We start from the raw sequence: 57671 nt of genomic DNA, 5'->3' as shown, positions 1-57671 counted from the left end.
TATCGACAATTTGCTGAGCAACTTCTTTGCTGTAGACATCCCAAGGCGTCAAACCCACCAGCTGGCTCTCTTTTTTACCCGTGAGCTCTTCCATTGCACGGTTACAGCCAGAGAAAACACCCTCTGCATTTCGATAGTAGATAAGGTCAGGGGAGGCATCAATAAACGAGCGAAGTAAAGCGGTACGTTCAGCTAGTTCTACCTGTGTCTTTTCACGTTGATAGACCTCGTTTTCAAGATCACGCATCGCCTCTTCGCGTGCTTCTTCAGCCTTGATTCTCTCTTCGATCTCTTGATTTAGCTTCGCGATATTCTGTTGGAGTTTGTTGTTTAGCTCTTGGTCTCGTGAACGCATATCTTTGAGCTTAGAGACCAGTTTCGACAGACGTTGGCGTGACTCTTCAAGTTGATCGACGACGACGGATAAAAAGTACACCGCCCACGGCGTAATGAGAAGACCAAAAAAGACGGAGCGAACAATATCGATGTCATCGACGTGACCACTGAGAACCAAGGTGATGCCAACTTGCACAACAACGGCAAGGGCGACTAAGGCCAGTGCCAAAAGAATGGAAAAACGTAGGATGCCCAGCTTAACAAGCAAATCAACATAGTACTGAGCGAGATTTTTTATCGGCTTCATCGAGAGCTCCGAAAGGTAACAAGAGGCAAAACCAATCTAAACAATAGCTTGAATAGATCAGTTGTCATATTACCTGTTTTCACCTGTCACAGCGAAAAGAATCCCATATGGGAGGGCGCTAATTATCTGATGTGTGATGCACACAGGTTTGGTTGCGACCATTTGCTTTCGCTTGGTATAGCGCGCTATCAGCAAGAGCAACGATGGATTCACTATTATCCAAAGGTTGTGGTGTGAGAGCAACCAGACCAATACTGGCTGTCAAACGTTCAGAAATCTCAGAAACGTGATGCTCTAAGCCAAGTTCAGCGATCCCTTGATGAATACGCTCAGCAACTTTTTTTGCACCTTCAGCCGTCGTATTTGGCAAAATAAAAGCAAACTCTTCACCACCGTATCGGGCAACACAGTCACTTGAGCGAGGCAGCACTTTCTTAAATACCTGAGCCACTTTGATCAATGCTTCATCGCCCCTCTGGTGACCATAGAAATCGTTGTAACCTTTAAAGTAATCGATATCACATAACATGACGGTGAGAGGCTGCTTTTCTCGAGTATGCACATGCCACAATGTATCTAACTGCTCGTCAAAACGGCGACGGTTAGATATTTGAGTCAGGCTATCAATAAAGCTCAAGCGCTCAAGCTCCTGATTGGCCTCTTCAAGCTTTTGTTCAGCAAGATAACGTTCAGAGACATCACGTGCCATGATCAAGACACCATTGGTCCCAGAGGCAGGATCCCTAAATGGTGATTTAACGACATCATACCAAATGAATTGGCCATTGCTGCTCACAACACGGTCGATATAACGTAGGGACTTTCCTTCATGTAGCACTTTATTATCAGTTTCAGATAAGCGGCTATAGGTCTCATTAGGCAACAGATCTTGTAGGCGCTTCCCTATCAACTCATCAACAGAAGAGATACCTAGTGCAGCAACAAAAGGTAGGTTACACGCTTGATACACCATGTTTTCATTGAAGATACCGATAGAATCAGGGCTCGATTCAAGGATGTTTTGTAAGATGGTATCACGCTGAGCAAGTGCCACTTCGGTATCTTTACGCTTGTCCATTTCGTCACGCAGGCTCTTCTGCATGTCATGCCAATCGGTCACGTCATGACTAATACCGAGCGTACCAATTCGCTCTCCTTCAGAAGAGATCAGTACACTTTGGTGACTTTCAAGTAAGCAACTTCGACCATCAGGCGTCACGGTCCAACGTCGGGTACTGGTTCGTCCCTTCACCACGCCTTGAATATCAGCCGATCCCTCAGATTCTCTGTTGTGCCAAAAGCGTTGGAATGCTCGGTTACTGGAGACGATCTGACCTTGTTTGTCTTTGATGAAAATTAGCTCAGAAAGGTTGTCGAACGCACTCTTGATCATAGAAAGAGAGTGCACCTCTTGTCTTAACTCTTCTTCAAGCTTTTGGTGAGGCGAAAAATAGAGCAACCATACTTTTCGGCGACGAAATAAGGTCTTTCGTCCAGTGACATCGAGCTTGATCGAGCGACTCTCTGTAACAGGCCAGTCGATAACATGAGATGAAAAGCTGTTTCCAGAAAATGGAGACACTAAGGATAGAATAAATTGCGGTGTCACCAAGTCAGGCAACATATAGCTTTTACCAACCCTGCGAGCGCCTAATATTTGGTTCGCAATGGGGTTGGCTTTGAATAACTTGCCGGTCTCCCCATCCACGATCAGTAAAGCATTCGGTGAGCTTAAGACCAATTCAGTTAGGTGTGCTTGGTTACGTGCATAGCAATAGACAACCGCCATGATCGCAAGAATAATGATAACAAGATCAAAACCATGCCCATGAGAAGTATCCCACAACCAAACTAATACTTGCTCCATTGCCGTACTGAACCTTTATTCTGCGCCAAAATAACACTATAAAAGATACCAGTTTATTGACTACTATTCAGCCTTTAATATTGGTTTAGTATATATAAACGGTTGATCTATTGACGTTCCTTGAGCACCATCTCTGTTTAATGTTCGCCCAATTTCCGTCATCGCCAACCAACGGTTCTCACACCACAATGGCGCGAGCAGCGTTGGTCGACGTGCAGCCGATGAAACGCGGTGATAAACCACTTCTGGTGGCGTCATACGAATCAACTCACTGGCCGTCGACACGTACTCGTCCAACTCTGGCGCCTCAAGTTTTCCTGCTCTCCACGCTTTTGCCATGGTACTGCCTTCGACAATATGCAGTCCGTGAAGCTTGATGCCATCAGTCCCCACCGCTATCACTTTTTCCATGGTGTTCACGTTATCCTCATGAGTCTCTTTAGGCAATCCGACAATAAGGTGAGTACACACTTTGATTCCAAGCGCGCGTGCACGCTGAGTAATTTCAGCGTAGCATTCAAAATCATGACCACGATTGATGCGTTTCAAAGTCGAATTATTAGCCGTTTGAAGCCCTAGTTCTAGCCAGATTTCATAACCTTGTTCTACGTAACCAGAAAGCAGTTCTAGCACGGCATCAGGCACACAATCAGGTCGAGTACCAACACATAAGCCGACAATATCTGCCGCTTTTAGTGCTTGTTCATACATATTTTTCAGCACTTGGACTTCTGCATAAGTACTGGTGTAAGCCTGAAAATAAGCGAGATACTTTTTAGCACGATCGATTTCCCCCGCCCTATCAACTAACTGTTCATGAATACTCTTAACTTGAGCCTCTTCGTCAGCAAATGACGCCACATTACAAAAAGTGCATCCACCTCGGCCGATAGTGCCATCTCGATTCGGGCAACTAAAACCACCATGCAACGTAAGCTTATGTACTTTTTCGCCATAACGACGCTGTAAGTCTTGTCCGATGGTGTTTACGAGTTCATGAAGTTGCATTTTACCTTCCGCCAAATATCGAAATAATTCTCATTAAGATCTTTGTAATTTAATTACAGTTTTGAAAAATTAAGAGGATGAAATGTAATGATTTCAAACAGGTGATAAGTTAACCAAAGTCAATAAACATGCAGAAATAACGTGCCTCAAGCCAAATGTTACGCAAAAGTTAAACAAACTATTCATTTAAACAACGAAAAAAGTGGGCAACAAGATCGAGTTTTGATTGCATTTCCGCCTAACTAAATTGTAGGATACTTACAGATTTTGCTGTTTTTTGTGTAATTAATTACATAGAAGCTCGGCAAACTATCGGTGTTTTCCCACTCCCACCTATATAAATCACTAGATTGTGATAAATAAAAACGGGATTACACCAAGGATTGTTTTTCTCGCAATATTTTTCTGCGAGATACGGAATGGAATCAAAGTCGCCACCCTAGGCAGACTTCGAATCATAAAAATAAAGGACAGGACGTAGAACTAGTTTCGACTAGCCTCATTGCGCCTATTTGAACTGGAAGGATGTATCCATGGTAGATAGAGAGCAAAGTTCACAAGGTCTATATACTCCAGAACTGGAGCATGACGCTTGTGGTATCGGTTTTGTTGCTCACCTAAAAAACCGCAAATCGCACGAAGTAATTACGCAAGCACTTGATATGCTTGCTCGTATGGAACACCGTGGCGGTCAAGGGTGTGACCCTTGCTCGGGTGACGGTGCCGGTATCTTGCTACAAAAACCCCACGAGTTTCTTTTAGAAGAAGCGGTTCAGCTTGGTATCAAGCTACCTTCTTTTGAAAAGTACGGTGTTGGTGTTGTACTTTTCCCTAAAGACGAACACAAACGCGCACAATGTCGCGACATTCTTGAGCGCAACGCTAAGCGCCTTGAACTAGACGTGATTGGTTATCGCGTTCTTCCAACCGACAACTCGATGATTGGTGCTGATCCTCTAAGCACAGAACCTCAATTTGAGCATGTGTTCATTTCTGGTGGCCCAGGCATTACCCCTGAAGAGCTAGAGCGTAAACTTTACGTCTTACGTAACTACACAGTTCGCGTATGTCTTGAAAGCGTGTCGAATATCGGTGATGACTTCTACATCAACTCTATGTCTTACAAGACGGTTGTTTACAAAGGTCAGCTGACAACAGAGCAAGTACCGCAATACTTCCTAGATCTACAGAATCCAACGATGGTGAGTGCCCTTGCGCTTGTTCACTCTCGTTTCTCTACCAATACATTCCCGCGTTGGCGTCTAGCTCAGCCTTTCCGTTACATCGCTCACAACGGTGAAATCAACACAGTTCGCGGTAACCTGAACTGGATGAAAGCCCGTGAAGCGATCATCGAATCAGACCTGTTCACTCAGGCTGAGATCGACATGCTACTTCCTATCTGTCAGGAAGGCAGCTCAGATTCATCTAACTTCGATATGGCACTTGAGCTCCTAGTTCTATCTGGTCGCAGCCTGCCACATGCGTTGATGATGATGATCCCTGAAGCATGGCAAGAAAACAAAAACATGGATCCAACTCGTCGTGCGTTCTACCAATACCACGCGAACGTAATGGAACCATGGGATGGCCCAGCATCAGTATGTTTCACAGACGGTGTTCAAGTAGGTGCAACGCTTGACCGTAACGGTCTACGTCCTTCTCGCTACACAGTGACCAAAGATGACTTCCTAGTCATGGCTTCAGAGTCTGGTGTTGTTGAAATCGAACCAGAGAACGTTGAGTTCCGCGGTCGCCTACAACCAGGCCGTATCTTCGTCGCTGACCTAGAGCAAGGTCGCATCATTTCTGATGAAGAAGTGAAAGATGGCATTGCATCAGCGCAGCCTTACGAGAAGTGGGTTGAAGAGAACCTACTGAGCCTGAAAAAGCTGCCAGATGCGAGCAACGAATTCAGCCAGCCTTCACCAGAGAAGCTACTGCACAAGCAGCAAGCGTTTGGTGTCAGCTCAGAAGAAGTTAACGAGATCATCGTACCTATGGCGAAAGACGGCAAAGAGCCACTTTCTGCAATGGGTGCCGACTGGCCACTAGCGATTCTTTCGCACCAGTCACAACATCTATCAAACTACTTTAAACAGCTGTTTGCTCAGGTAACTAACCCGCCTATCGACCCGATTCGTGAACGTATGGTTATGTCTCTGAACACTTACCTAGGTAAAGATCAGAACCTTCTTGCTGAGTCTCCAGAACACTGTCAAAAAGTAGAGCTTGAGTCGCCAGTTCTTTCTAACTCTGAGCTAGAAAAACTACGTGCTATCGATAACGAGCACCTTCAAGCGAAGACGCTAGACATCGTATTCCAAGCAAATGAAGACGAAGGCAAGCTAGAGCGTGCACTTAAGCGTATCTGTCAGTATGCAGAAGATGCGGTAATCGACGGTTACTCAATCATCCTTCTAACTGACCGCGCTGTGAACTCTAACCACGCAGCTATCCCAGCAATGCTGGCGGTTGGCGCAGTTCACCACCACCTAATCCGTAAGGGTCTACGTGCGAAGTGTGACATTGTGGTTGAGACAGGTGATGCACGTGAAACACACCACTTTGCAACACTAGTCGGTTACGGTGCAAACGCAGTTAACCCATACCTAGTTATCGAAACTATGGTTGAGCTACAGCGTACTAAGAAGCTGGATCCAAACACAGATATTCGTGAGCTATTCGAGAACTACCGTAAGTCTATCAACGGTGGTCTATTAAAAATCTTCTCGAAGATGGGTATCTCAACACTGCAGTCTTACCACGGTGCACAGATCTTTGAAGCACTGGGTATCAGCAAATCAGTAGTTGATAAATACTTCACTGGTACAGTTTCACGTATCCAAGGTCTAACGATCGACGATATCGCGAAAGAAGTGCTTGTACGTCACCGCATTGGTTACCCAACTCGTGAAATCCCAGTACAAGTTCTAGATGTGGGTGGTGTTTACCAGTGGAAACAGCGTGGTGAGAAACACCTGTTTAACCCTGAGACTATTTCACTACTACAAGAGTCTACACGTAACAAAGACTACGCTCAGTTCAAGAAATACGCGAAAGCGGTTGACGACCAAGGCGATAACGCAGCAACACTGCGTAGCCAGCTAGATTTTGTTAAGAACCCAGCAGGTTCAATCCCGCTAGAAGAAGTAGAGCCAATCGAGAACATCCTGAAGCGTTTCGCAACAGGTGCAATGTCATTCGGTTCGATCTCTTACGAAGCACACTCAACACTAGCAGTAGCGATGAACCGCATTGGCGCGAAGTCTAACTCTGGTGAAGGTGGTGAAGACCCAACTCGTTTCGAGCGTAAAGAGAACGGCGATTGGGAGCGCTCTGCAATCAAACAGGTTGCTTCAGGCCGCTTTGGTGTGACGTCTTACTACCTAACTAACGCAGATGAGCTACAAATCAAGATGGCTCAAGGCGCGAAACCAGGTGAAGGTGGTCAGCTACCAGGTGATAAGGTTGATGACTGGATCGGTGCAACTCGTCACTCGACTCCGGGCGTAGGTCTAATCTCGCCACCACCACACCACGATATCTACTCAATTGAAGATTTGGCTCAGCTAATCTACGACTTGAAGAACGCAAACCGTGCTGGTCGCGTCAACGTGAAACTAGTATCGGAAGCTGGTGTAGGTACCATCGCATCAGGTGTTGCTAAGGCGAAAGCTGACGTAGTTCTTATCGCAGGTTTTGATGGCGGTACAGGTGCATCACCAATGTCGTCTATCCGTCACACTGGTCTACCTTGGGAACTGGGTCTAGCAGAAACGCACCAGACACTGATCAAGAACGGCCTACGTAACCGTATCGTGGTTCAATCTGATGGTCAGATGAAGACACCTCGTGACCTTGCAGTAGCAACACTGCTAGGTGCAGAAGAGTGGGGCGTAGCAACAGCAGCACTGGTTGTTGAAGGCTGTATCATGATGCGTAAGTGTCACAAGAACACCTGTCCTGTTGGTATCGCAACACAGAACAAGACACTACGTGAGCGCTTCGATGGCCGGGTAGAAGACGTAGTGACATTCTTCCAATACATGGCTGAAGGCCTACGTGAAGTGATGGCTGAACTTGGTTACCGCACTATCGATGAGATGGTAGGTCAATCACACAAACTGAAAGTTCGTGATGACATCGGCCACTGGAAGTACAAGAACCTAGATCTTTCTCCAGTGCTTCATATCGAGCAAGCTCGTGAAGAAGATGGCGTGTACAACCAAACACAACAAAACCACAACCTAGAAGAAGTTCTAGACCGTAAGTTGATTCAAGCGGCTATCCCAGCACTTGAAAAAGGTGAAGCAGTGAATGCTGAATTCCCTATCATCAACACGGACCGCTCTGCAGGTACCATGCTGTCGAACGAAATCTCCAAGGTTTACAAAGACGCTGGTCTACCACAGCCAATGAATGTGAAGTTCAACGGTTCTGCTGGTCAATCATTCGGTGCATTCCTAGCTAAGGGCGTGAAGTTCGAAGTAGAAGGCGACGCGAACGATTACTGGGGTAAGGGCCTATCTGGCGGTACGTTAGTACTTTACCCAGACGCGAAATCTGACATCGTCGCTGAAGACAACATCGTTGTTGGTAACGTATGTTTCTACGGTGCTACATCGGGTGAGTCTTACATTCGTGGTATGGCGGGTGAGCGTTTCTGTGTACGTAACTCAGGCGCGAAAGTGGTTGTTGAGGGTGTGGGTGACCACGGTTGTGAATACATGACAGGTGGTGTTGCAGTAATCCTTGGCTCGACAGGTCGCAACTTTGCAGCTGGTATGAGTGGCGGTGTGGCTTACGTTTGGGATAAGTCAGGCGACTTCGAAACCAAGCTAAACCCTGAATTGGTAGACCTAGATCCAATCGAAGCGGAAGATCGCGAACTACTGAAAGAGATGCTAACTAAGCAAGTTCAATTCACAGGAAGTGAAGTTGCTCAGTCTTTCCTAGACAACTTTGAAGCAAGCCTAGAAACCATGGTTAAGGTAATGCCACGTGATTACAAGGCGGTACTTCAAAAGCGTAAGGCTGAAGCAGAGCAAGCACAAACGGAACAAGTGGAGGCAGTATAATGGGTAAGCCTACTGGATTTTTAGAACATGGTCGCGAGCTTCCAAAGAAGCTCGACCCTTCGGTTCGTATTGAAGACAACAAAGAATTCGTTCTGAACGAAGAGTTTGGTGACAAGATCAATACTCAGGCTTCTCGTTGTATGGACTGTGGTGTTCCTTTCTGTCACAGCGGTTGTCCGATTGGTAACATCATCCCAGAATTTAACGACGCGGTTTACCGTGACAGTTGGGAAGAAGCTTGGAACATTCTAAGCTCAACCAACAACTTTCCTGAATTCACTGGTCGAGTGTGCCCTTCTCCTTGTGAGAGCGCATGTGTACTGGGTATCAACCAAGACCCAATCACTATCTGTAACATCGAGAAAACAATTGTAGAAACTGCGTACCGTGAAGGGTACGCAAAGCCTAAAACACCTCGTTCTCGTACAGGTAAAACTATTGCGATCATCGGTTCTGGCCCTGCAGGTCTTGCCGCGGCAGAGCAGCTAAACAGTGCTGGTCACTCAGTGACGGTATTTGAGCGTGATGAGAAAGTTGGCGGTCTACTGCGCTTCGGCATTCCAGACTTCAAACTGGGTATGGACGTGATTGATCGTAAGATCAACCTAATGGCTGATGCGGGCGTTGAGTTCAAAGTAAATCAACACATCGGCGTAGACGTGAATGCACAGCAGCTTCGTCAAGAGTTCGATGTTGTACTGCTAACAGGTGGTTCAACGGTTCCACGCGACCTTCCTGTTCCAGGTCGTGAACTGAAAGGCGTTCACTTCGCAATGGAATTCCTAGGTCAAAACAACCGCCGCGCAAACGACTTGGATCTTAAAGCTGAAGAAATTCACGCGAAAGACAAACATGTTGTGGTGATCGGTGGTGGTGATACTGGCTCTGACTGTGTTGGTACATCTAACCGTCATAAAGCAGCAAGTGTTACTCAGGTTGAGATCATGCCGATCCCACCAGAGAAACGCCCAGCAAACATGCCTTGGCCTCAATACCCAATGATCATGAAGACAACCACTTCTCACGAAGAAGGTTGTGATCGTCATTGGAACATCCTGACTAAAGAGTTCATTGGTAACGATGAAGGTCAAGTAACAGGTCTACGCATTGCTGATATCGTATGGAAAGATGCAGCACCAGGTGAGCGCCCTACTTTTGAAGAGGTTGCGAATTCTGAGCGTGTTATCCCATGTGATATGGCATTCCTAGCGATGGGCTTCTTACACCCAGAACCAACAGGTGTACTTGCTCAACTGGATATCAAACTGGATGATCGTGGAAACGTTGCGACTGACGGCTTTGCAACGAACCAAAAAGGTGTGTTTGCAGCAGGTGATATGCGTACTGGCCAATCTTTGGTTGTACGTTGTATCAACGAAGGTCGTGAGTGTGCGATTGCTATCGACGATTACCTAATGGGTAATTCAAACCTAGAAGCGAAAGCAGATTCACTAATGCTTTCAGCATAACGCCTAGCCACTGAGTTAATTTCATCAGTTGATTCTAGGTGGCTAAGCAAAAATAATCATTCCTTCCAAACTTTCCAACTTGACCAGCACATTGTGCTGGTCTTTTTTATTTCCTCAAAACACCACTTGTTGCAAAAATGTAACAATAACAATCTTAACCTTCTGAATTATATAAATAATTACAGCTTATTACGTGGTAAATCGCACATTGACATGATTTTCCACCAAGAACTTGACCTTTTTCACAACAACCTATACGTTGTGAAGTCGATGAAAATGATTTTCTCGAGTTTTGTTAAATATCTTAAAGATATTTAATGCATATATATTCTATATATAACAATTAGAACGCATAGTTAGTCATATATACCAACCCTTTTAATGTTGGTAGTTCTGTCGGGAAGGCAGGTGAAGCAAAGGGAGAATTGCAATGGCTCTATATGATCCAAATCTTGAAAAAGATAACTGTGGATTTGGCTTGATTGCACACATGGAAGGCGAACCAAGCCACAAATTAGTACGTACCGCTATTTCGGCACTCGACCGAATGACCCACCGCGGCGGTATCGCTGCAGACGGTAAAACAGGTGATGGTTGTGGCTTGTTGCTACAAAAACCAGACTCTTATCTGCGGCTAATCGCAGAAGAAAATGGCTTTAACCTTGGCAAACAGTACGCCATCGGAATGGTCTTTTTCAACCAAGATCCAATCAAAGCTCAAGCCGCGAAAGATATTATAAACCAAGAACTTGCTAAAGAGACTCTCACTGTTTCTGGCTGGCGTGAAGTGCCAACCAACTCCGCGGTTCTTGGCCCCATTGCCGCTGACTCACTACCTAATATTCAACAAGTGTTTATCTCTGCGCCTGCCGGTTGGCGTGAGCGCGATATCGAGCGTAGGCTTTATATTGCCCGTCGCCGTATCGAGAAACAGATTGTTGATGATAGCGAATTCTATATCTGTAGCTTGTCGACCCAAGTAATGGTTTATAAGGGCTTATGTATGCCCGCCGATCTACCAAGATTTTACTTAGATCTTGCCGATCTTCGCATGGAGTCATCGATCTGCCTGTTCCACCAGCGTTTCTCAACCAACACTCAACCACGCTGGCCACTTGCTCAGCCTTTCCGTTACTTAGCACACAATGGTGAGATCAATACGATCGAAGGTAACCGTCAATGGGCTCGCGCCCGCGCTTACAAGTTTTCTTCGCCTTTACTGCCGGATCTTCATACCGCAGCACCGTTTGTTAATGAAACAGGATCAGACTCATCAAGCCTAGATAATATGCTTGATCTATTCTTAGCTGGCGGTATGGATGTATTCCGAGCGATGCGAATGCTTGTGCCACCAGCATGGCAAAATCACCCAGATATGGATCCAGATCTTCGTGCTTTCTATGACTTTAACTCTAAGCACATGGAGCCATGGGATGGCCCGGCAGGCATCGTTTTATCCGATGGACGCTACGCTGCCTGTAACCTAGACCGAAATGGTCTGCGCCCTGCTCGCTATGTCATTACCAAAGATAAACTGATTACCCTAGCTTCCGAAGTCGGCATCTGGGATTACGCTCCTGACGAAGTTGCTGAGAAAGGTCGTGTTGGTCCTGGTGAGTTACTTGTTGTTGATACCCGCAGAGGCAAGCTGTGGCAATCAAGTGAAATTGATAATGACCTAAAAGGTCGCCACCCCTATCGTGAATGGATGGAAAACAACGTCCATAAGCTCACACCATTTTCAGAACTGCCTGACGATCAAGTTGGTCAGCGAAGCTTTGATAACGACCAGCTCAAAACGTATCAAAAGCAGTTTGCAATGAGCAACGAAGAGGTCGATCAAGTTCTACGTGTGCTTGGCGATATGGGCCAAGAAGCTGTCGGCTCAATGGGTGATGACACGCCAATGGCTGTTCTGTCCTCAAAAGAACGTTTAGTCACTGATTACTTCCGTCAGAAGTTTGCACAGGTAACCAACCCGCCAATTGATCCACTTCGTGAGAAGCATGTCATGTCTTTGGCGACCAGCATTGGTCAAGAGATGAATGTTTTCTGCGAAACAGATGGTCACGCTCACCGAGTTACATTTGGTTCTCCTGTATTGCTTTATTCTGATATGCAGCAACTACTCGGTCTCAATGATGAACATTACCGCAGCACAATCATCGATATTAACTATGATCCAGACGAAAAAGATCTAGAAAAAGCCATTCAAGATCTCTGCGAGCAAGCAGTAGCGGCCGTTCAAGATGGTACCGTCCTTGTTGTTCTGTCAGACAAGAGTTTAACTAAAGGGCTGTTACCGATTCCTGCAGCAATGGCTGTTGGTGCGGTTCAACGTCGCTTAATTGAGGCAAACCTTCGCTGTGATGCCAACATTATCGCTGAAACTGGTAGTGTTCGTGACCCTCATCAGTTTGCTGTACTACTTGGATTTGGTGCAACGGCGGTGTATCCGTACCTTGCCTATGAGGCTCTAGGTAAAGTCATTGACGATGGTGCGATTGAAAAGAGCTACCGTGAAGTGATGCAAAACTATCAATACGGCATCAATAAAGGCCTCTACAAGATCATGTCTAAAATGGGCATATCGACGATTGCTTCTTACCGTTGTTCTCAGCTGTTTGAGGCTGTCGGTCTGAGCCAAGATGTGGTTGACCTGTGTTTTAGCGGTGTCACAACTCGTATTCAAGGCGCCAACTTTGAAGACTTTGAACAGGACATCTATAACCTTTCCCGTAAAGCTTGGGCAAAACGCAAGCCAATCGAACACGGTGGTTTGCTTAAATATGTTCACGGTGGCGAATACCATGCCTATAACCCTGACGTGGTCGGCACACTGCAACAAGCAGTGAAATCAGGGGAATCTTCAGATTATAAGAGCTTTGCCAAACAGGTGAACGAACGCCCCGCAGCTATGCTACGCGACCTGATGAAGTTGAAAAAGTCAGACAACCCACTGCCGCTTGAAAAGATTGAGCCAAGCACTGAGCTATTCAAACGTTTTGACTCGGCAGCCATGTCTATCGGTGCCCTGAGTCCAGAAGCTCACGAAGCACTTGCGACTGCGATGAATCGTCTTGGGGGATACTCGAACTCAGGTGAAGGTGGTGAAGATCCTCGCCGCTTCGGTACTGAACGTAACTCTCGTATCAAACAGATCGCGTCTGGCCGCTTTGGTGTCACGCCACACTATCTAACCAATGCTGATGTATTGCAGATTAAAGTCGCCCAAGGTGCGAAACCTGGCGAAGGTGGTCAATTACCTGGACATAAGGTGACAGCAGAAATCGCAAAGCTGCGATATTCGGTGCAAGGGGTGACACTCATTTCACCACCGCCACACCATGATATCTATTCGATTGAAGATTTAGCTCAGCTTATTTTCGATCTAAAGCAGGTTAATCCAAAAGCACTTGTCTCCGTTAAGTTGGTTTCTGAACCTGGTGTAGGAACCATCGCGACTGGCGTTGCTAAGGCGTATGCCGATTTAATCACTATCTCTGGCTATGATGGCGGTACTGCAGCTAGCCCTCTCACATCCGTGAAATACGCAGGAAGCCCATGGGAACTAGGGTTAGCCGAAACTCAGCAAGCACTCGTCGCGAATGGACTTCGTCATAAAATTCGTCTGCAAGTCGATGGCGGCTTAAAAACAGGCCTAGATGTCGTGAAGGCGGCTATTTTGGGTGCTGAGAGCTTTGGCTTTGGTACGGCCCCTATGGTGGCTATGGGATGTAAATTCCTACGTATCTGTCACTTGAACAACTGTGCGACTGGTGTTGCGACCCAAGACGAAACACTGCGTAAAGAGTACTTCAAAGGCTTACCTGAAATGGTCATAAACTACTTCGTCGGTCTCGCTGATGAAGTGCGTGAGTTGCTGGCTCAGCTTGGTGTAGAAAAGCTCACAGACCTAATTGGCCGCACCGACCTACTTGAAGCAGTTGAAGGCCTGACAGCGAAACAGAGCAAACTCGATTTATCGGGCATTCTGGAAGCTCCTGTATCACCGCAAAATCATCCTTTGTATTGGACGGAGCCAAACGCACCGTTTGATAAGGCCGAACTAAACCAAAAGATTATCGAAGATGCATTGAGCGCCGTAGAAGCAAAACAGTCAGCAGACTTCTTCTACAACGTGATCAACACCGATAGATCGATTGGTGCTCGCTTGTCTGGTGAAATTGCAAAGCGTTATGGCAATCAAGGCATGGCAGCTCACCCTATCAAACTTCATCTTGATGGTACGGCCGGTCAATCCTTCGGAGTATGGAATGCCGGTGGTGTCGAGCTCTACCTAACAGGCGACGCCAACGACTATGTTGGTAAAGGCATGGCAGGCGGAAAGCTGGTCATCAAACCTCACCAAGGCACGGCGTTTAAGTGTAACGAAGCAACCATCATAGGTAATACCTGCCTATATGGCGCGACTGGAGGCAAATTATTTGCAGCGGGTACAGCTGGTGAGCGTTTTGGCGTTCGTAATTCGGGGACTATCGCAGTCATTGAAGGCGCTGGTGATAATGCCTGTGAATACATGACGGGTGGTATTGTCGCTATTCTTGGTGCAACTGGCGTAAACTTCGGTGCCGGTATGACTGGTGGTTTTGCCTACGTTCTGGACAAGAATGATGACTTCCAAGGCCGTGTCAATGAAGAGTCAGTCGAAGCCGTTTCACTGTCAGATCTCTACATCCATCAAGAACACCTGCGCGGATTAATCGCAGAGCATCTCGAGGAGACAGGCTCAGTACATGCTGAAGATATTTTGGCGAACTTTGATGAATGGATTCCAAAGTTCTACTTGGTGAAACCAAAAGCTGCAGATCTGAATACTCTGCTTGGTCACCAAAGTCGCAGCGCCGCAGAACTGCGCGTTCAAGCCCAATAAATCATGGAGGATGTAAGATCATGAGCCAGAACGTATACCAATTTATTGATGTTCAACGCGTCGACCCTGCAAAGAAACCGATCAAGATTCGTAAGATTGAATTTGTTGAGATCTACGAGCCCTTTACTAAGCAACAGGCAACCGCTCAGGCTGACCGTTGCCTAGATTGTGGTAACCCGTACTGTGAATGGAAATGCCCAGTACACAATTATATCCCTCAATGGTTAAAACTGGCCAACGAAGGACGAATTATTGAAGCGGTTGAACTCTCACACCAAACCAACAGTTTGCCTGAAGTGTGTGGGCGCGTTTGTCCCCAAGACCGACTTTGTGAAGGTTCGTGCACGCTCAATGACGACTTCGGTGCAGTGACCATTGGTAATATCGAAAAATACATTACCGACAAAGCATTCGAGATGGGCTGGAAGCCAGACATGTCGAAAGTCGAATGGACGGATAAGAAGGTCGCGATCATTGGAGCTGGCCCCGCCGGTTTAGCAGCAGCTGACATTCTAGTGCGCAACGGGGTTAAACCTGTGGTGTTTGACCGTTACCCAGAAATTGGTGGCCTCCTCACTTTTGGTATTCCGTCATTCAAACTGGAAAAAGGCGTCATGGAAAATCGCCGAAGAGTCTTCACAGAGATGGGGGTTGAATTCCAACTCAATATTGAAGTGGGTAAGGACATTCCAATGCAACAGCTTGTTGATGACTATGACGCTGTCTTCCTTGGTGTTGGTACTTACAAAAATATGCGTGCAGGTCTAGAAAATGAAGATGCGCCGGGCGTTTATGATGCACTACCATTTTTGATTTCCAATACATACAAGGTAATGGATCTTGAAGATGATAAACCGTTCATCGATATGAAAGGCAAAAAGGTTGTCGTTCTTGGTGGTGGCGATACCGCAATGGACTGTGTTCGTACTTCTATTCGCCAAAACGCCGACCATGTTATTTGTGCCTATCGCCGTGATGAAGCGAATATGCCGGGCTCACGCCGCGAAGTAAAAAATGCCAAGGAGGAAGGGGTTAACTTTATGTTCAACCTACAGCCTCTTGGTCTTGAGTTAGACAGCTCAGGTAAAGTATCGGGGGTTAAAGTGGTTAAGACTGCCCTTGGAGAACCTGACGAAGCAGGACGCCGTCGCCCAGAACCCGTTGAAGGTAGTGAGCATGTCCTCGAGGCCGATGCCGTCATCATGGCATTTGGCTTCCAACCGCATCAAATGAGCTGGCTTGAGCCTTATGGAGTTGAGTTCGACCAATGGGGTCGCATTACCGCTCCATCCGATCAAGAGTTTATGTTCCAAACAACCAATGAGAAGATTTTCGCTGGCGGCGACGCAGTAAGAGGATCAGATCTTGTGGTGACCGCCATCGATGAAGGGCGTAAAGCTGCCGAAGGGATTCTTGATTACCTAGAGGTTTAATTCAGTCTGAATGCTCAATCAATGTCACAAAAGGGTCCTATTTATGGATCCTTTTTTCTTTCTCTACATATAATTAGCTCAAAATAAAAAATAGGAATTCAGCATGAAGAAAGTCGCTCTCCTCTCGCTCACCGTGTTGGGTTTAACCGCTTGTAGCCAAGGAGTCCAAACAATGACGGATCGTACTGCATCACCATGTGGTGATAAGCCCAACTGTGTATCCACTCAAGACAGTCGTGAACAGTACCAATTGGCTCCTTTCACCATTACAACGGATGCCAATATTGACGCGATTGAACAATCAGCATTGAAGTTATCAGGTGCAAAAACGGCCGTTAAAGAAGAAGGATATCTGCGCATTGAATGCACCTCAAAGATTATGCGTTTCGTGGATGACTTAGAGTTAAAAATCGAAGGGGATCAATTGCTCGTTCGTTCTGAGTCTCGTGTCGGGTACTCGGATTTTGGCGTGAACCGCAAACGAGCCGACGAGTTAAGAGCACTACTCAAAGCGGATAATCTAATTAAATAACCGTTTACTGGATACAAAAAAACCGAAGCACATGCTTCGGTTTTTATCATTGCTGAGTGAAATTACTCTGCTTCCACTTCTTCGCGGAAAACAACAAGACGCTTAGGCGCAACCTTGCCATCGGCATTAACTTCAGCAACACCGATAAAGAGCTTCTCTTCACCTGAGGTCATACGAAGCGGTGTCCCTTCTGGTGCACCCAATATTTGAACTGGCATACCGTGCTGAACCAAATTAGTCAGCTCAGCATTCAGATTTACTTCAGGTAAATCCTCTACTGCCGTGTCCATAGGTAGCAACAATGGGTCAAGCAGCTCTTTTGGTGCCACTTCATCACGATGCGCCTGCTCTAATAGTTCGTTGAGCTGCTCAAGCGTCACCATCTTCTCGTATGGGTATTTCGCTACACCAGTACGACGAAGCATCGTCACGTGTGCGCCACAACCTAGCATTTCGCCAAGATCATCAACAATAGTACGGATGTAAGTCCCTTTTGAACAATGTACTTCCATCTCAACTTCATCACCTTCAAAACGGTGAAGAACGATTTCGTACACGGTAATTTTGCGTGACTCACGAGGTACTTCAATACCTTTACGTGCATATTCGTAAAGCGGCTTGCCTTGATATTTCAATGCAGAGAACATTGAAGGAACTTGGTCAGATTCACCACGGAACTTATCAATGCATGCTTCGAGCTTCTCTAAAGAAACATCAACTGGACGAGTTTCTACTACTTCACCATCAGAGTCTGACGTATCAGTACGCTCACCTAGCTTAGCAATCACTCGGTAACGCTTGTCTGAATCCAACAAGAATTGAGAAAACTTAGTAGCTTCACCAAGGCAGATTGGCAGCATACCTGTCGCTAGGGGATCCAGAGCACCGGTATGACCTGCTTTTTCTGCAAAGTAAATTCGCTTCACTTTTTGCAGTGCATCATTGGATGAAATGCCTGTTGGTTTATCCAGAAGGACAACACCATTAATTGGACGACCTTTACGACGACGAGCCATTACTCTTCACCTGCCTGTTCGTCTTCACGACCTGAATCGTGTTGCTTGCGCTTGTCTTCGCTAACGACTTCAGACACTAGGTTTGACATGCGCATACCTTCTACAAGTGTGTTGTCGTAGTGGAAACGAACTTCTGGAGTTAGGCGCAGACGGATACGCTTGCCTAGCATCATACGAATGTGAACTTCGTGCTCACGTAATGCTTCAAGGCAAGACTCTGGCGTTTGCTCACCAACACACAGGAAAGTAACAAATACTTTTGCGTATGCTAGGTCACGAGACACTTCTACATCAGAAATGGTCACCATGCCTAGACGAGAATCACGAACTTCGCGCTGAAGGATCATCGCAAGTTCTTTTTGCAGCTGCTGTGCAACACGCTGCGTGCGGCTAAATTCTTTTGACATATCTTTTCTCTTATTAGAAAGAATGGGGGGATGGTCGTAACCAGCCCCCCATGGCGTATTCAACAACCAATTACTGCTTATTCATCAAGGACTAAGCAGTAATTATAGTCAATTAGTCAAGAGTACGTTTAACTTCAACGATTTCGAATACTTCGATTTGGTCACCAACGCGAACATCATTGTAGTTCTTAACGCCGATACCACATTCGTAGCCGTTCTTAACTTCTTGAACATCATCTTTAAAGCGACGAAGTGACTCTAGTTCACCTTCGTAGATAACAACGTTATCACGTAGAACACGGATTGGGTTGTTACGCTTAATTAGACCTTCAGTAACCATACAACCAGCGATTGCGCCCAGTTTAGGTGACTTAAATACGTCACGTACTTCAGCAAGACCAATGATCTCTTGCTTGAATTCTGGAGCAAGCATACCGCCCATTGCTTGTTTCACTTCGTCAATCAATTGGTAAATGATTGAGTAGTAACGTAGGTCTAGGTTCTCGTTCTCAACAGTACGACGAGCAGTTGCATCAGCACGTACGTTGAAGCCTAGAATGATAGCGTTAGAAGCTGCTGCTAGTACTGCATCAGTTTCCGTAATACCACCAACACCAGAACCTACAATGTTCACTTTAACTTCGTCAGTAGACAGTTTCAGTAGAGAGTCAGCGATTGCTTCTACAGAACCCTGAACGTCTGCTTTAAGTACAACATTAAGCTCAGCAACTTCACCAGCAGCCATGTTAGAGAACATGTTCTCAAGTTTCGCTTTCTGTTGACGTGCTAGTTTAACATCGCGGAATTTACCTTGACGGTAGTTCGCTACTTCACGTGCTTTACGCTCATCACGTACTACAGTTGCTTCATCACCAGAAGCTGGTACGCCTGAAAGACCTAGGATCTCTACTGGAATAGATGGGCCTGCAGAAGTAACTTCTTGGCCGTTCTCGTCGCGCATTGCACGAACACGGCCGTACTCTTGACCACAAAGAACGATATCGCCCTTGTTAAGAGTACCAGACTGAACTAGTACCGTTGCAACTGGACCACGACCTTTATCTAGGCGAGATTCAACAACAACACCAGACGCCATGCCTTCTTCTACCGCTGTAAGCTCAAGAACTTCAGATTGTAGAAGGATAGTTTCTAGTAGGCCTTCGATGTTCGTACCCTGTTTCGCAGAGATGTGAACAAACATGTTCTCACCGCCCCACTCCTCAGGAATAACGTCGTACTGAGCAAGCTCATTCTTAACGTTATCTGGGTTCGCATCTTCTTTATCGATCTTGTTTACTGCAACAATCAGAGGAACACCTGCCGCTTTCGCGTGCTGGATCGCTTCGATTGTTTGTGGCATTACGCCATCGTCTGCAGCTACAACAAGAACAACGATATCTGTCGCTTGAGCACCACGAGCACGCATAGCTGTAAACGCCGCGTGTCCAGGAGTATCAAGGAACGTGATCATGCCGTTTTCAGTTTCAACGTGGTATGCACCGATGTGCTGTGTAATACCGCCCGCTTCACCTGAAGCAACGTGTGCTTTACGGATGTAGTCAAGTGTAGAAGTTTTACCGTGGTCAACGTGACCCATGATAGTAACAACTGGAGCGCGAGGAACAGACTCAGCGTTGTTGTCACGATCGCTTAGTACCGCTTCTTCTAGTTCGTTTTCTTTACGCAGGATAACTTTGTGACCCATTTCTTCAGCAACTAGCTGTGCTGTTTCTTGGTCAATTACCTGGTTGATAGTCGCCATTGCGCCCATCTTCATCATTACTTTGATGACTTCTGTGCCTTTAACAGACATCTTGCTAGCAAGTTCAGAAACAACGATTGTCTCGCCGATTACAACGTCAGCTTTAGCAACGGTTGCTGTCTTATCAAAACCTTGCTGCATTGATGCAGGCTTAGCCAGTTTACCTTTGTTGCGGCCTTTGCCACCACGTTGGTTACGGCCACCACGGTTCTGGTCATCATTGTTAGAAGCTTTTTTCTTCTTCTTACGACGGCCGCCTTCTTCTTTACGGTCAGCTGCATCTTCAGCTTCACGAGCGTAAGTAGACGTCGTTACGTGGTAGTCAGAGTTTTCTAGCTCTTTCTTCTTCTGCTCAGCTTCAGTCCAGCGAACTTCGTTTTCTTCCGCTAGCTTACGTGCTTCTTCAACAAGCTTTTCAGCTTCTTGTTCAGCTTTACGCTGTGCTTCTTCTTCCTGACGACGTTTTAGTTCGTCAGCTTCTTTCTTCGCTTGAGTATTCACTTCTGCATTTTTTGCATTCATGTCTTTCTTAGCCTTATCAGCTTGTGCGCGTTTTGCCTTATCTTCAGCTTCGCGTTTTGCATCCGCTTCTCGCTTCGCTTTCTCATCGGCTTCGCGTTGTGCTTTCTCTGCAGCTTCACGTTTCGCTGCTTCCTCAGCTTCACGTTTCGCAAGCTCTTCCGCTTCACGTTTCGCTGCTTCATCAGCTTCGCGTTTTGCTTCGTCTTCGATAGTGCTGCGCTTCACGTAAGTTCGCTTCTTACGTACTTCTACTTGAACATCCTTACTCTTGCCGCCACCTGCATTCACGCTTAGTGTACTGCGAGTTTTACGCTGTAGAGTTAAGCGAGTTGGCTCAGCTTCACCTGAAGTGTCGCCGTGCTCTTTTTTAAGGTGAGTCAAAAGCGTCTGCTTTTCTTCATCAGATACTTGATCACTACTCGCTTTTTTCATACCAGCATCAGCAAGTTGTTCGATCAAGCGGTCCACTGGAGTTCCAATTTCTTCACTCAGTGCTTTAACAGTAATTTGTGTCATGCCGCTTCCTCCTTGCTGAAAATTATGCGTCTTCGCCGAACCAACAGATATTACGAGCTGCCATGATTAGCTCACCCGCACGTTCTTCGGTTAGACCTTCAATACCTTCGATATCATCAATACCCTGATCAGCTAGGTCTTCTAGTGTTGCTACACCTTTAGCTGCCAGTTTGAATGCCATCTCACGCTCTAGACCTTCAAGAGCAAGTAGGTCTTCTGCTGGCTCAACGCCATCGAAAGACTCTTCTTGTGCAAGAGCAAGAGTGGTTAGTGCATTCTTAGCACGACTACGTAGTTCTTCTACTAGGTCTTCATCTAGACCATCAACTTCAAGAAGCTCGTTTACTGGCACGTAAGCCACTTCTTCTAGAGTAGAGAAGCCTTCTTCAACAAGCAGTTGAGCAAAGTCTTCTTCGATGTCTAGGTGCTTCATGAAGCCTTCAATTGCAGCTTGAGACTCTTCAGCGTGTTTCTTGTGAAGGTCTTCAACTGTCATTACGTTTAGTTCCCAACCAGTTAGTTGAGATGCAAGACGTACGTTTTGACCGTTACGGCCGATAGCTTGTGCTAGGTTATCTGCTTCAACGGCAATATCCATTGAGTTCGCATCTTCATCAACGATGATTGATGCAACATCAGCTGGAGCCATTGCATTGATAACAAATTGAGCTGGGTTATCATCCCAAAGAACGATATCGATACGCTCACCACCAAGCTCACCAGATACCGCTTGTACGCGTGCACCACGCATACCAACACACGCACCAACAGGGTCAATACGCTTGTCATTTGTTTTCACTGCGATCTTAGCGCGAGAACCTGGATCGCGAGCTGCGCCTTTAAGCTCAATGATCTCTTCAGCGATTTCAGGAACTTCTACACGGAATAGTTCTGCTAGCATCTCTGGCTTAGAGCGAGTGATGAACAGCTGGAAGCCACGTGCTTCAGGAGCAACTTTGTACAGAAGACCACGAACACGGTCACCTGGACGGAAGTTTTCACGAGGAAGCTGGTCATCACGTAGGATAACAGCTTCAGCGTTGTTGCCTAAATCTAGAACAACAGTTTCACGGTTAACTTTCTTAACCACACCTGTTACCAGCTCACCTTCGTTATCGATGAACTGTTCTACGATTTGTGCACGCTCAGCTTCACGTACTTTTTGTACGATAACTTGCTTAGCAGTTTGAGTCGTAATACGGTCAAACGTTACTGACTCGATGTCATCTTCAACGAAGTCACCAAGTTCTAGTTCTTCATTCTCGAACTTAGCCGCGTCAAGAGAGATCTCTTTTGTTGGGTTCTCAACGTCTTCAACGATCAACCAACGGCGGAAAGTTTCAAACTCACCCGTTTTACGGTCGATTTCAACGCGAACGTCGATTTCCATTTCATGCTTCTTCTTAGTCGAAGTCGCTAGAGCAATTTCAAGGGCTTCAAAGATACGTTCACGAGGTACCGCTTTCTCGTTCGATACCGCTTCTACTACCGCTAAAATTTCTTTACTCATTTTAAATAGCCTCTGAGACTTTAATTAAAATTTAGGGATCAGGTTAGCTTTTGAGATGTTGCTAAGTGCAAATTCTTCTTCATTACCTTCAACGGTAACCAGAATAGTTTCACCATCAACAGAGTGGATAACACCTTTCCACTTGCGACGGTTGCCCACAGCCATCTTCAATACGATGCTTACCTCGTGACCTACAAATTGTTCATAGTGTGCAGCTTTGAAAAGTGGTCTTTCTAAACCTGGTGAAGACACTTCAAGGTTGTATGCCACAGTAATTGGATCTTCAACGTCCATTACCGCGCTAACCTGACGGCTAACTTCTGCACAATCTTCGACATTGATGCCGTTCTCGTGGTCGATAAAAATACGTAACGTTGAATGCTCGCCTGCGCGAATAAATTCTAATCCAACTAACTCATAACCTGATGCTGCTACAGGAGCTTCAAGCATTTCAGTAAGTTGTCTTTCTAAACCAGTCATTTAACCACTCCAGAAACAAAAAAAGGGCCTAAAGCCCAATTTAAATTCCAAGCAAAGATCTGAATAATTCAATTTAGAATATTCAGATAACAAAAAACCCCGAATAAGTCGGGGTTTTTGTTGCTGGACCCTGATAGTTAAGTGAAATCTTTGCCACTTAACTCGCAGTATTACTACTGCGCAAACTTGCGCTAATCCAGTAAGGATTTGGTTGCGGGGGCCGGATTTGAACCGACGACCTTCGGGTTATGAGCCCGACGAGCTACCAAGCTGCTCCACCCCGCGTCCGACTTGTCGAGCATTATACGCTCTCCAAGATGTATTACAAGTTTGTAAATCAATGGTGCCGAGAGAGGGACTCGAACCCTCACACCTAAGGCACCAGCACCTCATGCTGGCGTGTCTACCAATTTCACCATCTCGGCAGCTAATTCTATTTTTTCAGCTAGAAAATAGCTTATTGAGGAATTTCGTCGCCTTGTGGGGCTGGAATTTCACTCGCATCTTCAGCTTGAATAACCTGACCTTGAGTAGGATCAACCCACTGAGATTCAGTTTTGTGTGTAGACATGTTGCCTAACACCAAGCTAAGGATGAAAAATACTGTTGCAAAAATTGCAGTCATTCGGGTTAGGAAGTTACCTGAGCCGCTTGCGCCAAACACTGTGTTTGATGCGCCTGCACCGAATGAGGCTCCCATATCTGCGCCTTTACCTTGTTGAATCAACACTAGGCCGATTACACCAACCGCTGCCAACAGGTAAATCACAAGTAGAACTGTAAACATTATTTCCACCTATGTTCCAAATTGTTGAGCCAGCGCCGCTCGAAAACATCGATTTGCATTTCGTTTTTGAACAAGGCTAGCGACCTCCTTATCGAAGGCCGAGCAATACTAGCGAAACGCGCATACGCTGACAAGTAGATTTTTTCAAAAAAGTACGTACTTAGAATCAAGCGGTCAAAAAAAGGACAAAACAGTAACTTTTCTATTCGCTATTACTTGTAAGTGGCTAGATTTCTAAGAATTCAGGGCTGTATTCGATCAAACCAGAGCGATTATCCAGCTCTCCATCGGCCAATGCGACGACTTGAAATGCGCCTTCAGGGACTTCCCATTGACAACGCATATTGCGCTTTTCGCTCGCTTCAAAACCAAATCGTTGATAATACGCAGGATCGCCAAGCACCACACATGCGGGATAGCCAAATTCAAGCAAAGACGCAAAGCCCTCTTTTATCAGATCGGCTGCAATGCCTTTATTTCGGTGATCTTGATGAACGGCTAACGGAGCGAGCCCTTGCCAATTAAGGTCCTCGCCTTCAAGGGTAACTGGGCTAAATAAAACATAGCCAATCACTTCGCCCTCATCGTTACACGCAACGAGAGACAACGTTCTGCGACCATTTTCTCTTAGTTTCATCACTAAATTCGCTTCAGCTTCTGTATCAAAAGCTGATTTCAGTAATCGATCAATAGCAAGTATGTCTGCCGGTGCTTCAGTTCGAATAAGCATTTACAACCTCTTTTTGTGTAGCTGGGGATTGTAAGCCCTTTTGCACAAAATCGGCTAGTTGATTTAATAGAGTTTGTAGAGCTTTTGGCAAAGATTCGAGATCAACACTGTCCATCAGGTTTTTCACTTCCAATCCAAGCTCCGTGTCACCCTCAATAGATAAGCGGCGTTGGAAGAAAAGTGTATCGGGATCTTCTTTACGGCCAGCAATCAATACAAGGTCATTTAAGTTACCACTAAAAAGGACATCTTCTTTAACTACACGATCAGCCACCACAATTTGTTCGTTTTCGTAACTAATCAACCAGCTAAGCTGCATGTCTTTTACTTCAACTTTTAACCACTTACCTTCAAGAAACTCAAAATCTCCATCTTCTAACGCCTCTTTAAATACCGTTTTAAGGCCTTCTAGCAAGGCTTTTTTTTGTACAGATTGCGGAAATAAGTGGACTGGAGATCGCAAAATTGAAGCGGCATTTTGAACTAGTTGGGTGCGAATCTTGTTAATCACGCGAGTTATCCGTTACTTTGTTAACTAAATTGCCCTCATCATAGAGTATGTTTTATTAATGATTCCTGTCATTTATCAAAGAATCATCGCTCTACGTCTAACTCTTTAAACTCTGAGTTAGGACAGTTATAGTTATTACATTACTCTATTCACCACTTATACTTGTGAATATATAGTTCGTTCGGAGAGTCGGAACACCCTTGATGCTATCGCAACAATTACAGCACTGGTTTTCAAAAATTACGGCCAATAGTCCGTTTTTTTTCGCCATCTTAGATAGCCAGCATAACTATGCTATGGTGAATGGACGCTATTGTGATATCGCAGGGTTAACGTCAACCGAACTCATTGGCATGAGTGACAAGCAGATCATGGGGCAACAATTCTATGATCATCTCAAGCCATACTATGAACGAGCATTCAAAGGCGAATCGATCGAAGCTGAGATGACCATGGGTGATCTCAACTTAGAAACCAGCCTACATTTCAACATTTCGCCTGTCGACACTGACGGTAAAGTTGAACATATCATCTTCCATGCGCTTGATACCTCTGAAAAACAGATATTAATCCGTTCGTTAGAAGAATCTGAGGGCAAGTTTTCGACTTTAACGTCTTTGCTCCCTGAAGGCATTTTCTTAGTTGAAGATGATTGTATTATCTCGGCTAACCCAGCAGCGCTAAGATTACTTGGTTTTGAGTCAATTCAAGATATCCTTGGTGAAAATCTGTCACGACTATTTGTTGATGAGAAAACCAAAACGGTATTCTCAGACTCTCTTACCGACAGATTGACCAGTACACCCCTCACCTGCTTAACTGGGCCTCGTTGTGGGTTTGAGCGAAAAGTTCACCTTGTTGCCGATGCAACTATGGTACTTGGCAGCAACTCTCAGTTGGTTTTGATTCAAGATGCAGACACTTCGCCGAAAACGCTGACCGCAAACCAACAAGAAGATGCTCATCTAGATTCCTTGACGGGTCTGTATAACCGCTTTGGGTTTACCAAGCGCCTAGAGCAACTGATTCACAACGAAACGCCGCTTATCATGCTCTATCTAGACATTGATAACTTCAAGAACATCAATGACTCACTTGGCCATCACATCGGTGACAAAGTCATTAAAGAAGTCTCTTCTCGTCTTAAACGTCTTCTTCCGCAACAAGCGGTATTAGGGCATTTAGGAGGCGATGAGTTCGGCCTTATTTTACCTGAACCCGATAATAACCGTATGGCTGAGATGCTTTCCGAGCGTATCATCTCACTCATTAATCAACCATTTGACCTTCACCATTTCAGTAAGCGTCTGGCCTGTTCAATCGGCAGCGTCGCCTACCCAGGTGACGGAAATGATGCACGTATTCTTCTGCAAAACGCAGACACTGCAATGTATGAAGCGAAAGATCGCGGCCGTAACCGTCTGATTAAGTTTAACGATCAGATGAATAAAGAAGCTCGTATGCGCTTATGGCTTGAGATTGAACTGCAAAAAGCACTTCAGCAAAACGGTTTAGAGGTTTGGTATCAGCCTAAAGTCAACGCGCGTGATTTCAGCATCAATGGCGCTGAAGCCTTGATCCGCTGGAAACATCCTGTCGAAGGCTACATCAGCCCTGCAGCATTTATCCCTGTCGCAGAACGAGCTGGCCTGATTGAACATCTAGGTCGAGTTGTGATGCGTGATGTGTTTACCACGGTAAAACGTTGGAAAATGCAGGGTATCCTACCGGGTCGTGTAGCTATCAACCTATCGCCTGAACAGTTTGGTAACCCTAAGCTTATCGACTACATGGAGAAGCTGCTGCGTACCACTGAGCTCGACCCTAGTTGTATCACTTTTGAACTAACAGAAAGTGCGGTCATGAGTGACAGTGAACACACACTGCAAATGCTTAACGCGATCAAAAAGCTTGGTTTTGCACTATCGATTGACGATTTTGGCACTGGCTACTCGTCGCTCTCATACCTTGCGCGATTCCCAATCGATGAACTCAAAATAGACCGTGCGTTTATTTCTGATATGGATACCTTACCAAAACAGATCACGGTTATTGAGAACATCATCAATCTTGGAAAATCTCTCAACCTCACAGTGGTTGCTGAGGGTGTCGAGACACAACAGCAAGCAACCTTACTATCGAACTTGAATTGTAATTCCATTCAAGGTTTCCATTTCTACCGCCCACAACCTAAGCAAGAAGTGGAAGAGCTGTTCGCGCAAAATCGACGCCACAAAAACTAACCCTATTTGAGTAATTGGGTTAGAAACTCACTTAAACCTGCCTTACATCAAATTTGCCATTCATAATTCTTCATAAAATGCTCTCCAATTTTGAATAGACAGTTTTGGGAAGAGCAATGGAACTCCTATGCCCAGCAGGTAACTTGCCTGCCTTAAAAACAGCGATTGATTGTGGTGCAGATGCCGTCTATATCGGCTTCAAAGATGATACCAATGCACGCCACTTTGCTGGTTTGAACTTTACTGGCAAAAAGTTAGAAAAAGCCGTTCAGTATGTTCACGATAACCAGAAAAAAATTCACGTTGCCCTGAATACATTTGCTCATCCTAACGGCTTTGAACGCTGGACTGATGCCGTAGACCGCGCCGCGCAAAATGGCGTTGACGCCCTCATTGTGGCCGATATTGCGGTACTTGAATACGCCGCACGTAAATATCCTGAGTTAGAGCTTCATCTTTCAGTTCAAGCGTCAGCGACCAACGTCGCTGCCATTGATTTCTACAAAAACAACTTCAATGTTAAACGGGTTGTACTGCCACGTGTGCTGTCTATTCATCAGGTTAAGCAGCTTTCACGCAATATCACCAGTGATGTCGAACTTGAAGTATTCGCTTTTGGTAGCCTATGTATTATGTCTGAAGGACGCTGTTACCTTTCGTCTTACATGACGGGAGAGTCGCCAAACACCGTTGGTGCTTGCTCTCCGGCTAAGTACGTTCGCTGGCAAGAGACTGACAAAGGTTTGGAGTCACGCTTGAATGATATTTTGATTGATCGCTACAGCGAAGGCGAAAATGCAGGATACCCAACCTTATGTAAGGGTCGCTTCACGGCAGACTTACAAGAACAAACTAAGGCATATCATGCACTCGAAGAACCAACCAGCTTGAACACACTTTCAATGCTACCGGATCTCTTTGCAGCCAATGTCGCCTCAGTAAAAATTGAAGGCCGTCAGCGCAGCCCTGCGTATGTAGAGCAAGTCACTCGAACTTGGCGTGCCGCCATTGATCGCTACTTAGCAAATCCCGAAGGCTACCAAGTTGAGCCAAGTTGGAATGCCGCACTCGCGAATGTTTCTGAAGGCACTCAGACCACGTTAGGTGCTTACCACCGTAAATGGCAATAGAGCTTCAACTGTGGAGAATAGAATGGAAAACACAATGAAATACGCCCTTGGCCCATTGCTTTATTTCTGGCCTAAGCAAGACGTTGAAGACTTTTACAATCAAGCCAAAAATAGCTCAGCTGACATCATCTACCTTGGTGAAAGCGTCTGCTCCAAGCGTCGAGAAATGAAGCCTGCTCACTGGTTTGATATTGCAAAAGAGCTAAGTACTACGGGTAAACAAGTCGTCCTGTCGACCATGGCACTGCTTGAAGCACCGAGTGAAGTCAATATCATGAAGAAGTACATCGATAATGGTGACTTCGCCATAGAAGCTAACGATGTATCCGCTATCCAACTTGCTCATGAAAACAAAGTTCCCTTTGTCGTGGGTCCTGCAGTCAATACCTACAATGCCCACACGCTTAATTTGTTCCTCAAGCAAGGGATGATGCGCTGGTGTATGCCTGTAGAGCTGTCACGTGAATGGCTATCTAACGTAATGACACAGTGTGAAGAGCTCAATATCCGCAATCAGTTTGAGGTAGAAGTGTTCAGCCATGGTTACTTGCCTCTCGCCTACTCTGCACGCTGCTTTACTGCCCGCGCTGAGAACAAGGCAAAGGATGATTGTGAGACTTGCTGCATCAAATACCCAACGGGGATACAAGTGAGTAGCCAAGAGGGACAAGAAGTTTTCAACCTCAACGGCATCCAGACTCAATCAGGTTATTGCTACAATTTAATCAACGACTTACCAAGCATGCAAGGCTTAGTAGATGTCGTGCGTTTGAGTCCACTAGGGGTTGATACCTTCTCACAGATGGATAAGTTCCGCGCCAACGAAAGCGGCCTTAACCCAGCTAAGATAGAGAGCCGCCAATGTAATGGCTACTGGCACCAATTAGCCGGCCTAGAAGTGAAAAATATCTAGGGTCTGTTAACCTAATAATGCAAAAGGGCTCAATGAGCCCTTTTCTTTTATTCCTGATTCAAAGTTTCACTATTTATATCAAGCAACTACTTGTTCAGTTTGTCTGGCCTGATAACGACGTAGATCTTTGAGCAGGATGAAAATCACAACCGCACTGAGTGCAATGTTTGATAATGGGTAGGCTATCCAGATACCCGGCACACCAAATAATTTTGGCATGATGTACAAGAACGGCAATTGGATCAGCATGTTCCCCACCGTCACAAACATCGCCTTGCTGCCTTTGTTTATCGCCTGATAGTAAGCGCCCGCCACCACCAAGAAACCATCTAAGAACAACGCAAACATGTGTAGGCGAATACCCAACACAGTATTTTCAATGAGCTGCGTGTCCGATGAGTTAAACACTGACACAAACTCGCGTGGGAAGATGTTCAGCAATAGAACAAAGCCAATACCAATAGCAATCGACGTTGTCATCGCAACTTTCAGCAGCTTGTTAATGTTCTCTTGATTACGTGCCCCGTGGTTGTAACTTACCAACGGTTGCATACCATTCGCCACACCTTCCACCGTGAGATAATAGACGGTCACGATATAGCCTAAAATTGCATACGCACCGATGATTAACACATCACCGTATTGAGTAAATAGGCTATTGTGCAGCGCGACCATCATTGAGCCGTAGGCATACATAAAGAAGCTAGACGTCCCTATTGCGAAGATCTGTGGAACCACGTTGAACTTCAGCTTCATATCTTTGATTGTAAGTCGTAAGTTCGCCTTAGCTGAGAAGAAGTAAGCTAGACCTAAGGCAGTTACCACCGCTTGCGCAATCGCCGTTGCAATCGCTGCTCCCTTTAGCTCCCATCCCCACAATGCAATCATGATGTAGTCCATGACAATGTTCACAACGGCACCGACGACCATCAGTATGGTGGCCATATTCGGACTGTCGTCATTGCGTAGCAAGAACGGCATTGCGATCGAGCCCAACGTAAAGACACAAGCACTGATCAATATGTGTAGATACTGTAAACCAAGCTCATACACACGGCCTTCAGCCCCCTGCCAACGTAAGAAATCATCAGCAAAAAGATACAGTCCACCAGCAACGATTGGCATCAAGGCAACCAAAAGTAACAGACCCGTAGTAAGAATCTGTTTAGCACCGTTGTTATCCCCTTCTCCTTGACGAATAGAGACGAGGGCACCAGTGCCCACACCAACAAGCATGCCTAAGCCCAAGATAGAACCGATGACAGGCCATGCCACGTTAATACCCGCAAGGCCATCAGCCCCTACATAACGGCCAATAAAGATGCCATCAACAACTTGGTAAAGGCCATTGACCAACATAGCGGCAACAGTGGGAATGGTATATTTCCAAAACTGTTTATAGATCGAAGTTTGCATTCTCATCACCTTTAGTTAGCAAGGCTAACTAAATAATTAAATTTAAGCTTTTAATGATTTTTCCAATAGAGACGCCAATTGCTCGGCTTCTTGAGCCGACAACTTTGCGTTCATCGCTTGGGCAATTTCCTTATAAACAACTTGTTCTAGTGACAAGTCCTGAATCACTTTTTCAGTTAAAACAACCCGTTTAGAACGAGCGTCTTCATTGCATGAAATACGTGTCACCAAACCTTTCTTCTGTAATCGAGCAACCATATTCGATGCTGAAGGCTTAGTTACTTTCATCTCTGCCGCTAAGTCTGTAATTCGTACCCCCTCAGGGTAAGCTTGAATCACCTTTAAGTAATCAAATTCGTTAAAGCTCAGCAATGCCAACGGATCTTCTTTCGCATACACTCGCCATGCTTTAGAGCAGAAGCGTTCCAATTGGATCAAATTATTTTCTAAACTCATCGAAAATACAATTTAGTTAGCAAGGCTAACTATTTTACTCAGCAAATTGTTTTACGCAATAAAAAACCGCTGGCTTCAGCGGTTTTTTGTATCGACTTTATTGGCTACTTTCTGCCTTGGCCTGTTTGGCTTTAGCTAAGTGCTCAGCTTTAACTTGATTATATATTCGGCTCAACTCAAGGAAGGAGTAACGGTGTTCAACGTATTCAAAGACATTGAAAGAGATCGCAAGCTTATACAGCGAGATTGCATTGGCAAAGTCGCCTTGCGTTTGGTAACGCTTACCCAAGTAGAAGTAAGCCTCTGTTAAACGCTGCGCTAAGACAGTATTGTCGCGTGTTCCAGCCAAGATCGCTTTAAATGCTTGCTCTTCTGATATGTCACCCAGAGTGATCGCCACAAGAACCCAACCCCATTGATCATCTCGCGCCTGGTAACTTTGCTCTAACTCTTGTCGAGCAGCTAACGCATCTTTTTCGCTTTTTACTATGTAGAGCCAAAGTGCACGGAAGGGATCGTTAGGATCTTCATCGTAGTGCTTTTGCATACCTTCTAAGGCAAGATCAATACGATCGCCGTAGTAAAGTGCAATGGCGCGATTGCGAGCAGCGTATGAATTACTCGGTGCGAGCTCTAGCGTTGAATCAAATGCATCGTATGCTGCATCAAACTCCCCGACTTGAGTAAAGTACACACCCAGTAGGTTAAAGAGATCAGGCTGAGCAGGATTCAAAGCTAATGATTGGTTGTAATCAAGGCGAGCTAAATCACGAAGGCCAACGCTATCGTAGTAGTTGCCACGCTCATAAAGCATTTTAGCTCGAACATCATTGGAAAGATCTGGACGTTGCAGAAGCTGAGACAAACGCGCAATTTGCACTTCTTGCTGAACGCTCGCTTGCAGAGGCACAGCCATTGGAGGGTATAACCACTGGGCAGTATCATTCGACGTTGTCGCACAACCTGCCGTCACCAGTAACGCAAGGCTTAGCGTCGCTGTTTGAAACCATTTCACTGTATAGATACTCCTGTCACTGAGCTAACACTCAGAATCATCCCCAATAAAAAAGGGAGCGTAATGCTCCCTTTATAACATGCTTTTAGCAAAATAGGCTAATTCACGAATTCGCCCATATTGACCAAATTAAGCGTCAGTTGCTGGTTTCTCTTCAGCTGCTGCTTCTTCAGTCTTTTCTACTGCTTCTTTCATGCTTAGACGTACACGGCCTTGACGGTCGATTTCAAGAACTTTAACTTGAACTTCTTGACCTTCAGCTAGGTAGTCAGACACTTTCTCAACACGCTTGTCAGCGATTTGAGAGATGTGTACTAGACCATCTTTACCAGGAAGGATTGTAACGAATGCACCGAAGTCAGCTAGACGAGCAACTTTACCTGTGTAGATGCGGCCTACTTCAACTTCTGCAGTGATCTCTTCGATACGACGGATTGCTTCTTTCGCAGCTGTACCTTCAGTTGCAGCAATCTTGATTGTACCGTCGTCTTCGATTTCGATAGTTGTACCTGTCTCTTCAGTTAGAGCACGGATAACTGCACCACCTTTACCGATAACGTCTTTGATCTTCTCAGCGCTGATCTTCATCGTGTGAATACGCGGAGCGAACTCAGAGATATCTTCACGAGCACCAGAGATTGCTTCATCCATTACAGATAGGATGTGCTTACGTGCACCTTGCGCTTGGTTAAGAGCAATCTGCATGATCTCTTTAGTGATACCTTCGATCTTGATATCCATCTGAAGTGCAGTAATACCAGTGTTAGTACCCGCTACTTTAAAGTCCATGTCGCCTAGGTGGTCTTCGTCACCAAGGATGTCAGAAAGAACAACGAAGTCGTCGCCTTCTTTAACAAGACCCATTGCGATACCCGCAACAGAAGACTTGATTGGAACACCTGCATCCATAAGAGCTAGAGACGTACCACATACAGAAGCCATTGAAGAAGAGCCGTTAGATTCTGTGATTTCTGATACTACACGTACTGTGTATGGGAACTCGTCTACAGATGGCATTACTGCAGCAATACCACGCTTAGCTAGTTTACCGTGGCCGATTTCACGACGCTTAGGAGAACCAACAAAACCAGTCTCACCTACACAGTATGGAGGGAAGTTGTAGTGTAGTAGGAAGTGATCTTTACGCTCACCAGTTAGCTCGTCGATGATTTGAGCATCGCGCTGCGTACCTAGAGTCGCAGTTACAAGCGCCTGAGTTTCACCACGAGTGAATAGTGACGAACCGTGAGTGCGTGGAAGAACACCAGTACGTACGTCTAGAGCACGAACCATGTCTTTTTCGCGACCATCGATACGTGGGTTACCCGCGATGATGCTACGACGTACAACTGTCTTCTCTAGATCGTGGAAGATAGTGTGGATTTCTTTCGTGTTTGCTTCAGGGTCTTCAGCAAGTAGCACTTCGTTTACTTCACCAGCAATAGCGTGGATACGGTCGTAACGCGCCATTTTCTCAGTGATTTGGTAAGCTTCAACAAGTTTAGCTTCAGCCAGTTCAGCGATCTTGTTTACAAGTGCTGTGTTCTCTTCTGGAGCAACCCAATCCCAAGCAGGAGTCGCAACTTCAGCAGCGAATTCGTTGATCGCGTTGATAACAACTTGCTGTTGTTCGTGACCGTAAACTACCGCAGATAGCATCTCTTCTTCAGTTAGGTTGTCAGCTTCTGACTCAACCATTAGAACAGCACCTTCAGTACCCGCTACAACTAGGTCTAGCTTAGATGCATCTAGTTCAGTATTGCTTGGGTTTAGTACTAGTTGACCGTCGATATGACCAACACGTGCAGCACCGATAGGACCGTTAAACGGAATACCAGAGATAGCAAGCGCAGCAGATGTACCGATCATAGTTACGATATCTGGCTGAACATCTGGGTTAACAGATACTACAGTTGCGATAACTTGTACTTCGTTCTTGAATGAATCTGGGAAAAGAGGACGAATTGGACGGTCGATTAGACGAGCCGTTAGTGTTTCGCCTTCAGATGGACGGCCTTCACGCTTGAAGAAGCCACCAGGGATTTTACCTGCAGCGTAAGTACGCTCTTGGTAGTTTACTGTTAGCGGGAAGAAGTCTTGACCTTCAACGGCTTCTTTTTTACCAACTACAGAAACGAATACTGACGTATCGTCCATAGTTACCATTACTGCTGCAGTAGCTTGACGTGCAATAACGCCAGTTTCTAGAGTAACTGTGTGGTTACCGTACTGGAACGTTTTAACAACTGGTTTTTCGAACATTGTTATTCCTTGTTTCCAAGCTCACCGAGAGGTTTGCTCAGAGTGTATTGATTGATACTCAAGGCATTACAAATCGCGACTAGTGAAAATGAACTTAAAAATATCAATTCATTTTGAATAGTCGCGACCTTTTGGTCGACGTGGTTGACTGCAATGCTATGAGTGATTGTTGAGAAAATTCCAAGACAGGAATTTTACCGTGCGTAGTATAACGGTATAAATAGGATTTGGCTAAGCTATAGCAATTAAAATAAGTTACGGGCAACAAAAAAGGGGCTAAAAGCCCCTTTTCTAACAAACTGCTATGCAGTCGCTAATTAGCGACGTAGACCTAGACGTTTGATTAGCTCTTGGTAACGACCAAGATCTTTACCTTTAAGGTAGTCTAGAAGCTTACGACGGCTAGAAACCATACGTAGAAGACCACGACGGCTGTGGTGATCGCCTTTGTGTGCTTTGAAGTGACCTTGAAGGTGGTTGATAGAAGCTGTAAGTAGAGCTACTTGAACTTCTGGTGAACCTGTATCGCCTTCAGCACGTGCGTATTCTGCAACGATTGCTGCTTTAGTTTCTGCGTTCAGAGACATAATTCTCTCCTAAATAAGAGTAAGTTAAACATTGTGCCAGCCAATCTCTGATTCAGCCGACACGGGAAGCGCGAATTATAGGGGATGTACACAGGTTAAGCAATAGGTTCTTTGAGTCATTTCATTTTTGCTATTCGTTCCGTTGCTTCCCTTTTCTGTTACACTTAGCGGATTAATACCTACCCATTTGAATTAACAGGATTCGCTATGAAAATTGGCATCATCGGTGCAATGGAACAAGAAGTTTCTATTCTTAAACAAGCTATTGAAAACTGCCAAGAAATTAAGAAAGCAGGCTGTACTTTCTTCTCTGGTCAGCTTAATGGTGCTGATGTAGTTCTTCTACAATCTGGTATCGGTAAAGTCGCGGCAGCTGTTGGTACAACAGTACTGCTAAACGATTACCAACCAGACGTTGTGATCAATACAGGCTCTGCAGGTGGTTTCGATTCAACGCTGAATCTGGGTGATGTTGTAATTTCAACTGAAGTACGTCATCACGATGCCGACGTAACTGCATTCGGCTATGAAATGGGTCAAATGGCACAACAGCCAGCAGCTTTCCTAGCAGATGCAAAACTCATGGATGTTGCAGAACAAGCGCTTTCACAGATGGAAGACAAGCATGCGGTCCGTGGCTTAATCTGTACTGGTGATGCTTTCGTTTGTACAGCAGAACGCCAAGAGTTTATCCGCAAGCACTTCCCATCAGTGATCGCGGTAGAAATGGAAGCGTCAGCCATCGCTCAAACGTGTCATCAGTTCAACGTACCTTTCGTTGTCGTACGCGCAATCTCTGATGTAGCAGACAAAGAGTCACCAATGAGCTTTGAAGAGTTCCTACCGCTAGCAGCGCAGAGCTCTTCAGAAATGGTGGTAAAAATGGTTGAGCTGCTTAAATAACCTGAACGGATAAGCACAAATATCATGGAAGATAGTTTCAATCAGTTCTACTCAAACGGAGCGCTCCTTGTCTTGTGGGGCGCTCTGTTGTTTCATCTTATTCTACCTTTCCCTCGAGAAGCCCACCCCGCTATTCTTTGGCACAAGTTTGCCGAACAGCTCGCTGATAAGGTCAACACCAACTCAAATTACTCGCAGAGTATCATTTCAGGCACACTGGCTTGGTTATTGATGCTGCTGCCGATGCTGGTTGTTCTTATCGCACTGAAACCTTTAGTTTGGCAACCTCAGCTCTTTGAACTGGCTTTTCTTCTTCTCGCAATAGATTGGCGTAACACTGATAAGTTTACCGCTCAATTTGTTGCCGCCTTAGCAAGAGAAGATAAAGAGCATGCAAAGATGTTGCTAAAGCCGATTGTTAACCGATCGACTGCCCCGCTATCTCTACTTGGTTTGGGCAAAGCAGGCTCAGAAACCTTAATTATGTCTTACGGTCGTAATGTCGTTGGGGTTCTATTTTGGTATGGCGTCGCAGGCGGAGTCGGGGCGTTTATGTATCGAATGAGCGTGGAACTCGCCCGTGCATGGTCTCCTTCTAGGCAGCAGTTTGCTCCGTTTGGCATTCCTGCAATTCGCGCTGTCGCTGTCCTCGACTTTGTCCCTTTGCGACTCTTTTCTCTCTTTATCGCCGTCGGTCATCGAGCAAAAGCCACAGCACAGCTGATTGCGACTCAAGCAAAGTCTTGGCCACTGCCCGGCCCGGCTTGGTTGCTTGTCTCAGTCGGTGCCAAGCTTGAGCTCTCATTGGGTGGCCCTGCGATGTATGACAAGCACAAAGCGGTTAGAGCTAAACTCGGTGGCCGCATTGCACCTTCTGCTATTCATGTAGCCCAAGTACAAAAGTTACTCGCATGGAGAATGTTTGCTTGGGTCATTATTCAAAGCCTTATCATGGGGCTGATTTATCAAGGTCTTTAAATGCGTAAGCTAATCCCCCTATTAACACTCACTCTACCGCTCTTCACTAATGCAAAACCGATTGAGAGGGTTATTAGCTTAGCGCCTCATGCCACTGAGATTGCCTATGCGGCGGGTCTCGGGGATAAACTCGTTGCTGTTAGCGAGCGCAGTGATTACCCAGAGCAAGCTCAGTCACTTGAAAAAGTATCAAACTATCAGGGTATTAAGATTGAGCGCATCATCGCTCTTCAGCCTGACCTCATCATTGCCTGGCCTTCAGGTAACCCAATAGGTGAGCTGAAAAAGCTCGAGCAATTTGGGTTAGAGATCTATTACTCGCAAACTCACTCTCTTGATGATATTGCTCGTAACATTGAGCAGCTTAGTCAATATGCCGATGACCCGAGTATTGGGAAAAAAGCCGCTGACGACTTTAGGCAAACACTCACCGATCTCAAAGATCAATATCAAACCGAGATCCCTGTTCGTTATTTCTACCAACTCAGTGAACAGCCCATCATTACCCTAGCGAAAGGAAAATGGCCGAGTGAAGTGTTTAGCTTTTGTGGCGGTGAAAACGTATTTGAACATAGCGCAGCGCCTTACCCACAGGTTGGTATGGAACAAGTCATCATTCAGAACCCGGATGTGATCTTTACTTCTGAACACGCAATTGCGAACGGAAACATGTGGCAGAAATGGCATGATCAGTTATCGGCGGTCAAAAATGGTTATATGTGGTCGTTAAATTCAGATTGGATAAACCGTCCTACGCCAAGAACGCTCAATGCGATCGAGCAAGTTTGTGAGCATTTCGAGACCAAAAGGCAAAAACGCTAACGTTTACCCATAAGATCTCGTACAATTCGTCTCCACTTCTTGTTCCCAATTTTTAGTAAGAGATTTTAGTGTCATGGATTCCATGCTGCTTTACGTTATCGACTTGTTCGGTACTGCAATATTTGCCATATCTGGCGTGCTCCTCGCTGGCCGTTTGAAGATGGACCCATTTGGCGTCGCTGTTTTAGGCAGTGTTACTGCCATTGGTGGTGGCACCATTCGTGACATGGCGCTCGGCGCAACACCTGTATTCTGGATCACGGATACCAACTACCTTTGGACCATTTTGATAACCTGCCTACTGACGATGATCATTGTCAGACGCCCAAAACGCCTTGCTTGGTGGATCTTACCTGTCTGTGACGCTATCGGCCTTGCGGTATTTGTTGGGATTGGCGTGGAAAAAACCATGGCATATCAAGACTCTGCCTTAGTCGCTGTCATTATGGGTGTAATTACAGGATGTGGTGGTGGCATCATTCGAGATGTGCTCGCAAGAGAAGTGCCTATGGTATTGAGAAGCGAAGTGTACGCGACCGCCTGTATCATCGGTGGCGTTTTCCACACAATGGCTCTCGCTATGGGCGCCGATAGCGATAGTGCCTTCCTAGCTGGTGTATTTTCTACGCTATTGATTCGCTTAGGCGCGATTCGTTGGCACTTGTCGCTGCCGACGTTTGCGCTGAATCGTTAAGCGAACCGATTAGAGGCTTGACTTAGGTTGTCATTCCTTAGAACGAAAAAAGGTCACCGAGGTGACCTTTTTAGTATCTCTCTGACAGTATTATTTCTGCACTCGACGTAACACTTCTTTCAGCAAGTCGAAATCATTCGCTAGGTCTTCAGACAGAAGCTCCATCGCAGCATGCTTAGCCAGAGGACCAGGTAATTCGATGTCAGAACCTAGAATGTCGTCCACCACTTCTTTAAACTTCGCTGGGTGCGCTGTACATAGGAACAGACCTGTTTCACCCTCTTGAAGCTGCTCATCTAGCAGTCGGTAAGCAATTGCACCATGTGGTTCACATAGGTAACCTTGTGCTTTAAGGTCACGTACTGATTCTGCACTTTGCTCATCAGATACTTTACCTTTACCAAGCGTATCTAGCCCCCAACCTTTAAGCTGGCAAAGCTCTTCAATACGTGGCCAGTTATTTGGCTGGCTAACGTCCATCGCATTTGATGTCGTTGCTACCGTTGGTTTTGGATCCCATTGACCTGTTTCTAGGTAACGAGGCACGGTGTCATTTTCGTTTGTTGCTGCAATGAAACGTTTAACAGGCAGACCCAATGCTTTGGCAAGAAGACCCGCTGTGAGGTTACCAAAGTTACCACTTGGTACTGAAACCACTAGGTTCTCACGCTCTTCTTTGCTCAGCTGAGACGCGGCTTCAAAGTAGTAACAAATCTGAGCCATTAGGCGAGAGATGTTGATTGAGTTTGCTGAGTTCAAACCAATCTCTTCACGTAGCGCTGCATCATCGAAAGCTTGTTTTACTAGCGCCTGACACGCATCAAAGTCACCATCAATCGCCACAGTATGAATGTTCTTACCTAGCGTACAGAATAGCTTCTCCTGCAGTGGGCTGATTTTGCCTTGCGGGTAAAGGATAACAACGTTGATATCTTCCATACCGTAGAAAGCATGCGCAACAGCAGCACCTGTGTCACCAGATGTCGCTGTAAGGATAGTAATCTTACCGCCATCTGAAACTGCCGCTAGAGACTGAGCCATGAATCGGCCACCAAAGTCTTTAAACGCAAGCGTTGGACCGTGGAATAGTTCTAGCGCGTAAACACCGTCTTTCACTTTATTGATTGGTGCAGGGAATTGGAACGCTGCATCAACCATTGAATTCACTTTTTCTTCCGCTAGCTCATCACCGATCAATGCAGATAGAATTTTGGTACTACGTGAAACAAAATCTTCTGCTAACAGCGCATCGATATCATCGAATTTTGGTAATTCTTGAGGGAAAAATAGACCTTGATTACGGCCCAACCCTTGGCGCACGGCTTGGCCAAAGGAAACTTGTTCGTCATTTTCTTTTATGTTGTACAGCTTCATAGCTCACTTCCTGTTACGTTCGAACCTTGTTTGTTAAGACGACAAACATGGACGAATCCTTCTTCATTTTGTACGTAGTTCTGTTCGAGCCAGCGAGCAACACGCTCAGCGACATCTTGATCTTTACAAATACTAAATAGTGTCGGGCCGCTACCAGAAATGCCGGTAGCTAAAGCGCCCGCGGTTGCAGCATACTGACGCGCATCTGCAAAGCCAGGGAGCAGTTTCGCACGATACGGTTCAGCGATCACGTCTTTGATCATTTTCGCTGCCAATTCGGGCTGATTTGAATGGCAAGCATGGATAAAGCCAGCAAGGTGGCGACCATGTGCAATGATATCCTGACGGCGGTACTGAGATGGTAGGATCTCTCTTGCTTCTGCCGTTGATACTTTGATACCCGGGTAAGCCATTACCCAATACCAATCGTCGAAGCATGGAACTTCTTGGCTGATAACACCTAGCTCTTCAAGCATCAATTGGACGCCACCTAAATAACAAGGCGCAACGTTGTCATAATGCACACCGCCCGAAATCTGACCTTCCATCTCTCCCATTAGAGCCAAAAGTTCAGTCTCGTTAAGCGGCTCGCCATGAAAACGGTTTAAAGCATCAAGTGCAGCAACGATTGAACAAGCACTCGAACCAAGTCCCGAGCCAATTGGCATGTTCTTCTCTAGCGTCATTTCCAGCGGAAGCAGCGCCTCACCTTTCTTTTCTAGCTCGCGAGCAAACACACGCCAACAGTCATAGACTATGTTCTCTTTTGGGTTCTCTGGCAACTTAGAAACGAAGTTACCAGCAGTGTTAAGTGAAAACGGTTCATTGCCCGCTTTTACCTGAACACGATCACCTAATAGAGTGCCATCAACTGGGGACACCGCCGCCCCAAGAACATCAAAACCAACGCTTACATTACCAATTGAAGCGGGAGCGTAAACGACTACATCCATACCACGACTCATAAGTTTATACTCCTAGCTTCCAACCTAACGTACGCATCACATCAGAGAATACACCTGCTGCAGTTACTTCAGTACCTGCACCGTAGCCACGTAGAACGAGTGGAATCGGCTGATAGTAGCGGCTAAAGAATGCTAGCGCATTTTCACCATCTTTGATCTTGAACATTGGATCATTCTCATCCACAGCAGCAACACTGACACGGCACTGACCATCGGCAATCTCACCGACATAGCGCAGTACTTTACCCTCTTCGGCTGCTTTTGCAGATTGCTCTTGGAAATAAGCATCCGCTTCTGGTAGGCGAGCCATAAACTCCTCGATGCTGCCTGAATCATCAAAACCTGGTGGAAGTGCTTGGTCAACAATCACATCTTCAAGTTCTAAGTTCATACCCGCTTCACGAGCAAGAATCAGTAGTTTACGTGCGACATCCATACCAGAAAGGTCATCACGTGGGTCTGGTTCCGTAAAGCCATTATCGTTAGCAATATTGGTTGCTTGGCTAAGTGTCATGCCTTCATCAAGCTTACCGAAGATATATGACAGAGAACCTGAAAGAATACCGGTGAAGCGCTCTAGTTCATCACCTGCCGAGATTAGGTTTTGTAGGTTTTCAATAACAGGAAGACCTGCACCAACCGTTGTTTCGTACATCAGTTTACGACGAGAGCTACGAGCAACGTCACGCAACTGATGGTAGTACGCCATGCTTGCTGTGTTCGCTTTCTTGTTTGGTGTTACGACGTGGAAACCCGCAGCTAAGAAATCAGCATATTGGTTAGCAATCGCTTCGCTCGAAGTACAATCAACAAGGACAGGGTTAATGATGTGGTTTCGTTGAACCAAAGAGATCAAGCGAGCTAGGCTGAACTCTTCAGACGCATCGTTCATACGATCACGCCAATGATCTAGTGGTAAGCCTTCGCTATCAAGCAGCAAGCCTTTACTGTTCGCTAAGCCACATACTCTTAAGATGATGCCCTTCTCTGCTAGCTTGCCTTGCTGTCGCTGAATCTGGTCAACAAGCTCGCCACCAACACCACCGACACCAACAACAAAGACATCAAGGAAATGTTTAGAGTTGAATAGATTCTCGTGACACGCTTTGATCGCTTCAGAGATCTTATCTTCAGGGATAACCGCAGAAATCGCTCGCTCAGAAGATCCTTGCGCAATCGCTACGATATTAACGTTCACTTCAGCCAAAGATGAGAAGAATTGAGAAGCTACGCCGCGAGATGTACGCATACCATCACCCACGAGAGTCACGATCGCAACGTCACTAATAAATTCAACCGGCTCCAACAGGCCATCTTTCAGTTCTAGCTCAAACGTATCACTCAGAGCTTGCTCTGCTAATGCTTTGTCTTGCGCTTCAATACAGAAACTGATGCTGTACTCTGAAGAAGATTGAGTAATAAGTACAATAGATACGCCAGCTGAAGACATCGCACCAAAGACACGGCTCGCCATGCCAACCATGCCCTTCATGCCTGGACCAGACACATTGACCATCGTAAGGTCACTCAGTGTAGTGATGCCTTTGATTGCTAGGTTGTCTTCGCCAGTGTCTTGACCAATTAAAGTGCCTGCACCTTGTGGGTTAAAGCTGTTTTTGATTAAGCATGGGATGTGGAATTGAGCAATTGGGGCGATCGTTTTCGGGTGAAGAACTGACGCGCCAAAGTAAGAGAGTTCCATCGCTTCTTGATAACTTAGCGATTTAAGCAAGCGAGCATCGTCTACTAGACGTGGGTCACAGTTATATACGCCATCAACATCGGTCCAGATTTCACAGCAATCTGCACGCAGACAAGCTGCTAAGACGGCCGCTGAGTAGTCAGAGCCATTACGGCCCAAAGTGACTAACTCACCTGACTCATTACCAGCTGTAAAGCCCGGCATGATATTTACGTGACCTTGCGGTAACGGGTTTTGACGGAAATTTTGCGTTGAAATTTCAACGTCGACCATCGCTTCTAAATGATCGCCGCGAGCAAAGAGATACTGCACAGGGTCAATAAGGCTTGCTGGCTGACCTTTCGCCTCCAGTACCGCTTTCATCAACTGAATAGAGACACGCTCACCTTTACTGATAATGCGAGCATTCACATGGTCTGGACACATACCTAGCAGGTTCACACCGTGGACAAATTGGCGCAGTTGAGTAAGAGACGTCTTGACTTGGTTGTCATAGCCACTGCCATCAATATTTGGCAGTACCTGTTTTATGTCTTGGAAAAGATCACGGAAAGAATCTTCAAGCTCAGCTATTTGTAATTCTGCTTCGCCGTTTTTCAGTGCTCCGTCAATCACTGAAACTAATTTATTGGTTGTTTTGCCCGGCGCTGAAAGCACTACGGCGACTTCTTCTTGCTGCGCATTATTAGCAATGATATCCGCTGCTCGTAAAAAACGATCAGCATCGGCTAATGATGAACCTCCAAACTTTAAAACTCGCATCCCTTCCTCCAAATTGTTTTAAATCGGTATAAAAAAAGGCCTGTATCTTGTGGGATACAGGCCTTTTTTTTGAATTTCTTTCGCTTAGCAGCCTGCCCCAACAATTGCGATGTCGGTAATAATAATGGTTGTGGTCATTACTAGGCTTTGGTGCTGCATATAATTAGTATCTTTACGATATGTTTGCTTACCCATACGTTTACCTTATTTCTCATCCCTGCGTCAACGAAAAATTACTATTTTTTGTTTACACTCCACCTCACTCGCATTCACAAACAAGAAATTAAGAAACACAACAATTTCACAGTTTGATGAAACGATACGCACATATAGTAATAACTAATCGCTATATGAAACTTTCAGCTAGTCCAATAGTTTTATGCTTTAATTAGAAACGCAGTGGACAAAAAAACAACAGGGAGTGGCCAATGAGAACAATTCTAAGCCTGTCAGCGCTAGCTTTCGCCTGTCCGTTGTTTGCCACTGAGCTTCCTGCCCTGCCATCTCAACAACAGACATCGCCACATAAAATCTTTCTCTCTAGTGAACAAGACCAACAGCAGTTTGATTCTTGGAAAGTCGATGGCGGTTACTCATACAACGTGTTCAACAAGATAGACCTCTACGTTGGGGCACGTTTGAATAATAATGATACGAGTAATGAAACTGGATTTTTAAGTGGGGTGAGCTATCAGGTAACACCGAGAGTTTCGGTTAAAAGTACCCTCCACTCATACAGTGAAGAGACGTTAGAGCAAGGAAAAGAGACCAATATTGCGGCTGAGGTATCGAGTCGTATGCGATTGACCGAGCACTTAGATATCCATGCCACCCTTGATTATCAAGAGTGGCAATCAGGCGTCGAAGTAGGCCTTGGGTTTCGGTTTTAATTCCAGTCTAGCAACTCTGTTGACATCAAAACGCCATTCCAATCTGCATAGATGTAATCGCCTGGTTGAATCATTTGATTGTGTACCGTTAGAGTCACGTTTACTTCACCCGCACCACGCTTCTCGGTCTTAAACGGGTTTGTGCCAAGGGCTTTAATCCCTAGCTCCATTTCTGCCATCGCAGCAACATCACGGACTGCACCATTAACAATGATCCCCTCCCAATTGTTATCAATCGCAAGAATTGCCAGCTGGTCGCCAAGCAGAGCCTTTTGGCAAGATCCATGACCGTCAACCACTAGCACTTTTCCTTTGCCATCTTGGCTAAGCACTTCTCGTACTTTCGAATTATCGTGATAGCAACGGACCGTGACGATCTCACCATAGAAAGCAAATTTACGCCCAAAGCTGTGAAGCGGTAAATTGAGCAGGGTCACCTTGTCTTCATATTTATCGCAAATATCAGGGGTAATATCTTTCATTTTTCCTCCATGAGCTTGTAAAAATCCTTTATCTACATCGGTCTCGCCAATTCCCAAGCGAAACTTTCGTCTGTTCTTTGTCGCAAGAGATTAGAAAGAGTCTTTCACCTTCAATGAAATAAATGGCATTTTGACCATATTTCTTGCCCAGTTCGAGTGATCGCTGCAACGTCATTTCCACAGCAAAACTGGTTTCAACCCAAGAAAAACTCTCATCGCCAACATCGACCATACTAAAGTAAGTATGGTCTATATCTTGCGCTAAGTGCTGATTATTTCTGTCATTCTCTTCTTGAGACAGCCAAACACTAGCTGGGTTCCAGGCAGTAATGATCGCAAAGCTTGAACCTTGCGGTACCTTTGAAAAGCGAAAGAAAGGGTTGCTGTACGCCTGCCAGAGTTGAGAATCGATCATAGGCACCTCAACCAATTTACATTTACTAGATACTATTAATATTTGTTACATTCGAACACTTGATATAAATCAACAAAGTGATTGGAATTAACACTTCTACGTTGTTAGCATGCTGTTAACATTATAAAATCCGCCTCAAAGACTAATGGAATACTGAGGACAAGGACCTCTAGAGTAGAAAAGAAGCACCAAGGATGGCGGGCGATCAAAGAGAGTGTTTTTTTATAGTCTTTGGTTTATTATCAACATCACATTACCTGTATGTTATGTTTTTGCCTAGAATTTATTCTATTAGCACAAATTTTTCACAAGTTTAGGTACCGCCAATGCAAACCCCGCACATTCTTATTGTTGAAGATGAGCAAGTAACTCGTAACACTCTAAAGAGTATTTTTGAAGCAGAGGGATACGCTGTTTTCGAGGCCAGTGACGGTGAAGAGATGCACCAGGTGCTGTCTGACAACCAAGTTAACTTGGTTATCATGGACATCAACCTACCAGGCAAGAATGGTCTATTGCTAGCACGTGAACTGCGTGAGCAAGCAAATGTTGCACTGATGTTTTTAACTGGTCGTGACAACGAAGTTGATAAGATTCTTGGTCTAGAAATTGGTGCTGATGATTACATCACAAAACCATTTAACCCACGTGAACTAACTATCCGTGCACGTAACCTTCTTAACCGTTCTATGAACTCTAGCGCGGTAACAGAAGAAAAACGCAGCGTTGAGAAGTACGTATTCAACGGTTGGGTACTAGACATCAACAGTCGTTCTTTAGTTAGCCCGAGCGGTGACGGTTACAAACTGCCACGTTCTGAGTTCCGTGCCCTACTTCACTTCTGTGAAAACCCAGGCAAGATCCAGACTCGTGCAGACCTACTGAAGAAAATGACGGGCCGTGAGCTTAAGCCACATGATCGTACAGTAGACGTGACTATTCGTCGTATTCGTAAGCACTTCGAATCGGTATCTGGCACGCCAGAAATCATTGCTACGATCCACGGTGAAGGCTACCGCTTCTGCGGTGATCTAGAAGAATAAGCGATCTAGAAGACTAAGTGATACAGCACTTACCAATTTAAAAATGGAGCCGTTTGGCTCCATTTTTTGTTGCTAGTTTTTCTATGCTGTTTAGCTAAACCGCTACCTACAAAAATGCTCGCTATCAAAGCGAGCATTTTTACTATTGAAGCACGGGCAAGTTAGCCACGACCGCCTTTAATCGCATCGATAATTTCTGTGGTAGAACAACCATCTTCGAAATTAAGCACTTCAACCGCACCGCCGTTGGCAATCACTTCTTTACCACCAGCAATCTCTTCAGGTTTATAGTCACCACCTTTAACAAGTAAATCTGGTAACACTTCAGAAATCAGACGTTGAGGTGTATCTTCACCAAATGGGACAACCCAATCAACCGCTCCAAGACCTGCTAATACTGCCATGCGGCGATCAGTCGGGTTTACTGGACGACCAGGGCCTTTCAAGCGCTTCACAGACTCATCTGTATTTACAGCAACAATCAGACGGTCACCAAGTTCACCAGCATGATTAAGGTAAGATACATGGCCCGCATGAAGAATATCGAAGCAGCCATTTGTCATTACGACTTTCTCGCCTTTTGCTTGCGCTTTCTTCACCGCTTCAATCAGAGCTTGCTCGCCAATCACACCATAGTCTGTGTCTTGGCTACCATGAACAGCTTCAGCCAATTCAATCGTAGACAGTGTCGAAGTACCCAATTTACCTACCACAATGCCTGCTGCGGCATTTGCTAATGCACACGCTTCATCAAGAGGCTTACCTGCAGCTACTGAAGCTGCCAGTACAGAGATGACCGTATCACCCGCACCTGTTACGTCATACACTTCTTTCGCTTGAGTCGGTAGGTGGAAAGGTGCGTGACCACGACGAAGTAGCGTCATACCATGCTCGCTGCGTGTCACAAGTAGCGCTTCAAAGTCAAACTCTTCAATGAGTGCAAGACCTTTCTCTATCAGTTCTTCATCTGATCTTACTTTACCAACGACAAGTTCAAACTCAGCCATATTTGGCGTTAGTAGCGTCGCACCACGGTAGCGCTCAAAGTCGGCACCTTTCGGGTCAATGAATACAGGTACTTTTGCCGCACGCGCTTTTTGAATAAACTGCTGAACGTGCTCTAACGCGCCTTTCGCATAGTCAGAAAGAACCACGGATTTTACTTTCGGTAGCGCAAGCTCCATACGATCTAGAATCAGGTCAGCGTCTACGTTCTCAAACTTATCTTCAAAATCTAGACGGATGAGTTGTTGGCCACGGCTCATTACACGTAGCTTAGTGATCGTTGGGTAGTTTGGTAGGCCAACAAAATCACACTTCACTTTCAGTGCTGAAAGCGTTTCATTAAGTGCTTTCGCTGGTTCATCAATCCCTGTTAAACCTACAATATGAGCATGTCCGCCTAGTGAAGCAATATTCATTGCTACGTTGGCAGCACCACCTGGGCGCTCTTCATTGTTTTCTACTTTGACTACAGGTACTGGCGCTTCAGGCGAAATACGGCCAGTTGGACCATACCAATAGCGATCAAGCATGACATCACCGATGATAAGTACACCAGAGTCACTGTAGTTAGGTAGGATTGGCTTCATTATGGATCTCCAAATTCTAATTCGGGCAAGAGTTTAGCATAAAGACTCGGCGTTATTCTAACCACTCGTGCCATTGTTTCGTCACAAGCTTTCGCTCACTGACAAATTTATTTTCTGCAACATCGGCATCTAAATTCAATAAATTACGATGGTGTATTTGATCGCGCATTGTCGTGTAGGCATGAGTCAGCGCCATCGCATCCGCCTCTTCAAGAATGCCTTGTGCCATCATGGATTCGAAGATACGAACATTGTCACTCCAACGGGTCAGCTTCGGCTTTTTATGACTGTAGTTCAAGACTAAATATTGAGCCAAAAACTCCACATCAGTAATCCCACCGGGGTCTTGTTTGAGCATAAAACGATCCGCTTTTTTACCCCCCAAGTGGTCACGCATTTTGACGCGCATCTCCGAGACATCTTTTATCAGCTTAGTTTCATCACGTTCAAGTGTAAGAATATCATGACGAATTTTAGCAAACGCCTGCTGCAATGGTTGGTCGCCGAAGATCATGCGAGCACGCACCAGCGCTTGATGTTCCCATGTCCACGCATCTTCTCGTTGGTACTCTTCGAATGCATCGGTTGGACTTACCAATAGTCCAGATGCCCCCGATGGTCGAAGGCGAGTATCCACCTCATATAGAATGCCTGATGCAGTGCGCGTCGAGAATATATGAATGATTCGCTGAGCTAATTTGAGATAGAACTGGCGAGCATCCACCTCTTTCTTGCCGTCGGTGTAGGCATGAACCGGACAATCATGCATAAACACAATATCAAGGTCGGAGTTATAACCCAGCTCCCAACCGCCCACTTTGCCGTAGCCAATCACCGCAAAGCCTTTACCTTCTCTATCTTTTAAGTGACTTGGCTTGCCATATTTTTCCGTCATTTGTAGCCAAGCTTGGCTAACTACTGACTCAACAATCGCCTCTGCTAGATAGGTTAAGTGGTCACTCACTTTCATCACAGGTAGCACGCCTGCAATATCGGCGGCAGCAATACGCAAAATACAGATTTGTTTGAACTGACGTAGCGCTTCCATCTGCTGTTCCATGTCGTCTTCTGGAATGCGTGCAAGGAAGTCTCTCAATTCATTACGGTAGCTCTCAAGTGGAATAGGATTATAAAGCTGCTGCGGGTCAATCAACTCATCCAATAGAATTGGGTAGCGCCCAAGCTGCTCAGAAATCATTGGACTTGCAGTACATAGACGAACCAGTTGCGTCAATGCGGCTTGGTGTTCATCCAGAAGCTCAAGGTAGGTTGTGCGAGTGACGATACGATGGAGCAAATGTAAAACTCGTGACAAACCAAATTTCGCATCTTTATGTGAGTAAATGGCTGAGAAGACTTTAGGCATCAAACGATTCAAGACTTCGCGGCCACGAGGCCCAAGCGTCTTTTTCGCTAGATCTTTTTTGAACTGCACGATGGTATCAACCATCGGCTTTGGCTCATCAATCCCAATATCATGCTCAAGGATATGCTCTAGCACATCGGGTTTTGCCACCATGTCCCAAAGCTCGGTAAAGTGTTTGGCAACGTCTTGCTGTTCTTCTTCATCATCACCAATAAGATCCGCAAACACCGCGTGCACTTTCGCCATATGTGCTTGTATGTTCTCAGTTAACTCGCTCCAAGCCTGATACCCCATCGCCACAGCGAGCTGTAACTGCTCGGTATCACACTCAGGTAGTGTTTGAGTTTGCTTGTCTGCCATCGCTTGGAGCAAGTTTTCTAGGCGACGCAAGAATTTGTAGGCATCACGAAGGTGATGGCACTCTTGTGAGGTCAATTGTTCTAGCTCTTCAATCGCATCAATGGTTTCAAGCAATCCGCGCTGACGTAAGCTCGGCTCGCGGCCACCGCGAATAAGCTGGAACACTTGCGCAATAAACTCAATTTCACGGATACCGCCAGCCCCAAGTTTGATGTTGTTGCTCAAGCCACGTCGACGAACTTCACTACTGATCATCGACTTCATGCGGCGTAAAGACTGAATGGCACTAAAATCGATGTAACGACGGAACACGAATGGACGTAACATTTGACGCAACTCTTGATACTCAGGGTACATCTCTCGTCCCATCACTCGCGCTTTGATCATCGCGTAGCGTTCCCAGTCTCGCCCTTGTTCTTGGTAATAGTCTTCTAATGCGGCATAACTCATCACCAAAGGACCACTTTCCCCAAACGGACGCAGTCGCATATCAACGCGGTAACAGAAACCATCAAAGGTTTGCTGATCGAGCGCTTTAATAATGCGTTGGCCTAAACGAGTAAAGAACTGAGCATTGGCGATACTACGACGCGTAGCTTCGGTTTCGCCATTTTCTGGATAGGTGAAGATAAGGTCGATATCCGATGAGAAGTTCAACTCTCCACCACCAAGCTTACCCATACCAATAATCAGCATTGGCTGCGCTTCCCCTTGCGCATTGGTCGGTGTGCCCCACAATTCACAACAAGCTTTGTATTGCCATTGATAGGTTTCAAAAATCATCGCTTCGGCCAATTGAGACAGATGCTCTAAGCTCTCTTCCAACGTCCAACTTTGAGTGAAGTCCCGCCACGCGATATAGGTCATTTCTCGATTGCGGAATTGCCTTAGTACTCGATGTCCTTGCATTTCATCACTGCAAACTGACAACAGCTCTTGCAACCGCTCACGATAGCTTTCACTGCGTGAATTTTCAGCCAACATCTCTGGAAAGTTTTGCTGTAAAGTCTCATCCGTCTTTACCACCTCAGTTACAAATTTACTTAAACCTGCCACATAGATAAGTTGTTCAAGCAATGACTGAGGCCAATGCGCGAGTGCTTGCGATTCAACTAATGGCTCAATAGCCGACTGAGAAATAGATGAGAGAGAGACGGGCAGTTGCATGATTCTTCCTTGTTTCAATAAGCCTTTGAAAGGTTATGGACTATTTATACCAGACTTAAACCAATAAAAAACGCCCACTGTGATTGAGTGGGCGTTTTATCTAACAATCTGAACAAATTAGACTTTGAATGAAGTAATTTTCTTATCTAACTCTTCTGCGTTCTGCTGCATGATTTCGGAGGTTTCTAGTAGCTCGGAAACGACAGTAACCGAAGCCTCAACGAGCTCACGAACGTTAGTCAGATTCTGGTTCATCTCTTCAGCCACGCTGCTCTGTTGACCCGCCGCCGTCGCAATTTGGAAATTCATGTCATTAATCTGAGTGACCTGCCCAACAATACCGTCCAGCTCACTACCTGCATTGGTCACAAGATCAACGCCTTCAGCCGCTTCGACCACACTTTTTTCCATCAAATCAACCGCCGAGTTTGCACTAGATTGAAGCTGAGTGATCATCTCTTGGATTTCAACCGTCGCTTGCTGAGTACGCTGAGCAAGATTACGAACCTCATCCGCAACCACAGCAAAGCCTCGACCCGCTTCACCTGCACGTGCCGCTTCAATGGCTGCATTAAGAGCAAGAAGGTTAGTCTGTTCTGAGATGCCTTGAATCGTACCGACCACGCTACCGATAGACTCAACGCTCTCTTCAACTTGGTTAACTGCTTGAGCAGACGCTGAGATATCCTTCGATAGTTCACTGATTTTCTGCACGGTATCTTGAACGAAACGTTGACCTGTCACCGCTTGACCAGAGGCACTCTCCGTCAATGACGACGCACTCTGTGCGTGTTCTGCCACCGTTTGAACAGTAGAGGTCATTTCACTCATCGCGGTTGCAAGTTGGTCAATCTCATTGAACTCTTCTTGCGCAGACTCTTTGGTTTCAGACATGCTCAAGGTCATCACTTCTGTTAAGCCAGATAGCTCTTGTGACGCATCGACTTGTAAGCGAATCATCTCTTGCAGTTGCACACGTGTTTTTTCAAGCTCACGTGCGACATCGCCATATTCATCTTTACATGCCATCTCAATTGGAACAGATAGGTCTTTCTCTGCCATGGTTTTGATCGCTTCACTTAGATACTGAGTTTGACGCAACATCACGCGCGCAGCAAAAAGAAGAAGAACAACAAAAACGATGATCATTAACGCGGTTTGCCAAGCCACTTGAACTAAATAAGCTTCATAATGCTCTTGAGCGACTTGTGCGTTTTGAGTCGCTGCTAGAAGAGAATCGTGGAAGGTACTCGCGTCCCATAGCTGTTTGGCGATAATCAGTATCGTACTGAACACCATCAGCATTACCATCTTAGGGACGAGGCGTATATCCGTAATCACTCGTTCCCATGGCTTAAATGCCAGTTTGGTCATTGTTGTTACTCCGCTAAGTCTTATATATTGAGAGTACCTGATACAAAACAGGTCTTTTACGCTCTATAAACCCGCTTTAAGTGGCGGGGCGTTATATTTATTTCGAGCCTCGTATGAAAAAGAATGATACCAAAGACGATACAAAGCCGATGAGCTTGCTGTCACTAATCTTGTCATTTATGGCGCTATTTGTGATCTCGGGCTTACTGTTTTTCCCTTTAAGCCATGAAACTCGACAAGTTCTTATCGGCTTGGACTTTATAATCTGTAGCATATTCCTCCTACAGTTAACGATAGATTTGATCCGTGCAACAGATCGAGTGCAATTCATGAAACGCCACTGGATCGACTTCATTGCCAGTATCCCAGTTATTGAGCCTCTGCGTTTTGCCCGACTCTTCCACATCATGCGCGTCATTTTAGTCATTCGCTCAAGCCGCTATATATGGAAAGAACTGTTAAGCAATCGTCGAGAAACCACACTAGCTTCGATCCTGTTAATCATGGTAGTCCTGCTGACTCTAGGCTCAAGTATGATGCTGTATATGGAAGGCTCAGCGCCTGGCGCTAATATTGATTCTGGTGGTGATGCCTTATGGTGGGCACTGGTGACAATATCTACCGTTGGCTATGGCGATCACTATCCTGTCACTGATGGGGGCAAGGTCTTAGCGTCTGTTTTGATTGTATGCGGCGTTGGTCTTTTCGGTATGATCTCAGGCTTAATCACCTCTTTACTCGCCTCACCCACTCACATGCAAAACAGACGAGCAGAAAACAAAGAGCGCCTTTTAATAGAAATCGTTCAAAAGCAAGATGAGATCCTCAAGCGATTAGACGCTTTAGAAAAAGCAAAACGGGAGCCATAGAACTCCCGCTTAACATTGATTAATCTTGCCAGTATGGCTCTGCTTCGATGCAGATGATGCGAGTCTGCTCCATCGCATGCAAGATTGAATTCTCTTGCCTCGCTAACCAACGCTCAAGCTGCTCACGTTCATCACCTTCTAGCTTACCTACGAGCGGTGCTAACGTTTTCAGCTTCAATAGATCATCCGTGCCATGAAGTAAGTCACTCCACGGCAAACGGAAGCTGTCTCGCTCTTCCAACTCAAAAAGGCTCGCAAAACTCACGCCCGTATACAAGTTGCGCATTAGACGGTATTGGTGATCAATATAGTCTTGGCTAGTGAGGTTACGTTCTGGTGGAAAGGCTTCCATCAGCTCAGCCCAAGTGCGATCAAGTTGCTGAACTGAAAAATGCTCGATATTAAGCGCCATCTTTTCACGTGACTTATCATCTAAGAACGGCTGCCATCCACGAGTCAAAATCCAACGACTTAAATCAAGTAACAACCCGGTATAGCGAGCAGAGTTCAGCAGCTCAATGATCTGTTCGCGTTTAGGCAGTTGCTCTTCGAGCAGTTTTAGCTCGCCGACTAGGAATTTGCGCGCGTCTAACTTACGCAGTGCATGGCCTTTATCGTCAAGTAGATCTTCTAGGTAGTCATAATCATTGAGCCACTCTAGGTCTTGCTCTAGCCATTTCAGCTCCTGACGTAAGATAGCACTAGCACGACGTGGCACCACACCACCATAAACCGTTAAGATTTGGCGAATATAGCTGATTGAATGTTTGATCTCATGAACCGCTTCAATGGAATCTCGCTCAGAGTAGATCTGCTCATGGTAGTGCCAGTGAGAAAGCGCATGTTCTAAAGAGTTGATAAAGCATGACTCAACCGTATCTTTCTTCGTCGTATTGACCAGTGAAAGTGGTTTAACTTCATCACCTGTATAACCCATCGCTAAACGATAACCTTTCGCCGCTTTACTTAGGTTACCAAGGCGCATGCCACCCTCTTCCGAGAAACTACGAGCTAAAGTGAACAGAGCATCGGTTTGGCCTGACTTTAACTCTAATTCGACTTCACAAATAGGATCTTCTAGACCATTCGCTTCTACTTTACCTTGGTCAAAAGCGACTTCGACTTGGCTACCATCAGGCATACCGACCAGCCATTGCTCTCGCGTAAAGTTAGTCGAAAACAGTGGGTTCAGCTCAGAGTGCAGCGTTTGAATGTCTTTCCCTTGCGGCCAAATGTCACTTGGGTGGAGCGTCAAATCAGGCTCGTTACTGTCATGCTCTGCGTTGTATTCTGGTCTTTGGTGAAGTCCAGCCACCACGCGTCCTGCGGTCTTAACCGTTTGAACAAATACGTCATCAAAACGTCGAATACGCATACCAATATCATGCTGGCGTAGCCAGTTATCAGGCGTATCAAAGTAGGTGTTACCAAGCTCTCGACAGCTATGCTGAAGCACTTTAGTTTCAGAAATTTTTTGACGTAAAGTCTCTGAAAATTCAGGAGAAACAAAAAACTTCAGTTCTATCTCGGTTTCCATAGTTATACCTTTCAAAGCAGATAGAGACAGGATATGGCCAATTTTCTTACTCGGCAAGAAAGAAATATCGACTTAATGATGATCTAAAACAGTTTTAATGAGTGATTTAATGGGTTAACATGCGCGCCTTTATAGCCATCGTTCAACATTTCGCCATGAAATGGTGTATGTTAGTTTTTAGGTTATATTAATTGGGTTGAATGACCATGCCAGTAAATACAATTATGGGGTTATTTGCAAAGTCCCCTATTAAACCTTTGCAACGCCACGTCGTGTGTGTAAACGAGTGTTGTTCACACCTAGTCAACTTCTTTGAAGTCAGTTCAAAGGGCGATTGGGAAAAAGCAGCAGAGATCCGTGCACAAATTTCTCATCTAGAGAAAGAAGCCGACGTCTTAAAGCGCGAAATTCGTCTCAAACTTCCTCGTGGTTTATTTATGCCTGTGGATCGTAGCGACATGCTGGAGCTACTGACGCAGCAAGATAAACTCGCAAACCTTGCAAAAGATATTGCTGGTCGCGTATATGGCCGTCAATTGACTATCCCTGCACCTCTTCAAGAGAACTTTATTGCGTATGTGAAACGTTGCCTAGACGCAGCTGACCAAGCGCAGAAAGTGATCAATGAGCTTGATGAATTATTGGAAACTGGATTTAAAGGCCGCGAAGTAACTCTCGTAGCTGAAATGATCCATCAACTGGATGTGATTGAGGACGACACCGATGCGATGCAGATTCAGCTTCGTCAGCAACTGATGACAATCGAAGCCGATCTAAATCCAATTGATGTTATGTTCCTTTACAAAATTCTAGAGTGGGTAGGCGGAATTGCTGATCAGGCGCAACGTGTTGGTGCGCGTCTGGAAGTAATGTTGTCTCGCTCATAAAATAAGTTAACCAAATAACGAAGAGCATCTAACTGGTTCACACCCCTGCTAGGCGATAAATACTGATTCGCTGAAGGGGTTTTGTCGTGCTAAATTTTTGCTCCGCTTGTTATCAAACAACTAGGTATTACGATGGATATCCTTGCTAACTACGGCACTGTCCTGATTATTATTGCAGCAGCTTTCGGTTTCTTGATGGCTATTGGTATTGGTGCGAATGACGTTGCGAACGCAATGGGCACCTCGGTAGGCTCTAAAGCACTGACTGTAAAACAAGCGATCATTATCGCAATGATCTTTGAATTTGCAGGTGCATACCTTGCAGGTGGTGAAGTAACCGACACTATCCGTAAAGGGGTAATCGAAACATCCCTATTTGCTCACCAACCTGACGTACTTGTGTACGGCATGATGTCAGCGCTTCTTGCCGCTGGTACGTGGCTACTATTAGCGTCATACATGGGCTGGCCAGTATCGACTACTCACTCAATCATCGGTGCAATCATCGGTTTTGCGTGCGTATCTGTTGGTACAGAAGCAGTGGACTGGGGCTCAGTTCAAGGCATTGTAGGTAGCTGGATTATTACGCCTGTTATCTCTGGTTTCTTTGCTTACGTTATCTTTGTTAGTGCACAGCGCCTGATCTTCGATACCGAGAAGCCGCTATTTAACGCAAAACGCTTTGTACCTGTGTACATGTTCATCACTACTATGGTGATTGCACTAGTAACCATCAAAAAAGGTCTTAAGCACGTTGGTCTGCACCTTTCAAACGGTGAAGCATGGGCGTGGGCTGCAGCGGTTTCTGCATTGGTCATGGCAGGTGGTTACTTCTACATTCAGAAGAAATTCGCAAGCCGCGAAGACGACCATGGCTTTGCGGGTGTTGAAGGCATCTTTAGCGTACTAATGGTTATCACAGCGTGTGCGATGGCATTTGCTCACGGTTCTAACGATGTAGCGAACGCGATTGGTCCACTGTCAGCGGTTGTTTCAACAGTTGAGCACATGGGTGAAATCACAGGTAAGAGCACCATCGCTTGGTGGATTCTACCTCTAGGTGGTTTCGGTATTGTTGTGGGTCTAGCGACACTTGGTCACAAAGTAATGGCGACCGTTGGTACAGGTATTACTGAACTGACTCCTAGCCGTGGCTTTGCTGCGCAGCTAGCAACGGCATGTACGGTTGTTCTTGCTTCAGGTACTGGTCTGCCAATTTCTACGACTCAAACGCTAGTTGGTGCCGTTCTTGGTGTTGGTTTTGCTCGTGGTATCGCAGCACTTAACCTTGGCGTAGTACGTAACATCGTTGCTTCTTGGATTGTAACCCTACCAGCAGGTGCACTACTGGCGGTTGTATTCTTCTATGCAATTCAAGCAATGTTCGTTTAATCAATAGGTCAGTCGTGTGTTAACACACTGTCATTATTGACTCAAAACCGCAGAAAGGGAGGCTCAGCCTCCCTTCTTTGTTGCAGTTGGTTAGGAAACTACTTAATATCTGGCATTAGCAAGATATAGACTAAAAGACTGTTAAAGGATTTACCGTGAAAAAACTGGTTTGCTTGGTTTTAGCATCAATGCTGGCTGTACCGGCTGCATTCGCTCAAGACCGTTATATCTCTGATAAACTATTCACCTACATGCACTCTGGTCCGAGCAACCAATTTCGCATTATTGGCAGCGTTGACGCTGGTGATAAAGTTAAACTGCTCTCTACTAATAAAGACTCTGGCTACACACAGATTCAAGATGCGAAAGGCCGTAAAGGCTGGGTAGAAAGCCGCTTGGTTACCAAGCAAGAGAGTATGGTGTTGCGCCTACCAAGGTTAGAAAAAGAACTCGCTGAAGTGAAGGAAAAGCTCGCCAACGCTCGTGCTACTGCTGACCAAGAAAAAGCCGGTTTGGCGGACTCTCTGGCAACTCGTAATAACCAGATCAGTGAACTAGAGGAAGGCTATAGCGAGATGAGCCAACAGCTCTCTACATCTCAAGAAGAAGTTCGTAAGCTTCGCGCCAAGCTCGACACGCAGAAAGACGATCTACTACTTAAATACTTTATGTACGGCGGTGGTGTTGCGGGGTTAGGCTTACTATTTGGTTTGATTCTTCCTCACATTATCCCACGCAGAAAACGTTCTCCATCTGGTTGGGCGTAAGCTAAAATCTTGATAGAAAAAAGGTCACTCGACGGTGTAATGCCGATCAGTTAAGGGTTAAATGATCGGTTGAACGATCCTTCCAAGGTGTCAAAATCCGAGTGTATTCCATGCACTCGGATTTTTTATGTTTCTAAGAC

General features: G+C 45.6%; 43 protein-coding genes, 2 tRNA genes and 1 other annotated feature (1 of these 46 running past the window's edge). Of the genes, 18 read left to right on the top strand and 27 right to left on the bottom strand.

Annotation, left to right across the window (positions count from 1 at the left end):
* From arcB to F0231_RS12805, 3 genes are all read right to left on the bottom strand, one after another.
* Nucleotides 1–643, bottom strand: the beginning of a protein-coding gene (arcB, locus tag F0231_RS12815; RefSeq protein ID WP_171760125.1) for an aerobic respiration two-component sensor histidine kinase ArcB. It extends 1709 nt beyond the left edge of the window; the window shows 643 of its 2352 coding nt (coding positions 1–643); its start codon is at nt 641–643; its stop codon lies beyond the left edge, outside the window.
* A 118-nt stretch (nt 644–761) separates the two neighbouring features.
* Entirely contained in the window at nt 762–2510 is a 1749-nt protein-coding gene (locus tag F0231_RS12810) for a diguanylate cyclase (RefSeq protein WP_171760124.1), read from the bottom strand.
* Nucleotides 2511–2573: 63 nt separating this feature from the next.
* The gene (locus F0231_RS12805; protein ID WP_171760123.1) at nt 2574–3518 is read right to left on the bottom strand and encodes a TIGR01212 family radical SAM protein; all 945 of its coding nucleotides are present in this window, start codon (nt 3516–3518) and stop codon (nt 2574–2576) included.
* A gap of 533 nt (nt 3519–4051) precedes the next feature.
* Between F0231_RS12805 and gltB (F0231_RS12800) the strand changes: the two genes are divergently transcribed.
* The 5 genes from gltB (F0231_RS12800) to F0231_RS12780 all read left to right on the top strand — a co-directional run bounded on the left by gltB (F0231_RS12800) (nt 4052) and on the right by F0231_RS12780 (nt 16927).
* Nucleotides 4052–8599 carry a glutamate synthase large subunit gene (gltB, locus tag F0231_RS12800; protein ID WP_171760122.1) on the top strand — a complete coding sequence of 1516 codons (4548 nt, stop codon included), beginning with the start codon at nt 4052–4054 and terminating at the stop codon, nt 8597–8599.
* On the top strand, nt 8599–10068 hold the full coding sequence (locus F0231_RS12795) for a glutamate synthase subunit beta (RefSeq protein WP_171760121.1): 1470 nt from the start codon (nt 8599–8601) through the stop codon (nt 10066–10068). Before gltB (F0231_RS12800) ends, F0231_RS12795 begins: the two co-directional genes overlap by 1 nt.
* A 430-nt stretch (nt 10069–10498) precedes the next feature.
* Nucleotides 10499–14962 (top strand): glutamate synthase large subunit, encoded by a 4464-nt coding sequence (gene gltB, locus F0231_RS12790; protein ID WP_171760120.1) that lies wholly within the window; start codon nt 10499–10501, stop codon nt 14960–14962.
* Between the two features lie 20 nt (nt 14963–14982).
* Nucleotides 14983–16395: an FAD-dependent oxidoreductase gene (locus F0231_RS12785; RefSeq protein WP_171760119.1), complete on the top strand. Its 1413-nt coding sequence runs from the start codon at nt 14983–14985 to the stop codon at nt 16393–16395.
* 103 nt (nt 16396–16498) lie between these two features.
* Entirely contained in the window at nt 16499–16927 is a 429-nt protein-coding gene (locus F0231_RS12780; RefSeq protein ID WP_171760118.1) for a DUF1499 domain-containing protein, read from the top strand.
* A gap of 62 nt (nt 16928–16989) precedes the next feature.
* Here F0231_RS12780 and truB read toward each other — a convergent pair whose 3' ends face one another.
* The 10 genes from truB to F0231_RS12730 all read right to left on the bottom strand — a co-directional run bounded on the left by truB (nt 16990) and on the right by F0231_RS12730 (nt 25168).
* On the bottom strand, nt 16990–17943 hold the full coding sequence (gene truB, locus F0231_RS12775) for a tRNA pseudouridine(55) synthase TruB (protein ID WP_171760117.1): 954 nt from the start codon (nt 17941–17943) through the stop codon (nt 16990–16992).
* Nucleotides 17943–18350 (bottom strand): 30S ribosome-binding factor RbfA, encoded by a 408-nt coding sequence (gene rbfA, locus F0231_RS12770; RefSeq protein WP_171760116.1) that lies wholly within the window; start codon nt 18348–18350, stop codon nt 17943–17945. The genes truB and rbfA overlap by 1 nt, the downstream gene beginning before the upstream one ends.
* A gap of 112 nt (nt 18351–18462) precedes the next feature.
* Nucleotides 18463–21150 carry a translation initiation factor IF-2 gene (gene infB / locus F0231_RS12765; RefSeq protein WP_171760115.1) on the bottom strand — a complete coding sequence of 896 codons (2688 nt, stop codon included), beginning with the start codon at nt 21148–21150 and terminating at the stop codon, nt 18463–18465.
* Nucleotides 21151–21172: 22 nt separating this feature from the next.
* A complete protein-coding gene (nusA, locus tag F0231_RS12760) occupies nt 21173–22660 on the bottom strand; it encodes a transcription termination factor NusA (protein WP_171760114.1) in 1488 nt (495 codons plus the stop codon).
* A 24-nt stretch (nt 22661–22684) separates the two neighbouring features.
* Entirely contained in the window at nt 22685–23140 is a 456-nt protein-coding gene (rimP, locus tag F0231_RS12755) for a ribosome maturation factor RimP (protein WP_171760113.1), read from the bottom strand.
* 208 nt (nt 23141–23348) lie between these two features.
* Nucleotides 23349–23425: transfer RNA gene (locus F0231_RS12750), tRNA-Met, on the bottom strand.
* Nucleotides 23426–23481: 56 nt separating this feature from the next.
* A tRNA-Leu gene (locus F0231_RS12745) sits at nt 23482–23565 on the bottom strand.
* 32 nt (nt 23566–23597) lie between these two features.
* A complete protein-coding gene (secG, locus tag F0231_RS12740) occupies nt 23598–23927 on the bottom strand; it encodes a preprotein translocase subunit SecG (protein ID WP_171760112.1) in 330 nt (109 codons plus the stop codon).
* 226 nt (nt 23928–24153) lie between these two features.
* Nucleotides 24154–24657: a GNAT family N-acetyltransferase gene (locus F0231_RS12735; RefSeq protein ID WP_171760111.1), complete on the bottom strand. Its 504-nt coding sequence runs from the start codon at nt 24655–24657 to the stop codon at nt 24154–24156.
* Nucleotides 24641–25168, bottom strand: a complete 528-nt coding sequence (locus F0231_RS12730) for an SCP2 sterol-binding domain-containing protein (protein ID WP_171760110.1) — start codon at nt 25166–25168, stop codon at nt 24641–24643. The genes F0231_RS12735 and F0231_RS12730 overlap by 17 nt, the downstream gene beginning before the upstream one ends.
* Before the next feature lie 203 nt (nt 25169–25371).
* Between F0231_RS12730 and F0231_RS12725 the strand changes: the two genes are divergently transcribed.
* From F0231_RS12725 to F0231_RS12715, 3 genes are all read left to right on the top strand, one after another.
* Nucleotides 25372–27411: an EAL domain-containing protein gene (locus F0231_RS12725; RefSeq protein ID WP_171760109.1), complete on the top strand. Its 2040-nt coding sequence runs from the start codon at nt 25372–25374 to the stop codon at nt 27409–27411.
* A 116-nt stretch (nt 27412–27527) separates the two neighbouring features.
* Nucleotides 27528–28541 (top strand): peptidase U32 family protein, encoded by a 1014-nt coding sequence (locus tag F0231_RS12720; RefSeq protein WP_171760108.1) that lies wholly within the window; start codon nt 27528–27530, stop codon nt 28539–28541.
* 34 nt (nt 28542–28575) lie between these two features.
* Nucleotides 28576–29454 (top strand): U32 family peptidase, encoded by an 879-nt coding sequence (locus F0231_RS12715; protein ID WP_171760180.1) that lies wholly within the window; start codon nt 28576–28578, stop codon nt 29452–29454.
* Between the two features lie 78 nt (nt 29455–29532).
* Here the strand turns inward: F0231_RS12715 and F0231_RS12710 are convergent, their stop codons facing one another.
* From F0231_RS12710 to rpsO, 5 genes are all read right to left on the bottom strand, one after another.
* Nucleotides 29533–30870, bottom strand: coding sequence for an MATE family efflux transporter (locus F0231_RS12710; protein ID WP_171760107.1), 1338 nt, complete (start codon nt 30868–30870; stop codon nt 29533–29535).
* A 42-nt stretch (nt 30871–30912) separates the two neighbouring features.
* Nucleotides 30913–31326: a MarR family winged helix-turn-helix transcriptional regulator gene (locus F0231_RS12705; RefSeq protein ID WP_171760106.1), complete on the bottom strand. Its 414-nt coding sequence runs from the start codon at nt 31324–31326 to the stop codon at nt 30913–30915.
* A 97-nt stretch (nt 31327–31423) separates the two neighbouring features.
* Entirely contained in the window at nt 31424–32341 is a 918-nt protein-coding gene (nlpI, locus tag F0231_RS12700) for a lipoprotein NlpI (RefSeq protein ID WP_171760105.1), read from the bottom strand.
* Between the two features lie 129 nt (nt 32342–32470).
* Entirely contained in the window at nt 32471–34603 is a 2133-nt protein-coding gene (gene pnp, locus F0231_RS12695) for a polyribonucleotide nucleotidyltransferase (protein WP_171760104.1), read from the bottom strand.
* A 317-nt stretch (nt 34604–34920) separates the two neighbouring features.
* A complete protein-coding gene (rpsO, locus tag F0231_RS12690) occupies nt 34921–35190 on the bottom strand; it encodes a 30S ribosomal protein S15 (protein ID WP_134835425.1) in 270 nt (89 codons plus the stop codon).
* A gap of 207 nt (nt 35191–35397) precedes the next feature.
* On the opposite strand from rpsO, the gene mtnN reads away from it, so the two are divergent.
* The 4 genes from mtnN (at nt 35398) to F0231_RS12670 (ending at nt 38587) form a co-directional block, all read left to right on the top strand.
* A complete protein-coding gene (gene mtnN, locus F0231_RS12685) occupies nt 35398–36093 on the top strand; it encodes a 5'-methylthioadenosine/S-adenosylhomocysteine nucleosidase (protein ID WP_171760103.1) in 696 nt (231 codons plus the stop codon).
* A gap of 24 nt (nt 36094–36117) precedes the next feature.
* A complete protein-coding gene (locus F0231_RS12680; protein WP_171760102.1) occupies nt 36118–37071 on the top strand; it encodes a cobalamin biosynthesis family protein in 954 nt (317 codons plus the stop codon).
* The gene (btuF, locus tag F0231_RS12675; protein WP_171760101.1) at nt 37072–37893 is read left to right on the top strand and encodes a vitamin B12 ABC transporter substrate-binding protein BtuF; all 822 of its coding nucleotides are present in this window, start codon (nt 37072–37074) and stop codon (nt 37891–37893) included. It abuts the gene before it with no gap.
* 73 nt (nt 37894–37966) lie between these two features.
* A complete protein-coding gene (locus F0231_RS12670) occupies nt 37967–38587 on the top strand; it encodes a TRIC cation channel family protein (protein ID WP_171760100.1) in 621 nt (206 codons plus the stop codon).
* A gap of 90 nt (nt 38588–38677) precedes the next feature.
* On the opposite strand, the gene thrC is transcribed toward F0231_RS12670, so the two are convergent.
* From thrC to thrA, 3 genes are read right to left on the bottom strand one after another with little or no spacing between them, the layout of a single operon-like run.
* Nucleotides 38678–39961, bottom strand: coding sequence for a threonine synthase (gene thrC / locus F0231_RS12665; protein ID WP_171760099.1), 1284 nt, complete (start codon nt 39959–39961; stop codon nt 38678–38680).
* The gene (gene thrB / locus F0231_RS12660; protein ID WP_171760179.1) at nt 39958–40914 is read right to left on the bottom strand and encodes a homoserine kinase; all 957 of its coding nucleotides are present in this window, start codon (nt 40912–40914) and stop codon (nt 39958–39960) included. The genes thrC and thrB overlap by 4 nt, the downstream gene beginning before the upstream one ends.
* Nucleotides 40915–40930: 16 nt before the next feature.
* Nucleotides 40931–43390, bottom strand: coding sequence for a bifunctional aspartate kinase/homoserine dehydrogenase I (gene thrA / locus F0231_RS12655; RefSeq protein ID WP_171760098.1), 2460 nt, complete (start codon nt 43388–43390; stop codon nt 40931–40933).
* A 29-nt stretch (nt 43391–43419) separates the two neighbouring features.
* Nucleotides 43420–43539, bottom strand: a sequence feature (Thr leader region).
* A gap of 279 nt (nt 43540–43818) precedes the next feature.
* On the opposite strand from thrA, the gene F0231_RS12650 reads away from it, so the two are divergent.
* Nucleotides 43819–44280: a hypothetical protein gene (locus F0231_RS12650; RefSeq protein WP_171760097.1), complete on the top strand. Its 462-nt coding sequence runs from the start codon at nt 43819–43821 to the stop codon at nt 44278–44280.
* On the opposite strand, the gene F0231_RS12645 is transcribed toward F0231_RS12650, so the two are convergent.
* Nucleotides 44277–44762 carry a putative 4-hydroxy-4-methyl-2-oxoglutarate aldolase gene (locus F0231_RS12645; RefSeq protein WP_171760096.1) on the bottom strand — a complete coding sequence of 162 codons (486 nt, stop codon included), beginning with the start codon at nt 44760–44762 and terminating at the stop codon, nt 44277–44279. The two genes, F0231_RS12650 and F0231_RS12645, sit on opposite strands and share 4 nt — an antisense overlap.
* 28 nt (nt 44763–44790) lie before the next feature.
* On the bottom strand, nt 44791–45177 hold the full coding sequence (locus tag F0231_RS12640; protein ID WP_171760095.1) for a DUF3293 domain-containing protein: 387 nt from the start codon (nt 45175–45177) through the stop codon (nt 44791–44793).
* Between the two features lie 326 nt (nt 45178–45503).
* On the opposite strand from F0231_RS12640, the gene arcA reads away from it, so the two are divergent.
* Nucleotides 45504–46220, top strand: a complete 717-nt coding sequence (arcA, locus tag F0231_RS12635; protein WP_008080345.1) for a two-component system response regulator ArcA — start codon at nt 45504–45506, stop codon at nt 46218–46220.
* A gap of 161 nt (nt 46221–46381) precedes the next feature.
* On the opposite strand, the gene hldE is transcribed toward arcA, so the two are convergent.
* From hldE to F0231_RS12620, 3 genes are all read right to left on the bottom strand, one after another.
* Complete coding sequence (gene hldE / locus F0231_RS12630) at nt 46382–47812, bottom strand: bifunctional D-glycero-beta-D-manno-heptose-7-phosphate kinase/D-glycero-beta-D-manno-heptose 1-phosphate adenylyltransferase HldE (RefSeq protein WP_171760094.1); 1431 nt, start codon at nt 47810–47812, stop codon at nt 46382–46384.
* Nucleotides 47813–47864: 52 nt separating this feature from the next.
* On the bottom strand, nt 47865–50705 hold the full coding sequence (glnE, locus tag F0231_RS12625) for a bifunctional [glutamate--ammonia ligase]-adenylyl-L-tyrosine phosphorylase/[glutamate--ammonia-ligase] adenylyltransferase (RefSeq protein WP_171760093.1): 2841 nt from the start codon (nt 50703–50705) through the stop codon (nt 47865–47867).
* A 117-nt stretch (nt 50706–50822) separates the two neighbouring features.
* On the bottom strand, nt 50823–52079 hold the full coding sequence (locus F0231_RS12620; RefSeq protein WP_171760092.1) for a methyl-accepting chemotaxis protein: 1257 nt from the start codon (nt 52077–52079) through the stop codon (nt 50823–50825).
* A gap of 113 nt (nt 52080–52192) precedes the next feature.
* Between F0231_RS12620 and F0231_RS12615 the strand changes: the two genes are divergently transcribed.
* Nucleotides 52193–52948, top strand: a complete 756-nt coding sequence (locus F0231_RS12615) for a potassium channel family protein (protein ID WP_171760091.1) — start codon at nt 52193–52195, stop codon at nt 52946–52948.
* Between the two features lie 19 nt (nt 52949–52967).
* Here F0231_RS12615 and F0231_RS12610 read toward each other — a convergent pair whose 3' ends face one another.
* Nucleotides 52968–54485: an inorganic triphosphatase gene (locus F0231_RS12610; protein ID WP_171760090.1), complete on the bottom strand. Its 1518-nt coding sequence runs from the start codon at nt 54483–54485 to the stop codon at nt 52968–52970.
* Between the two features lie 206 nt (nt 54486–54691).
* On the opposite strand from F0231_RS12610, the gene F0231_RS12605 reads away from it, so the two are divergent.
* The 3 genes from F0231_RS12605 (at nt 54692) to F0231_RS12595 (ending at nt 57531) form a co-directional block, all read left to right on the top strand.
* On the top strand, nt 54692–55372 hold the full coding sequence (locus F0231_RS12605; RefSeq protein WP_171760089.1) for a TIGR00153 family protein: 681 nt from the start codon (nt 54692–54694) through the stop codon (nt 55370–55372).
* 132 nt (nt 55373–55504) lie between these two features.
* Nucleotides 55505–56764, top strand: coding sequence for an inorganic phosphate transporter (locus F0231_RS12600; protein WP_171760088.1), 1260 nt, complete (start codon nt 55505–55507; stop codon nt 56762–56764).
* 155 nt (nt 56765–56919) lie between these two features.
* A complete protein-coding gene (locus F0231_RS12595) occupies nt 56920–57531 on the top strand; it encodes a TIGR04211 family SH3 domain-containing protein (protein ID WP_171760087.1) in 612 nt (203 codons plus the stop codon).
* Nucleotides 57532–57671: the final 140 nt, after the last annotated feature.

This window comes from Vibrio sp. RE86 (genome assembly GCF_013114545.1).
In the GTDB taxonomy this organism is placed as follows: domain Bacteria; phylum Pseudomonadota; class Gammaproteobacteria; order Enterobacterales; family Vibrionaceae; genus Vibrio.
This window is presented reverse-complemented; position numbering and strand designations above follow the sequence as displayed.

What these genes read in the sequence shown, in the direction of transcription:
- F0231_RS12810 (WP_171760124.1), bottom strand. Translation starts at nt 2,510, where the DNA reads ATGGAGCAAGTATTAGTTTGGTTGTGGGATACTTCTCATGGGCATGGT.
- F0231_RS12805 (WP_171760123.1), bottom strand. Translation starts at nt 3,518, where the DNA reads ATGCAACTTCATGAACTCGTAAACACCATCGGACAAGACTTACAGCGT.
- gltB (WP_171760122.1), top strand. Translation starts at nt 4,052, where the DNA reads ATGGTAGATAGAGAGCAAAGTTCACAAGGTCTATATACTCCAGAACTG.
- F0231_RS12795 (WP_171760121.1), top strand. Translation starts at nt 8,599, where the DNA reads ATGGGTAAGCCTACTGGATTTTTAGAACATGGTCGCGAGCTTCCAAAG.
- gltB (WP_171760120.1), top strand. Translation starts at nt 10,499, where the DNA reads ATGGCTCTATATGATCCAAATCTTGAAAAAGATAACTGTGGATTTGGC.
- F0231_RS12785 (WP_171760119.1), top strand. Translation starts at nt 14,983, where the DNA reads ATGAGCCAGAACGTATACCAATTTATTGATGTTCAACGCGTCGACCCT.
- F0231_RS12780 (WP_171760118.1), top strand. Translation starts at nt 16,499, where the DNA reads ATGAAGAAAGTCGCTCTCCTCTCGCTCACCGTGTTGGGTTTAACCGCT.
- truB (WP_171760117.1), bottom strand. Translation starts at nt 17,943, where the DNA reads ATGGCTCGTCGTCGTAAAGGTCGTCCAATTAATGGTGTTGTCCTTCTG.
- rbfA (WP_171760116.1), bottom strand. Translation starts at nt 18,350, where the DNA reads ATGTCAAAAGAATTTAGCCGCACGCAGCGTGTTGCACAGCAGCTGCAA.
- infB (WP_171760115.1), bottom strand. Translation starts at nt 21,150, where the DNA reads ATGACACAAATTACTGTTAAAGCACTGAGTGAAGAAATTGGAACTCCA.
- nusA (WP_171760114.1), bottom strand. Translation starts at nt 22,660, where the DNA reads ATGAGTAAAGAAATTTTAGCGGTAGTAGAAGCGGTATCGAACGAGAAA.
- rimP (WP_171760113.1), bottom strand. Translation starts at nt 23,140, where the DNA reads ATGACTGGTTTAGAAAGACAACTTACTGAAATGCTTGAAGCTCCTGTA.
- secG (WP_171760112.1), bottom strand. Translation starts at nt 23,927, where the DNA reads ATGTTTACAGTTCTACTTGTGATTTACCTGTTGGCAGCGGTTGGTGTA.
- F0231_RS12735 (WP_171760111.1), bottom strand. Translation starts at nt 24,657, where the DNA reads ATGCTTATTCGAACTGAAGCACCGGCAGACATACTTGCTATTGATCGA.
- F0231_RS12725 (WP_171760109.1), top strand. Translation starts at nt 25,372, where the DNA reads ATGCTATCGCAACAATTACAGCACTGGTTTTCAAAAATTACGGCCAAT.
- F0231_RS12720 (WP_171760108.1), top strand. Translation starts at nt 27,528, where the DNA reads ATGGAACTCCTATGCCCAGCAGGTAACTTGCCTGCCTTAAAAACAGCG.
- F0231_RS12715 (WP_171760180.1), top strand. Translation starts at nt 28,576, where the DNA reads ATGAAATACGCCCTTGGCCCATTGCTTTATTTCTGGCCTAAGCAAGAC.
- F0231_RS12710 (WP_171760107.1), bottom strand. Translation starts at nt 30,870, where the DNA reads ATGCAAACTTCGATCTATAAACAGTTTTGGAAATATACCATTCCCACT.
- F0231_RS12705 (WP_171760106.1), bottom strand. Translation starts at nt 31,326, where the DNA reads ATGAGTTTAGAAAATAATTTGATCCAATTGGAACGCTTCTGCTCTAAA.
- pnp (WP_171760104.1), bottom strand. Translation starts at nt 34,603, where the DNA reads ATGTTCGAAAAACCAGTTGTTAAAACGTTCCAGTACGGTAACCACACA.
- rpsO (WP_134835425.1), bottom strand. Translation starts at nt 35,190, where the DNA reads ATGTCTCTGAACGCAGAAACTAAAGCAGCAATCGTTGCAGAATACGCA.
- mtnN (WP_171760103.1), top strand. Translation starts at nt 35,398, where the DNA reads ATGAAAATTGGCATCATCGGTGCAATGGAACAAGAAGTTTCTATTCTT.
- F0231_RS12680 (WP_171760102.1), top strand. Translation starts at nt 36,118, where the DNA reads ATGGAAGATAGTTTCAATCAGTTCTACTCAAACGGAGCGCTCCTTGTC.
- btuF (WP_171760101.1), top strand. Translation starts at nt 37,072, where the DNA reads ATGCGTAAGCTAATCCCCCTATTAACACTCACTCTACCGCTCTTCACT.
- F0231_RS12670 (WP_171760100.1), top strand. Translation starts at nt 37,967, where the DNA reads ATGGATTCCATGCTGCTTTACGTTATCGACTTGTTCGGTACTGCAATA.
- thrC (WP_171760099.1), bottom strand. Translation starts at nt 39,961, where the DNA reads ATGAAGCTGTACAACATAAAAGAAAATGACGAACAAGTTTCCTTTGGC.
- thrB (WP_171760179.1), bottom strand. Translation starts at nt 40,914, where the DNA reads ATGGATGTAGTCGTTTACGCTCCCGCTTCAATTGGTAATGTAAGCGTT.
- thrA (WP_171760098.1), bottom strand. Translation starts at nt 43,390, where the DNA reads ATGCGAGTTTTAAAGTTTGGAGGTTCATCATTAGCCGATGCTGATCGT.
- F0231_RS12650 (WP_171760097.1), top strand. Translation starts at nt 43,819, where the DNA reads ATGAGAACAATTCTAAGCCTGTCAGCGCTAGCTTTCGCCTGTCCGTTG.
- F0231_RS12645 (WP_171760096.1), bottom strand. Translation starts at nt 44,762, where the DNA reads ATGAAAGATATTACCCCTGATATTTGCGATAAATATGAAGACAAGGTG.
- F0231_RS12640 (WP_171760095.1), bottom strand. Translation starts at nt 45,177, where the DNA reads ATGATCGATTCTCAACTCTGGCAGGCGTACAGCAACCCTTTCTTTCGC.
- arcA (WP_008080345.1), top strand. Translation starts at nt 45,504, where the DNA reads ATGCAAACCCCGCACATTCTTATTGTTGAAGATGAGCAAGTAACTCGT.
- hldE (WP_171760094.1), bottom strand. Translation starts at nt 47,812, where the DNA reads ATGAAGCCAATCCTACCTAACTACAGTGACTCTGGTGTACTTATCATC.
- glnE (WP_171760093.1), bottom strand. Translation starts at nt 50,705, where the DNA reads ATGCAACTGCCCGTCTCTCTCTCATCTATTTCTCAGTCGGCTATTGAG.
- F0231_RS12620 (WP_171760092.1), bottom strand. Translation starts at nt 52,079, where the DNA reads ATGACCAAACTGGCATTTAAGCCATGGGAACGAGTGATTACGGATATA.
- F0231_RS12615 (WP_171760091.1), top strand. Translation starts at nt 52,193, where the DNA reads ATGAAAAAGAATGATACCAAAGACGATACAAAGCCGATGAGCTTGCTG.
- F0231_RS12610 (WP_171760090.1), bottom strand. Translation starts at nt 54,485, where the DNA reads ATGGAAACCGAGATAGAACTGAAGTTTTTTGTTTCTCCTGAATTTTCA.
- F0231_RS12605 (WP_171760089.1), top strand. Translation starts at nt 54,692, where the DNA reads ATGCCAGTAAATACAATTATGGGGTTATTTGCAAAGTCCCCTATTAAA.
- F0231_RS12600 (WP_171760088.1), top strand. Translation starts at nt 55,505, where the DNA reads ATGGATATCCTTGCTAACTACGGCACTGTCCTGATTATTATTGCAGCA.